This is a genomic window from Dysgonomonas sp. Marseille-P4677 (assembly GCF_016652235.1).
In the GTDB taxonomy this organism is placed as follows: domain Bacteria; phylum Bacteroidota; class Bacteroidia; order Bacteroidales; family Dysgonomonadaceae; genus Dysgonomonas.
Genome location: NZ_JAEPKU010000016.1, coordinates 1 through 51252 on the forward strand (window position 1 = coordinate 1; position 51252 = coordinate 51252).

Below are 51252 nucleotides of genomic sequence, written 5' to 3' on the forward strand. Positions count from 1 at the left end.
TATTAATATATTTATATATATGTATCATTTTTATTATTTTGTAAATACATTTATAGGTCTTATCTTTGTAGTGTAAATCAGAACATTTTAATTAATCAGAATGTTTATAACAAAAGGATTTTAAAGAAAGGATCATTTTTATGAAAACAACATTGTATCGCGCTTCTTCAAGAGGACATGCTAATCATGGATGGTTGGATTCTTATCATACATTCAGTTTTGCGAACTATTACGATCCTAATCGTATCAATTTTGGAGCATTACGGGTGGTTAATGATGATATTGTAAAAGGGGGAGAAGGTTTCGGCACCCATCCTCACGATAATATGGAAATTATCTCCATACCCTTATATGGTGATTTGGAGCATAAAGATAGTATGGGGCATACCGAAGTTATACGTTCGGGTGAAGTGCAGGTAATGAGTGCCGGAACGGGGATTACACATAGTGAATATAACTCGAATAAAGATAAACCTGTAAACTTTTTTCAAATATGGGTTTTCCCTGATAAGAATAATGTAGAGCCTCGTTACGATCAAAGGGCTTTTGATTTTATACAAAATAAAAATCAATTGGTGCAGATTGTAGGTCCTGTAGATGATAAGGAAAATGAAGGCTTATGGATTCATCAAAGTGCATGGTTTAATATCGGAACCTTTGAAAAAGAAACTCAAGTAGACTACAAGTTAAAGAAACAAGGAAATGGTGTATTTGCAATGGTAGTGGAAGGAGAGTTTACTATCGACGGCAAGAAATTATACCGCCGTGACGCATTAGGGATATCAGATATAGAAAGTATAAAACTAACGGCTGATACGGATAATGCACGTATCCTGTTAATAGATGTGCCTATGGTATTTTAGCTATTTTAATATCTAAAGAGTGATATGTATAGAATAAAACCGGAGTCTGATGGCTTCGGTTTTATAGTTTTGTAATTAATGCTTTATAATTATCATTTACTTTTTTTACTTTGCTACTTTTTATAAAGGCATCGTGGTAGTAGATAAGTGTATAACCATCTCTTTCGGCTTCGGCTAAGAACCTTTCTTTTTCTATTACAGATGTTAGAGCACAGATATCATAGGCCGATATCCAGTTTAAGGATACATGAGATGATGTAGGGATAAGGTCTCCGGGAAGGACATGTATTCCCTCCTTTGTATTTATATATACAACTAATTGGCCCGAAGTATGTCCATCGAACAATTGCACGCTGAATCCATCATATAATGAAATATCTTTATCAATCAAAGAGAGTAATCCCGATTCCTTTATAGCGAGAATATTTTCTATGAATATAGAGTCGGACTCTAGCCGATTCGGATTTTGTGCATTTTCCCATTGTTTCTTGCTTATCCAGTATTTAGCATTGGGAAAAGATGGAACAATATTTTCGTTTTCGTTCCTGTATGTTGCATAACCGCAATGATCGAAGTGCAAATGAGTAAGAACAATATCGGTTATATCGTTAATCGAATAGCCCATGTTTTCAATTTCTCGGGCTATATTTTTTAATTCTTTAGGCTGATAATAAGATATCTGTTTAGTGTGCTGATCTCCTATTCCTGTGTCTATTAATATCTTGTGATTTTCGGATATGGCGAGTATGCATCGCATAGCTAACGGACAAAGATTTTCTTCGTTTGCCGGGTATTTTCGTTGCCATACGCGTTTGGGTATTGCACCAAACATAGCGCCTCCATCGGCCATTATGTACCCGCTTTCTATGATATTAATTTTAAACATTGCTTTCTATTATTTAGAACGGAGTGAAGAATCTCAAATTTACTTTATTGAGATCTTTCACTCCGTCCGGAATGACCAAGGAAAACTAAAATTCTCTTGGTTTAAAACCTTATTTCTTTACAGAAAATTTATAAATAGTTTCTCCTGTGTATTTTTCTCCGGGACGAAGAGTTGTTGTAGGCCAATCTTTCTTGTTAGGAGTGTCAGGATATTTTTGAGTTTCAAGGCAAATAGCAGTTCTGTGTTTGTATACAATACCTTTTTTACCTGTATCTGTACCTTGCATGAAGTTTCCTGCGTAGAACTGGATTCCCGGTTCAGTAGTGTATACGTCTAATACAATACCGGTTTTAGGAGACTCTACAGTTGCAGCTACTTTATTTATATCTCCTCCTGTATTCAATACCCAGTTGTGGTCGTATCCTTTTCCGTTTACTAGTTGGACAAAAGAAGCATCATCTATTCTTGAGCCTATAGCAGTTGGTGTGCGGAAGTCCATTGGGGTATTCTCTACAGTAAGTATTTCTCCTGTAGTCATAAATGTAGAATCAATTGGAGTATATTGATCAGCATGCAGCGTAAGCAGCCAGTCTGAGTTTGTTATATTAGGATCGCCGTCCATATTGAAATACGAGTGGTTAGTCAGATTCACTACAGTAGGTTTGTCTGTTTCAGCTTCGTATTTAATTTGGATGGCATTGTCATCACTAAGTATGTATGTAACTTTAACATTTAAATTTCCGGGAAATCCCTCTTCACCGTCTTTCGACAAGTAAGTTAGTTCAAGTACATTGCTGCTTGCTAGTTTTGCATCGAATACAACTGTGTGATAGCCTTTATCTCCACCATGTAGAGTATGCCCGAAATTATTTTTAGGCAGATCGTATTTTACTCCGTCTAATTCGAATGTACCATTGCCGATTCTATTACCATAACGGCCTATGACAGCTCCATAATTTGATGGAACATTGATGTAATCTTGGATTGAGTCGAATCCTAATACTACATCTTTTTTCTGACCGTCTTTATCGGGAACCATCACAGATACAATTCTTCCCCCTAAGTTAGTGATGCATACTTCCATGCCACTACTGTTGGTGAGCACATATAAATCTGTTTTTTTACCATTAATTTCGGTTTCGAACTTGGCTTTGTCCAATCCCGATTCCGTGAGCTTGCCAACGGGGGCTTCATTACACCCCGCAAGGAGTAGAGTTGCTGCCAGAGCAGCAAAAAATGTTTTTTTCATAAGGTTTATTTATTTAAGTGAGTTAATTTCTACGCCTTCGTTAGTCATGACTACTGGCTTTATTAGGCCGTTTTCGTCAAAGAACATTTCATCTATACAGGTTACACGATGATTTCCATCGGTTTCTGTCAACGGGCGACGGTGGTAAACAATATACCATTTGTCTGATTTATTTTCGTGTATTACTGAGTGATGACCAGCTCCTCTACCAATGTTCGGATCTTGTTGCAATATCTTGCCGATACGTTTGAATGGACCGAATGGACTATCAGCAATGGCATAAGCAACAGAATAATCTGGGCCGGTCCATCCACCTTCCGACCACATGAAGTAATATTTACCATCGCGAATAAACATAAATGGGCCTTCAACATAACTTTCGGGAGTAACCTCTCTGTACAGTGTTCCATCTTCGAAAGGTACTATTGATTTAAAGTCGTCGCTAAGTTTGGCCACATTGCAATGTCTCCATCCTCCGTAATATATATAATAGCTGCCATCTTTATCTTGGAATACAAACTGGTCGATAGGTTGGGCTCCATTGTAGAATTTGTCGATAAGTGGTTTTCCCAAATAATCTTTGAATGGCCCTTCTGGTTTATCCGCAACGGCAATACCTATACCTCCGTATTCGTTATCACTTTGAATATCATTTCCTCCAAAGAAAAGGAAATACTTGCTGTCTTTTTTTACTATGGCCGGAGCCCACATTGCTCGTTTAACCCATTTTACAGCAGATGTGTCGACAATGCGTTCATGCTTGGTCCAGTTAACCAGATCGGAAGACGAGTATGCATCCATAAAAACCTGCTCATCGTAAGGTGCTGAATAGGTTGGATAAATCCAGTATTTATCATCAAAAATGATTCCTTCTGGATCAGCATACCATCCTTCCCAGATGGGGTTTCCGGAAGTTGCTTTGGTTTTAGACTCGGTGGGCTTGTTTTGGGCACAAGACTGAAGAATTAAGATACTTGCTATAACAAGTAGGTAACAGTTTTTCATTTACTTAATTACTTTTTTGTTAATGACCTATAAAATTAGAAATAATTTTAAATTAAAATGTTCTATTTTAGAATATTTTGATTTTTATAGCTAATAGATTATCTTTGCTTGGATACGTAAAGCATCTGTTTTTGAAATAGATTAATTTATCGTATATGGATTATATAATTTAGTAACTATTATTCACGAATGAAACCATTGTACACTTTCGATGAAATATTAGATATTGTAAACTCTAATATAAATACAATAAAATACAAAAACGCACCACAATCACTTTTCGAACCCATAACTTATATACTCTCATTGGGAGGCAAAAGAGTACGTCCCGCTTTAGCGCTAATGTCTTATAACTTGTATAAAGACGATATAGAGAAGGTTATCCCCATTGCATTGGCTGTTGAAGTTTTTCACAATTTTACATTATTGCATGACGATCTGATGGATAGGGCTGATATGCGCAGAGGAAAACCGACTGTTCACATAAAATGGAATGATAATACAGCAGTGCTTTCAGGAGACGCCATGTTGATAGAGGCATATAAAGAGATTGCTAAAATAGAATCGGCGTACTTACCCGAAGTATTAGATTTATTTTCAGTTACAGCAACCGAAATATGCTGTGGACAACAATACGATATGGAATTTGAGCAACGGATTGATGTATCAATACCGGAATATTTGGAGATGATACGTCTTAAGACGGCTGTATTGTTGGCTTGTGCACTGAAGGAAGGTGCTATTGTGGCAGGAGCATCGAAGGCTGATGCCGAGAATCTTTATAACTTTGGAATAAATGTCGGGCTGGGTTTTCAATTGAAGGATGATTTACTCGATGTATATGGGGAAAGTAGTAGTTTTGGAAAGAAAATCGGAGGTGATATTCTGTGTAATAAAAAAACGTTTTTATTGATAAATGCTTTGTCTGATGAATCAGCAAGAGAAGAGTTAATGAACTGGATTAACAAAGTTGATTTTGAAGAGACAGAGAAAATAAAAGCAGTGACAGATATTTATAATAAGCTTGGCTTAAAGCAAAAATCGGAAGACCTTATTAATGATTACTATAAAGAAGCTTTGATATGTCTCGATAAAGTAAGTGTAGACAAGGCTAAAAAAGCAGAATTATATGAGCTTGCCGAGAGCTTAATGACAAGAATTTCCTAATCTAAAACATATGCCATATCGTCGTTTACCAAATACTGATAATGCACGGATAAAAGCGTTGAGGACAGCGATCGAAAGACATAATTCGCTATTCGGTCAGGGTGTAGTGCTGCTTGACATTCGCAAACTTGAGGTGTTACTGCTGAATTTTGAGAATGCTCAGATTCGTTACCGGGATAGTTTACAAATACAGGCTGCTGCAAATAAAAAATTTCAGAAATTGGTAAAGAATGCACGACTTTATATCTCTCATTTTATTCAAGTGCTTAATCTTTGTGTTATTCGCAATGAAATAAAAAAGGAACATAAGCAACTTTATAATCTGGAACCGGACAATTTTACTGTTCCCGATTTGACAAGTAACGATGCTATTCTCTATTGGGGAAATAGCTTAATTAAAGGAGAACAAGCCAGATTAGCACAAGGGGCGGCTCCGATTTATAATCCTGCTATTGCACGTGTAAATGTTGCTTTTTCTTTATTTAAGGATGCTTATTTTGCTCAAAAAACACATCAAAATACTACAATCCGAGAGCTGGATTTGTTAACAGAACAGAGAGCCGGTGTAGATGAAGTTTTGGCTACTCTTTGGAATCAGATCGAAGGAGCGTTTGCCTATTTACCCGCTAAGGAACGTCTGGAGCGTTGTAAAGAGTACGGTGTTGTATATTATTTAAGAAAAGGAGAAAAAGAAATAAGTGAAGATAATTGATACTCATACACATATTTATGCCGAAGAATTTGATAACGATTTGGATAATGTTATTTTAAGGGCAAAGCAAGCTGGAGTAGAAAAAATATTACTTCCAAATATAGACAGGGAATCATTAGACAGATTGCATAAGCTATCGGATCGGTATCCTGATTATTGCCTTCCAATGATGGGACTTCATCCTACAAGTGTCGGAGCTGATTGGAAAGAGCAATTGTCTTTTTTGAAAAAGCTTTTTGCTATTCGGCATTATGTTGCTGTGGGCGAAATAGGTATCGATTTATATTGGGATAAGACATATGAGCAAGAACAAAAGTTAGCTTTCGAGGAACAACTTCGTTGGAGTATCGAATATGATTTGCCTGTTTCGATACATTCTCGCGATGCTATATCAGAATGTATAGAAGGCATTAAGAATGTTGGGCCTGAGAAGTTAAGAGGGGCGTTTCACAGTTTTGGAGGGACAGAACAGGAGCTGGTAGATATACTGTCTTTGGGAAACTTCCTTATAGGTATAAATGGTGTTGTTACATTTAAGAATTCGACTCTATCTACTGTTTTGAAAGCAACAGATTTATCTAAGATAATAATAGAGACGGATGCTCCATATTTGGCTCCTGTTCCGTATCGTGGTAAACGAAACGAAACATCCTATACTGTTAATATAGCTCAAAAGCTAGCTGATATATTTACAGTAGAAATCGATGAAGTAGGAGAAATAACAACAGAAAATGCTGTAAAGCTATTCGGCTTAGAAAAATAATTCTATCTTTGCACTCGCAACCTAAAAAGGAGAGGTGCTCGAGTGGTTGAAGAGGCACGCCTGGAAAGCGTGTATACCCCTAAAGGGTATCGAGAGTTCGAATCTCTTCCTCTCCGCGAAAAGATAATCGTTAGTGATTATCTTTTTTTTGTAGAGCTAAGGTCTGTTAATTTATTAAAATATAGATTATCTCCTTAAAAAAATAGAACGCTAATACTATAGCCACAACCAACTTCATGATGGTGCCAGCTACAAAACCGAGAAAAGCCCCGAGTCCAGCTTTTAGGGCTATCTTAAACTCCTTTTCATCCATAAGTTCTCCGATTACAGCACCAACAAAAGGAAATATTATTATTCCCCAAGGAGGAATAATAAACATACCAACTACAATGCCTATAGCACTGCCCCAAGCTCCTTTTTTACCACCACCAAGCTTTTGGGTACCCCATATTGGAATATAGTAATCAAGTATTTGTACAGCGATTACAATAAGACCCCATAGAACTAGAAATGTTGTGGAAAATTCAACTCTGGTTGTAAGATGCAAAAGAACAATCCCTATATAACTAAGAGGTACTCCTGGTAAAACAGGTAAGACACATCCTAAAATGCCTATAATAATAAACGCAGCTCCTAATATTATAAGGATAATATCTAAAGTCATATTATTAAATTTTAGTTGTAAAGATAGAATTAATATTGTAAAAAAAGAACTGTAAATATGTCAGCGAAAAGTCTTAAATAAAGGCTATATTGTCGAATAATAGTTTTAAATTTGTAGAAAGACCTGCTTCGATAGGTCAAATAGATAGATCTGATTAGAAAATATATTCTTTAGATATTTGTTTAACCCTAAAATTCTACAGTATGGCATTTTCAAAGAAACCATGGGCAGAACCCTATCGTATTAAAGTTGTAGAGCCACTGAAAACAACAACCCGGGAACATCGTTTAGAAGTAATGAAAGAGGCTGGATGGAACACCTTTCTGCTACATGCCGATGATGTATATATCGATTTGCTTACCGATAGCGGAACTAATGCAATGAGTGATATGCAATGGTCGAAAATGATGATTGGAGATGAATCTTATGCAGGGAGTCGTAGCTATTATTATTTGGAAGAAATTTGTAGAAAATATTATGGATATAAATACATTCTGCCTACTCATCAGGGACGTGGTGCAGAAAATTTATTAAGCAAATGTACTATTACTCCCGGACAGTATGTTGCCGGTAATATGTATTTCACAACAACACGACAGCATCAGGAGATTGCAGGAGGTACATTTGTAGATGTGATTATAGATGAGGCTCACAAAAGCCAATCAGACCATCCTTTCAAAGGAAATGTAGATATTGATAAATTCGAAAGGCTCATAAAAGAAAAGGGAGGGCAAAATATAGCGTATATCACTATCGGTGCTCCGGTTAATATGGCAGGAGGACAGCCGGTGAGTATGGCTAATATGAAAGCTGTTTCGGATCTGGCGCATAAACATGGTATAAAAGTAGTACTCGATGCGACACGTAATATCGAAAATGCTTATTTTATCCAACAACGGGAGGAAGGCTATAGGAATAGAAGTGTAGAAGATATAAATCGTGAATTTTGTTCATACAGCGATGCTGCTACTGTAAGTGCTAAGAAAGATTTATATGTGAATATAGGCGGACTTGTAATGTGTAATGATCCTGATTTATTTGATGAATTACGCAGCCTGATTGTCGTGTATGAGGGGATGCCTACATATGGCGGACTTGCAGGGCGTGATATGGAAGCTATGGCACAAGGCTTGATCGAAGCCGTTCAGGACGAAAATATTGCTTCACGTATAAGGCAGGTTGAATATTTTGGTAATCTCTTGAAGGAGGCTGGTATTCCTATTGTTCTCCCTATCGGAGGACATGGAGTGTTTATTGATGCCAAGAAGTTTTATTCACATATACCACAAGCACAATTTCCTGCTCAAAAATTAGCAGCTGATATTTTTGTAGAATGTGGAGTGAGGGGAATGGAACGCGGGATCGTTTCGGCCGGAAGAAATAAAGAGACAGGAGATCATTATTATCCCGAATTAGAGTTGGTACGTCTAACTATACCGCGTCGTGTATATACTCAGGCCCATTTCGATGTTGCAGCATGGAGTATTATCGAAATGTATAAGAATAGGGATAAGGCTAGAGGTTTGAAAATGGTTTACGAACCGAAGTATCTTCGCTTTTTCCAGGCAAGGTTCGAAGAAATATAAAAGAAAAATATTCTAAATCAAACCCTAAAAGTCAGATATGGCTTTTAGGGTTTTGATTATAGTAAAGTAGTATTCTAATCATTTGAATACTAAAACTCGTTTATCCAAAGGTTGGAACTCTTTTGCTCCCGGTTGGCTATTCGGTGTTCCGAATGGCATTTGGGCTATAAGCTTCCATTTCGGGTTAAGATTAAATGCCTTAGCAACCTCTTCATCTATTATAGGATTGTAATGTTGCAGAGACGCTCCTAATCCAGCATCCTCAAGCATAGTCCATATTGTGAGTTGATGCATGGCAGATGTATGTTGAGACCATACAGGGAAATTATCTTTGTATGACGGAAAAGCATTCTGCAATCCTTCTACTACACTTTGGTCTTCAAAGAATAATATTGTGCCGTATCCGGCAGCAAATGCGTTATCTATTTTCGACTCAGTTGCAGGGAAAGCATCTGCCGGAACAATTTTTCTTAACACATCTTTTACTATGTTCCATAGTTTTTTATGATTGTCGTTGAGTAGCAATACTATTCTTGAGGATTGCGAATTGAATGAAGACGGTACATTTAAGACCGCAAAATCTATAATTTCTTTTATAGCTTCGTCAGATATAGGACTTTTGTCGTTAATGCTGTAATATGTTCTGCGATTTTTAATCGCGTCTTTAAAATCTCTTTTCATAACCTGATTTTTAAGTGTTAGTAATCCAGATTGTTTGATAATCTAACAACAAAGGAAAGCCAAAAGTTTGGATAAAAAGTATAAAAAAAATAATAGTTAGCTCTTCAAATATCTATATATCTAAGTATTTCGTACATTTGTGGCTAATTCTAAAGAAAAAGTTTATGTCGTTTTCGGGAGTCATTTTTGATTTTAATGGTACTTTGTTTTGGGATACTAAGCTACATAACAAAGCATGGGATATATTCCTTACAAGGTATAATTTATCTCTTTCTGATGAAGAGAAATTTCAGAAAATGCACGGGAAAAATAACCACGACTTATTTATCTCTCTCTTTAATAAGTCTCTATCCGATAAGGAGGTCGCAAATTTTATACTCGAAAAAGAAGGGTTGTATCAACAGTTGTGTTTGCAAACAGAAATGAACCTGGCTCCGGGTGTAACTGATTTCCTTGATTTTCTAAAGAATGAGAATATTCCTTTTACTATAGCTACTGCTTCCGGAAAGGAAAATGTCGATTTTTATTTTGAGCATCTTCCACTAACCCAGTGGTTCGAGTATGATAAGGTGATTTATAATAATGGGAAAATAAAAGGCAAACCCGATCCGCAGATTTATCAGTTGGCCTTAGCTGTTATAGGAAAACAACCTAAGGATGTGATTGTATTTGAAGATGCTATCGCAGGACTGCAATCGGCAAAGAATGCCGAGGTAGGGAAAATAATAGCTGTCAACTCTAACGATGATGATTATACAGGATGGGAAGACTGCCAGATAATTAAGAACTTTAATGAGGTAGACCGAACTCAATTTGTTAAGTGATATGACGGATAAACCAATGAATACAATAAACACTAAGGTTTGCCCTGTCTGTGGGAGCAGTGAACTTATTCCATTTCTTTCGTGTGAAGATTTTTTGACAACAAAAGAGGTCTTTAATATATGTAAGTGTAAGTCTTGCAATTTCGCTCTTACTCAGGATTTCCCTGCCGAGGATGAAATTGGGCCTTATTATGATGCTCCTGCATATATATCACATTCAGATAGCCATAAGGGTATAATCAATAGTCTCTATCATTTGGCTCGGAAGATAGCACTTAGATCGAAATCAAAGATAGTAACTTGCCATGCTTCGAAAAAAACAGGTATGTTATTAGATATAGGTTCGGGGACAGGTTATTTTCTGAATAAGATGAAAAGTAAGAAATGGATCGTTACAGGTATTGAAAAATCAGATGCTGCCCGCAAATATGCCAAGCAGAAATTTGGTATGGATTGTCAAAATTCGGAATATCTATACGACATTCCGGCTAAGACTAAGGATATAGTGACTATGTGGCATGTGCTCGAACATTTGGAACATCTGAATAAAGTAATGGAGCATCTTCATACTATTTTAAAGGATGATGGTGTTGCTATTATTGCGCTGCCTAATAAAGACTCGTTCGATGCCGGATATTATAAAGAATATTGGGCCGCATACGATGTTCCACGCCATTTGTGGCATTTTTCGCCTGCCGATTTTAAATATTTAGCCGATAGGCATCATTTCGAATTACAAGAAATAAGACCCATGAATTTCGATTCTTTTTATATATCCTTATTGAGTGAACAAAATAAAGGTACCTTTATGGCCAGCCTGGTTGGACTGGTCAAAGGTGGAATCTTTTTTCTTCGTTCTCTGGCGAATAAAAAACGCTGTAGCTCGTTAATATATATATTGAAGAAAAAATAGAAATGGACTAATGATACATTAAAGTCTAATATACAATATCTGTCATATATACCAGAATAATAAATAGGTCTTTGGCCTTAAAAATGAAATAAGATGATAAACAAAGAGCAATCCTTACTCAAAACAATGTTGCCTCATATTGTTGCTATAATAGTATTTTTAGCTATTACGATGATATACTTTAGTCCTGTCATGGATGGTAAAGTTTTGTCACAACATGATGTAACCCAGTTTCAAGGGGCATTTCAAGAATTAAACGAATATTATGAGAAAGAAGGGCAATCTTCGGCTTGGACTGGTTCTATGTTTTCGGGTATGCCTGCATATCAAATAGGAATAAAGGGAGGAAGCCCTAATTTTCTCGATTATATTCAGATGCCTTTCAAGGCATTAGGCTCTAATACGGCAGGCCCTGTATTTGTAGGCATGTTGATGGCTTATCTTTTGTTTTGTATTATGGGTTTCAAGCCCTCTATATCTATAATAGGGGCTATTGCTTACTCTCTTTCATCATATAATATAATAATATTAGAGGCCGGACATGTTACTAAAGCATGGGCTTTAGCATATATGCCGTTGATTGTGGCCGGAATAATGGCTCTGTTTAGGAAAAAGATATTGCTCGGAGGTCTCCTGGTTGCGTTGGGACTAGCCTTGCAAATAAAGAATAATCACTTGCAGATGACATACTATACAGGTATATTCTGCTTTATATTGTTTGTTGCTTTTGCTGTTCAAATGATATCGGAGAAAGATATCAAAACTTTAGTGAAAGCCTGTGGTGTGATGATTATCGCCCTTGTAATGGCAGCAGCATGTAACATGGGGAATATATATTCCAATCTGAAAATGGCAGAAGAAAGTACACGAGGAAAATCGGAACTTACTACACCCACTTCAACCGAAAAACAATCTTCGGGCTTGGATAAAGACTATGCCTTTGCTTGGAGTTATGGCAAAGCCGAAACTTTATCTTTGATGATACCTAATATATATGGTGGTTCATCGGGCGGCATGCTTGACCATTCATCCAATTTATATAACGAGATGGTGAAGAATGGAGCACAGGTCGATGCCAAAGGAGTACGGGCAAATACGTATTGGGGTGAACAGCCATTTACTTCCGGTCCTGTCTATTTCGGGGCAATTATTTGCTTCTTGTTTATCTTGGGTATGATTGTTATACGCAGTAAGGTAAAGTGGGCTTTGTTTACCGGTACTATATTATTTATATTCTTGTCATGGGGAAAAAATATGGAATGGTTTAATGACTTGTTCTTCTATCATTTCCCGTTATATAATAAATTTCGTGCTGTATCGACAGCTTTAGTTATACCCGCACTTTCGGTGGTGATGATTGCTGTATGGGGTATAAAAGAATTTTTGTCAGGTGATATTGAGATTCAAAAATTGAAAAAAGCGCTTTATATTTCCTTCGGGGTAGTAGGAGGGCTATGTTTCTTCTTCTGGATCGCACCCGGATTCTTCTTTAATTTTACTTCCGGAACAGACGAGACTTGGCGTAGTCAGGTGCCTGATTGGTATTACAATGCTCTGTTGGCCGATCGAAAAGATCTTTTATCTGCCGATGCTTTTAGGTCTTTGATATTTGTTGTTTTGGCAGGTGCTGTATTATACTTTTCTTTCCGTACTAAGATAGAGAAGCAAAAATTGATGATGTATTCGGCTGCTATTATTTCAGTTTTATTACTCATTGATTTGTGGGGAGTGGATAAACGCTATCTGAACGCAACTAACTTTGTGAATAAAACGACTTATACAACACAAACATTCTCTCAAACTCCTGTCGATAAAATCATATTGCAAGACACTCATCCTTCTTATCGGGTTCTCAATTTGAACAATCCGTTTAATGAAACGAATACTTCTTATTATCATAAGTCGATAGGAGGATATCATGCTGCTAAGCTCAAACGTTATCAGGAGCTTATCGACCATCAGTTAGAAGGAGATATAAGACATGTTGCGGCCTCTTTCGCATCGCAGAATATAGATACCATTACAGCTTCATTTGCAGCGACTACAGGATTGAACTTATTGAATACAAAATATATAATTTATAATCCAGAGCAACCTCCATTGATAAATCCTTATGCAATGGGTGCTGCATGGTTTGTCTCTGAATATAAATTGGTAAATAATGCAGATGAGGAGATTGCTGCTTTAAAGACATTGGATACTCACCAAACAGCATTAGTGGACAAACGTTTTGAAGCCGAATTGTCTGGATTGAATATTGTCGCCGATTCTATGGCTACAATAGAAATGACTATATATAAACCTAATATATTAACATATAAATCGAAGGCTGTCGGTGAGCAGCTTGCTATATTCTCAGAAATGTATTTTGCTGATGGATGGCAGGCTTATTTGGATGGAAAGGAAGTGCCGCATTTTCGTGCCGACTGGACATTGAGAGCTATGCGTATACCTGCCGGTGAGCATGAAATAGTATTTAAGTTCGAACCAAAAGATTATTATTTAAGTACCACAGTAGCTACAGCATCTTCAGGATTGCTAGTGCTATTGTTGTTCGGAATGATTGGTTTGGGTATATTTAGGCGTAAGAAGGAAGATAAAATAAATTAAAATGAGATTTTCCGTTATATTCTGTACATATAATAGAGCGAAATATATCTACAATGCCATGAAGAGTATTGCAGAGCAGGATTTCCCCTATCAGGACTATGAGATAGTATTGATAAATAATAATAGTACAGATGCGACGGAAAGTATTTGCAGTCAGTTTCAGAAAGATTATCCTCATATACAGTTTCGCTACTTTGTAGAGACCAACCAAGGCTTGTCTTATGCTCGTAACAGAGGTGTGGCAGAGAGTAGGGGAGAGATACTTGTTTTTGTAGATGACGATGCTACTGCTTTCGATCATTATCTTTCTTCAATAGATATATTATTTAAAGAAAATCCTTCGGTGGGAGCTTGTGGAGGTCCTATCGAACCGGTTTATGAAGTTGTAAAACCGAAGTGGCTATCTCATTATACAGAGCAACTTATCGGTGGTGCTTTGTATGAAGGGGATAAGGTGAAGCCATTTAAGAATGGGAAATATCCTGGAGGTGGAAATTCCGCTTTTAGAAGAGAAATATTTGAAAAATACGGTCTCTTTAATGTAGATCTTGGCCGCAAAGGCACAGGATTGATCGGTGCAGAAGAAAAAGATTTATACGATAGGCTTACGCGAGGGAAGGAGCAGTTTTACTATTTACCGCAAATGGGTATTTATCATTATATACCTGAGAAAAAGCTGACTGAATCACATTTTAGAGAACTGACCTATTCTATTGGAAAGAGTGAACGTATACGTACAAAAGCTGTATCCCGGAAAGCTTTTCGAAATCGTATTTTTTCTGAATTGAAGAAATGGATTGGTTCGTTTGTTTTATTCTTTGGCTACATATTTGCTTTTTCTCCATCTAAGGGCTGGAAATTACTCCAGTTTAGATGGTACGTAAGTAAAGGTTTGTTTGGTAAATAATATAAAATGTCTCGATATTTTTATCTATATGGAAATAGAAAAGACGAATAACAATTAATAGGTTACAGTTTATTATTACTTCTTTTTCTGTAACTTTTGTCACTTTTTAGTTAAAATCATTAATGGAAACTACATAAAAGATATGGGTAAAAATATGAAAGGGATAATTGTAAGAACAGTTCTAATTATTGTTGTCATTTTAGTTGCGGCTTTTTTATTGAAAGGTGCTATATATCGAATGGCTGTGAAATATGAAGATGGCGGAGGGCGTAAATCATATGAATTGAAAGACGATAAGCTGGCGGCGCATATCAATCAGAGCTTGCCCAATGATGAGTCGTTGGATACAAATATCGATATCGAGGCAATAATAGATTTTTCATTGAATATAACAGCTGATGCGTTAGATTTTTCTACCGAATATACAGACAATGAACCCTTGAAGGCTTTTGAGAATGGAGGGGCTAATTGTGTTGGTTATGCTGCATTTACAGCAGCAACAGGTAGTTATCTTATAAAAAGATTTGGATTAGATAAAGAATGGGAGGCAAAACCGAAAAAAGGTAAGTTGTACCTATTCGGAAACAATATGCATAAGAATGTAAAGGATGGATGGTTTAAAGACCATGATTTTGTTGTATTTAGAAATAAAAGTACCAAAGAAGAAATATATGTTGATCCTACTGCATTCGACTATTTTGGAGTAAAGAGGGTCGATAAACGTCAAAAATAAATAAAGATTGGTTACTTCCATACAGATAAAAGAATACGCTTATAGCCTTGGGTTCGATGCTTGTGGTGTTTGTGAGGCGGAGGAAGTTGATTTGGAGAATCAGCGAGGGTATAAAGACTGGATTAGTAGTTCATTTCATGCCAATATGGAATATATGAACCGTAATGCAGAGAAACGACTCAACCCTACCGTCTTAGTTGAAGGGGCGCGTTCTATTATTTGTGTAGCTTTAAACTATTATCCGGAAGTAAAACAGCCTGAAGATCATCCGCAGTTTGCTTATTATGCTTATGGTAAAGATTATCATGATGTTGTAAAAGCAAAATTGCAGATGTTGTATGATTATATCAAATCGTTGAATCCCGAGTTGGAGGGTCGTTGTTTTGTGGATACTGCACCTGTTCTGGAACGCTATTGGGCTGCGAAAGCAGGTATAGGGTTTATCGGAAAAAATTCATTACTGATTATCCCGAAGAAAGGTTCTTATTTCTTTCTTGGAGAACTAATACTTAATTTGGAATTGGATTATGATATTCCTCTTTCAAATTCATGTGGAAATTGTACTCGTTGTATTGACGCTTGTCCGACCAGTGCAATAGTAACACCTAAGGTGATAAATGCAAAGAAGTGTATCTCTTATCAGACAATAGAAAACAAGGGTGAAATAGATGAAGATATTATACCCAATCTGAATAATAGATTTTATGGTTGTGATATTTGTCAACAGGTTTGTCCTTATAACAGATATGCACGTTCACTTAGTGCAGAAGAGTTTAAGCCATCTGATGCATTCCTGGGATTATCTTTCGATCGGTTAAATAGTCTTAGTGTAGAAGAGTATCAAAGTATATTTAAAGGATCAGCTGTGAAAAGAGCTAAATATACGGGGCTTAAAAGGAATCTGGAGGCTTTAAGGGCGAATAGGAAATAATATTTTATATGTAAGCAACGTTGTATATAATATGAAAAGCTTAAAATATATATTTATAGTGGGTATACTCGTATTTGGAACTTTATCTTGTAGTAAAGATGAAGAGAGAAATATAATTCCGGGCTACCCTAATTTTAAAATAGATTTGAATAATCTTGATGCTGATTTACGGGGGGCTGGAAGTATTAAGGTATTTACTAAACCTAGATTAGTGAATGAGTCGGTTGGTTATTCAGGGTTACTTGTTGTTAGTAATATCATTCAGGAAAATGGAGTTGTGAGTCTTTCTGCATTTGATCTGTGTTGTCCAAATGAGAAAATGAGAGATATTGTAGTTGTGCCATCTAGTTCTGATGGTACAGCGACGTGTACTAAATGTAAAAGTATTTTTGATTTATATTCCGGCTTGGGAAATGTAAAATCGGGTCCGTCAAAGACAGGATTACAGCGATATACAGTCCAATCGGAAGGAAATGGGACAGTTTTTTATATTATACGATAATTTTACTCGGTTAAACCCTTGCATAAAGCAAAAACATTTTTTACATTTGCACTCGCTAAACGAGAAAGAGACTGAGGAGTCGGTCTGGAAAGATTCTCAAAGCATCAATTTGCGAAAGTAGCTCAGTTGGTAGAGCACGACCTTGCCAAGGTCGGGGTCGCGGGTTCGAATCCCGTCTTTCGCTCTAAGGATGCTCGGATGGTGGAATGGTAGACACGCAAGACTTAAAATCTTGTGACCATTACGGTTGTGCGGGTTCAAGTCCCGCTCCGAGTACAGAAAAAGCTTATAATCGATTGATTATAAGCTTTTTTGTTTTTTAAGGAGTGACTTAAGGGATAAGTAAAAGAATTTCTTTTTCAATAATAGTTTTTTTGAGTTTAGTGTTTAAATCTCTAACAATCAAATTTTTAAATCAAAAAAACGCTCTGTTATGCCAAATAGTTGTGAGGTTACAGATATTTTCTATTTATGTGATGAGTTTTCCTCAGATTTTCAAGTTTATTATTCCAAACATGCTCTGCGTGAAGATAACAGTAAAAAGTATCGCAATAAATCTAAGTGTTTATCGGATAGTGAAGTAATGACTATCTTGATTTCCTTTCATTTAAGTGGAATGAGAAATCTGAAGGTTTATTATTTGTTTTATGTTTACACACACATGAACAGTGAGTTTCCTCAATTAGTTTCTTATAACCGCTTTGTAGGACTTCAACAGCGGCTTCTTCTGGTTTAGAAGCTAAGAAACAACATGAAAAGAGAATTGCCTCTTAAAGACACGATAATGCTTCGTAAAAGAGCTATTATTGAGCCGGTGAATGATAAGTTGAAAAACATTTGTCAGATTGAACATACAAGACATCGTTCGTTTGCAAACTTCTTGACCGATCTGATTACTGGATTATTGCCATATAGTTTCTTTCCTAAAAAGTCTTCAATTAGAGTAGATATAATAGAAGATAGCCAATTGACTATCTTCTGAAATAATTTTCTTATATCGAACTCACGTTAAATGAATATAAAATGTTGTTGGTAATATTTTTGTGAATCTTATTTATCAAAACCTTTAAAATTGCCGTTTAAATCAAATATCAGTTCTATTTCTGGATATCCTGATAATTCTATTTTGTATCCCGAATATTTCTTTTCAAATTCTTCTATCAATCGTGTTGAGTAATTTGCTTTCACATATGACAATATTTTTGAAGGGATTATTGCGTCGGGGACGCTCTTGCTTGGCAAAACCTCTACACTTAACAGTTCGCCACCTGCCGAGAAATCAACCTCTGTACCATCCGAAAGTTTTACTTCAAATTTATTATCGTCTTTTTCTACATACAAGATGGTAACCGATTGAAGAAAATAGGTATTCAAAATTGTTCTAGCTGCCGTAGGCAAAACATCAACAGAGACTCTATCGTTATCATGGTTGCTGTTATTATCGCCTCTGTCTTCACTCCACAAATTTCCCTGGAGATCGAATACCAAATCTACATTGCCCGATAAGTCAATTTCATATGTACTCACTTTCTTTTCCATACTTTCTACCTTGCGTGAAGCGTGATTTGCTTGTATGTAGTCATTTATACTCTGAGGAAGTAATACTAAAACAGATGTGGGTATAGTAGCTTTATTGGCATCTATATCTTTCCATTCCCCTTGCAGAGTGAAGTCTATTTCAAGGCTATTAGCCAGTGTCACATCGTAGCTGTCGTTGTCTTTTTTTACCATGGCCACGTCCACCCCAGTAAAGTGAGTGATCAGAAAGGTTTGAGATATAGTTGGCAAATTGCTTACAGGTACATCCACATCATGGTCATCGTGATCTGTACCCACATAATTACCATTTACGTCGAAGTGCAACTCTATATCGGTATTACCCGTGAGGTCGACTTCATATCCTGCAGTTGTTTTTTTTATTTCGGTTATACTCTTTGCCGGATAGTATTGAACCACATATGAAACAACAGAACGGGGTACGAGCGCCAGAACATTATCAGGTAAGGCACCATCATTGTTAGCTTCTATGTCATACCATACTCCATTCTGATCAAATTTAATTTCATAACCCGAAGCATACGTCGTTGTATAAGTACTTTTAGCGGTAGCTGATTTTGCCAAAGAAACATCATATCCGCTAATTGCTTTTAAAGCCTTCGTTACTTCATATCCGTTAAAGTGATCTGTTATAAAAGTTTGTGAAATCGCAGGCAACTGGTTGTAAGCGATTGTCTCCGTTCCATCTCCGTTGTCGTTATTGTCGCTACTGCATGCAACAAAATTTAGAGAACCTGCCAAAAATAATACTGTAAAAAATAATTGTACTGTTTTCATTTGCTATTAAGGATTGATTATAATACAAAGGTATATACCTAAATCTGAAAAGATTTGGGAATAAAATCAGAATTCAATAAAAAAAATAGAAAAATCTTGTTGGTGAGTGATTTAGACAAAGGAAAAAAACTGTTTCTTTTTCCTTTTGAGTGTACAAACTGAAAAACAGTTATCTATTTGAGTTTATTAATGTCTAATATAAATAGACAAGAGATATTATACTACCTGTCAATAGCTTATTTTCAGATATTGTTTTGAGCTACAAAACAGTTTACTGGCATTTTCAAAAATGGAGTAAAAAACGGAGAATGGTTGAATTCATGGTTACACATTTCTTTAAAATTCCACTTATTACTTTGGGCTGGTTAGCAAAACAATATTATATTTGCCGTGAGAGTGAGCAATACTCAACGTTAATATAGAAATCCAGAATGAACCCATGATAAATATTTCAGATGAACATAAGAAAAAACAGACAGTCGGTTCATATGGGGATTTTACGTCTATGTATGAGATGTTTGCACCTCAGTTATATACCTTTATATTTAACTTTACACGATCAAAATCATTGACTCAAGATATTGTTCAGGAAACCTTTCTAAAAGTATGGATCAAATACAAAGGAATCGATGAGTCATTATCATTCAGATCCTATTTGTTTACAATAGCGAAAAACCATATGCTAAATGAATTCCGTAAACAATTGAATAACCCTGCCTTTCTCGATTATGTACAATTAAGCATGGAAGAAGAGTCAACGGAAACTATGGTTGAACAGAAAATAGACTTCGATGAATTTAACCGCCTGCTTCAGCGTTCGAAAATGAAATTATCCTCCCGGCAGGCACAGATATTTGAATTGAATAAAGAGCAAGGTTATTCAGTCCGGGAAATTGCGCAAATGCTTAATATTTCCGAACAAGTCGTTAGAAATCAATTATCTTTGGCCTTGCAAATTTTACGTCCTGAAATGAAAAAATACTCATTGCTCTTCATACTCCTCTTTATCCAACTCTGAACTCTTTTTAATTAAATGTTTTATAACATATCTTATGGCATGTTATAATTATAGCCAGACATGTGTATAATATATACATGTTGTATATGTCTTTTATAAATATTTATAAAAAAAGGTGAGCCCATTTAATTCGCAATGACAGAATCGAGAATTTATTATTTACTATCCCGCTATGCTGACAAGGAGATAAGCAAGGAAGAACTGCTGGAATTGAAAGAACTGGTGAATAGTTCGGACAATTCATTATTAGGCGGAATGTTTGAACACCTTTGGTGCAATTTTGATTATAAAGACGGAGAGGCTGATAAAAAGGAATTGGATAAAATATATTCCGGCATACAGAAAAAGCTAAAACGGAAACAAATAAACATGTTTTTATATCGTACATTAAAATATGCAGGAATAATACTTATACCGCTTTTGTTCACTCTTTCCCTTTATTTTTATCAGGACCGGAAAAAAATGTATCAGTTAGGTCAGAAAGAAATAACTATAGATGTTGCAAAAGGACAAAAGGCCGGCATAACCCTTCCAGATGGTTCCAGAGTTTATCTAAACTCAGAATCCTTATTACGCTATAAGCAGAACTTTGACTATAAGGATAGAAAAGTAGATCTTATGGGAGAAGCTTTTTTTGAAGTGAAAAGAGATACTACAAAGCCGTTTATTGTTTATACAAAACATTTAAATATAGAAGTTTTAGGAACTACCTTTAATCTCTATGCCTATGAACAGGAAAACACAATAGAAATGGCTCTTGTTTCAGGATATGTAAAGATCGAAACGCATACTGTGCCATCTGAGGTGATGTATGTCAAATCAAAAGAGAAAATATTATTTGATAAGATATCGGGAAAGCTACACTTAGAAAAAACAAATACACTCTTTGAAACAGCATGGATGCGCAATGAATTGGTTTTCCGTTCCGAACAGATAGAATCTGTTCTTACCAAAGTAGAACGAAAGTATGGTGTAAAAATACACGTTGATGGAAAATGGATTGAGAATGATCGCTTTACAGGATATTTCTATAGCGATCATGTTGGAGATGTCATGGAAATACTCAGAATGCACTATAAATTTGAATATAGAATGAAGAATGATGAAATATGGATCATTACAGCTAATTAATTGATTATTAACCTTAAAAAAAGAAAAACATGAATTCCACATGAAAAGGCCGGAGAATGGATAAGATTCTCCGGCAATATAAGTTAACCTTTTTCATAAATGCGATCCCCACCGCATAAATTATTTGTATTAACCTTTAAAAATTGAGTATGTTAAATTATCGAAAAGGTCAATTATGCTACATAAACAAAGGTAGCAAAAAAAAGCAACTGTCTTTTCTTATTTGTGCTATATTTTTATTCATTAGTCCAATTGGAATATTAGCACAGCAGTCAAAGAATATCACAGTTTCAGTCAAAGAAGTTACATTGCAGCAGTTCTTTGAGGAAATAGAGAAACAGAGTTCTTACAAGTTCTCCTATAGGGATATTGTATTGGAGAATAAAAAAGATGTTACAATCAATGTTTCAAGTCAACCGGTAGAGTTTATTCTGAATAAAATACTTCCTTCCCGCGGCTTAGCATACAAAGTAATGGGAAATTCAGTCATTGTTACTGCTGTAGTAGGACAACAGAAGGAAGAACCAAAAACGATTAGCGGAATCATTGTTGATAAAGCAGGAGAACCTCTTATTGGAGCTAATGTAATAGTAAAGGGTACAACGAATGGAACGATAACCGATCCGGAGGGTAATTTTTCATTAAAAACATCACCCGATGCAATTCTGGAAATATCTTATGTTGGATTTAACAAACAGGAGGTGCATGTAGGTTCTCAACACTTCTTATCTATCTATATGGAGGAAGATTCAAAAGCACTTGATGAGGTGATTGTTATTGGATACGGAACAACAAAACGGCAGGATTTTACAGGGTCTGTTTCTTCAATTAAACTGGAAGACTCTCTGATAGCTTTGGCTTCAAACTTAAATGCACTGGAATCCATAAAAGGCAATGTCGCTGGCCTTGATATCGGTGCCACAAACTCTGCCGGAGGACAACCTTCAATGCAGATGCGGGGTCAGAAGTCTATTTCCGGATCCAATGATCCGTTAATAGTCGTAGATGGAGTTATTTATATGGGAAGCCTCAATGATATTAATCCCAATGATATTGCCTCTTATGATATATTAAAAGATGCGACATCGGCGGCCGCTTATGGTTCGCGTTCAGCAAATGGTGTTATCATTATTACAACTAAAAAAGGACGTTCAGGTAAGCCTATCATCAACTTTAATGCTTCCGGTAGTTTGCAAACCTGGCAAAACCGCCCGAAGCTGATGAAAGGTGAGCAATGGCTGGAATCTGTTTCAGCTCGGAACAATAGTTCGGATTTATCTTGGCTGACCCAGCAGGAAGCAGCCAATAGAGAAGCAGGCCGGGAAATTAACTGGTTAGATGAATCTACCCGTACAGGTTGGGTACAGGATTATTCGGTATCTGTTTCCGGAGCAGGCGAAAAATTAAATTATTATTTGTCCACAGCTTATGCTAATAATCAGGGCGTTGTTATTGGTGATGATTTCGACCGTATTTCTGTACTCGGAAAAGTCAATGCAGATATCACAAGTTGGTTGCAGATAGGTGTTGATGGTGCATATACACGATCCAACTATCCGGGTACGAGAGCCAATATATACATGGCAACTGTTATGACTCCTTATGGGGTTATGTATAGAGATGAAGAGAATAAATTATTAGAAAGATATCCTCAGACACAAGCTCTGATCAATCCTCTCTGGGGAGTGCATGACGGTACGCATGACAGGTATGATGAAAGAAATAGCTTTCGCTTGAATGCTTATGCAGTAGTAAAATTACCCTGTCTTCCCGGATTGAGCTATCGATTCAACTATTCGGGTAATCTGAACAAAAATCAGGTCGGTGAATTTTATAATGAACGATATTTTGTAAGGCAGGGTGCTTATGATGATGTTTCCCGCTATACACCGGCAGCCTATCAGTTGCTATTAAGTAACGCTAATGGAAATATTGATAACAACAGCTCCTCCAGCTGGGTAATTGATAATATTCTGAATTATAAAAACACCTTTGGTAGGCATACAATCGACTTAACAGCCGTAGCAACCCGCGACCGGAAGGATTATGGACAAGTAATTTCCAGAGGTAATGATTTCTCAGCCAATGGAAATACCGTGTTGGAAGTAAACGGCCTTCATAAAGTCGTCGTTCAGAAAATTGAACTGAATAAGTGGAGACGTTCCAATATCGGTTATCTGGGCCGGTTGTCCTATTCGTTTAAGGATCGGTATTTCTTAACTGGATCTTTTCGCCGCGATGGTGCCTCCGTATTCGGAGTAAACCAGAAGTGGGGCAATTTTGCAGCAGCCGGAGCTGCCTGGAGAATATCGAATGAGGCATTTATGCAAAATATAAAAGTACTGAACAATCTGAAACTAAAGCTTTCATGGGGTAAAAACGGTAATCAGGGATTGAATCCTTATGGTACGCTTTCCACCACAAAGAATGGTTCTACAGGCGGTCTTCGATACGAATTCGGCAATAGTAGTAATATTCTGTATGGATTGGCTGCCGATGCACTTGGTAATGCAGACCTAGGATGGGAATCTACGGAGTCATGGAATACAGGATTTGAGTCGGCCTGGTTGGGTTCTCGGATTTTCGTTGATCTAGATGTTTACTTATCACGGACAACCAATCAGATATTTGAACGTGACATACCTGTAATAACCGGTTTTAAGAAGATTAAATCTTCCATGGGACAAGTTAATAATAAAGGTTTGGAAATAACGGTCCGTTCCGTTAATATCGATAATAGGGAATGGAACTGGATGACAAATGTCACTTACTGGATAAACCGTAATAAATTGGTACATCTATATGGTGAAGATCTGGATAAAGATGGCAAAGAAGATGATGACATCTCCAACAGCCGGTTTATAGGCAAGCCGTTAGGCGTTATTTATGGCTATGTCCAGGATGGAATTGTCCAGGAAGATGATACGGAATACATAAAAGCGAATGGTGTAAGTGCGGGCGTTCCCAAATATAAGGATCTGGATGATGATGGTGTGATTACGTCTAAAGACCGTGATATTTTGGGATATACCAGCCCTAGTTTTAAATTGAATATGAGCAATACTGTCAGTTATAAAAACTGGAATCTTTATGTAATGGTTACAGGAACTTTTGGTGGTGGTGGATATTACATGAAGTCTAATACGGCTGCTTTTATGGTCAATGGCACCGGTAACTTTAATACAAATGGTATCTATATCCCATGGTGGACGCCGGAAAACCGAAGCAACACATATCCTTCAGCAACTTTCTCCGGTGACGGAGGGCGGTTTCAGGGATTGCAGAACCGTGCATTTGTTCGCTTTCAGGATGTTACCTTGTCTTATACCTTCCCTCAACAGTGTGTAAAGAAGATGGCTATCAACAATATGAAGATATTCATGACGGTGAAGAATCTGGCAACAATCACAAACTGGAAAGGTGGAGATCCGGAAGTTGGCACACCTGTACTTGGAGATACATACCCTGTGCTGACTTCTTATTCATTAGGTATAAATCTTAGTTTTTAATCTTATAATAATAAATCATGAAAAAGATAAAGAATAGTCTTCTGGCCTTGTTCTTTCTGCTGATTGCAGGTGCTTGTGACGATGCCGGCTTTTTGACAGAGAAACCCGATACATTCTATACAATAGACAATACATTTTCTACTTCAGAACAGGTAGACCAGGTTTTAGTAGCTTGCTACTCTCATGTGAGAGTAATGATGTGCATGATAGAAGAAGGTACTCCGTCTTTTGCATTCAGAGGTGGAAATGGTACCGATATGTTTGATGTAGCTACAATCAGAAGAGGAAACCGCTTCAATGACTATAGTATATTGAATGCTTCTAACGATGTGTTCTATATAAATTTTTCTCATTGGTATCAACTATTGGCAAAAGCAAACTTAGCATTATATGCTGCAGAATTACCTCAAATATCTTGGGGATCGGCCTCCGATAAAGCTTATGCTATAGCACAAGGTCGTTTTTTTCGTGCTTTCTGTTACAGAAATCTAGGAGAATTATATGGAGGAGTTCCTATTGTAACAGAAATTACTACCAAACCTCGTTACGATTTTAAACGGACCTCACGGGTAGAAACTTATCAATTTGCAATCGATGAACTCGAAGTTATATTAAACGATCTGCCGGAAACAACACCCATCGGAGGACGGTTAGTCCGTGGAGCAGCACAGCATAATCTTTGCCAATTGTATATAGACAAAGGTGTAGCATTGGAGGAAGAGGGCAAAGCCGGTGAAGCCCGAAGTGCCTACGAGAAGGCTGTCGAGTATGGTAATGTATTGATAGATGGCTCTTTATATAAATTGATGACAGAGCGCTTCGGTACACGTATGAATGAAAATCCCGATTATTATTATGCAAACACGGTAGCAGACCAGACACCAGATCATCTGTATTCATCCACCGGGTTTATAATAAAAGGAAATGTTTATTGGGACCTTTTTCAGGAAGGAAATCAGAATTATCAGGAAGGCAACAAAGAAGCTATTTGGGTCGCACAAGTAGACTATGCAGCTTATAAAGCTGAAGATAAGCAATCTCTACTTCAATATTCACGTGTGTTCGGCCCCGTTTTTCGTGACCCGATGTCTGCTCATCTGGCTAATGAACTGGAGGATGTGGGAGGACGTGGCATTGTGCAAGTAATGCCTACCATGTATACCCGCGATATTATTTACAGTGGTAAGTGGGGAGACGATATGAGAAACTCTGAAGCGGTGTTGAGAAGAACCTTTTTAGGAAATAAAAAAACTTCTCCATATTATGGGAAAGTTGTACCCTGGAGTATAATCTACCGTGACGGTGAAAGCAAAGATGCTGTGGATGCAGCTAAAACTCAATGCTTCCCTATTTCATGTAAAATTTCAACCGATAAATATACAGGATTGAAAGACGGACAGAACAGGAGTAATTTATTTCGTGACGAATATCTGATTCGATTGCCGGAAACGATTCTATTGCGTGCAGAAGCCAAAATGCGTGCAAATGATAAACCTGGTGCGGCATCTGATATAAACTTATTACGTACCCGTGCTAATTGTGGTTATCTGGTTACTGCAGCCGACGTAAATATAGACCTGATACTCGATGAACGTGCCCGGGAACTTGTTTATGAAGAATGCCGGTGGAACACCCTGCTTCGTATGGGAGGAACAGTTGCTTTAGAGCGCATTAAGAAATATGCGTATTGGGATGATCCTCGAAATACATTGACTAGAAGTTTCAATCTATGGCCAATACCTCAAGTTGTGATAGATACCAACAAAGACCAAATAATGAGCCAAAACCCGGGTTGGAATTGATAACATTGGATGAAATTCATTGCGTTGAATTTATAGACTAATCATATTGCCGGAAGCCAACTTTTACCAGAAAGTTAGAACCTGTTCAGACCAATGGGAGAAGATATACAGAAGTGTTCTTTTGTATCTTCCGGCTCGATTAGCCTGTCAACATATCGTTTGTATTTATAGTCTTTAGTTGATAAATTCCTTTTTATAAGTTATTCATACCATTTACGTAATGTTATAAAAAATAATTTCATGTATAAAACAAAAAAAACAGTAACCCGAATTATTCTGATATGTTCTTTTGTTTTTTTTACTATTTTGCTACAAGCTGCAAAAAATAAGCCATTCGGATTGATGACCGATCTGATAGAGCATACCGACCGGATATGGCAAAATGGATATGCTAGCAATATATTTGTTTGGCAGACAGATGGCGCAATAGAAGCCCTTCAATATGCACAAATACGCTCTACTCATCCCTCTCTTAGCTGGATTGTACCAGGAGAGACAAAGGGTACCAGGCAGATCGCCTACCATATTATATTAGCAGATACTTACTCCGAGGCTGTAGCCGGAAGGGGGACTGTATGGGATAGCGGACTTATCGATAGCGATCAATCTACCGCTGTGCCTTATTGGGGAACAGAGCTTAAGAAAGATAAGTGTTACTTCTGGCGGGTAAAGTGCGTGACAAATACGGAAGGGGAGAGTGAATGGTCAGATGTTAAAGCTTTTCGTACAGCATCCGCCCTATCAGACTATGCAGCTACATCCTATCCTCAGGTCAAATCTATGGAATATCCGATATCTGTGACAGCAGTTACAACAGGTACCTATGTTGCGGATTTTGGGAAGGACGCTTTTTCCCAGTTATTATTGACACTAACCTCTCTATCAGATACAGATACAGTACTTGTACATTTGGGAGAATGCATGTCGGGAAGTCGTGTGGACCGTAATCCCGGAGGAACAATCCGCTACCACTCTTATCCTTTGGTTCTACTAAAAGGAACATATACTTACCGGATCAAGATAGCCAAAGATAAACAGAATACAAGAAGCGCCGCAATATTAATGCCTGGATATGTGGGCGAGGTGCTCCCTTTCAGGTATTGCGAAATCGAAGGTTATGCATCTCCGTTACTTTCGGGTGCGATATCCCGGGAACATGTTCATTATCCGTTTGATACAACTGCGTCCTCCTTCCAATGCAGCAATGATACATTGAATCAGATTTGGAATATGTGCAAATATTCGATTCAGGCTACTTCCTTTACCGGCATGTATGTAGACGGTGACCGCGAACGTATTCCTTATGAAGCGGACGCTCTAATCAATCAACTCTGCCATTATAGTGTAGAGAGGGAATATTCGATGGCACGCCGTACACACGAATACTTACTTCAATATCCGACCTGGCCTACAGAATGGATATTACAAGCTGTTCTGATCGCATGGAATGACTATATGTATACAGGTGATAGTCGTTCACTCAAAGTTAATTATAACATACTCAAAGCACGTACATTAATGCAACTACGGGAAAAGAACGGAATGATAAGTACGACTCAAAACTTACAGACTCCTGAATTCTTATTCTCTATTAACCGGCCAGGTGAAAAAATAAGAGATATAGTAGACTGGCCTCATACAGGAATTCTCGGCCTGAATAAACATGAGGGAGGGGAAGCTGATGGATTTGTTTTCACTGATTATAATACTGTAACAAATGCTTATCACTACGAAGCGTTAAAACTTATGGGTAAGATTGCCAAAGCACTGGATTTAAAGTATGATGCTTCTTTTTTCGAAGAAGAGGCAAATATGTTCCTTATTAGGTTTAATAAGATGTTCTTTAATCCCAAATTAGGCTATTATGTAGATGGTGATACAACAAACCATGCATCTCTTCATGCAAATATGTTCCCTGTTGCATTTGGAATGGTTCCGTCAGGCAGAATGAATAAGGTAATGGAATTTATACAAACTCGCGGGATGGCCTGTAGTGTGTATGGTTCTCAATTTTTGATGGATGCAATATACGAGTCCGGTAATGCAGATTATGGCCTGCATATGTTAACAAAAACAGACGACAGAGGATGGTATAATATGATCCGTGTAGGCTCCACTATTTCGCTAGAAGCGTGGGACAATAAGTATAAACCGAATCAGGACTGGAATCATGCTTGGGGGGCAGCTCCTGCTAATATCATTCCCCGAAAAGTAATTGGAGTAGAACCGTTGATTCCCGGTTATGGACTGGTACGTATAAAACCGCAGTTAGGGTCATTGAAATGGGCAAAGTCAACCATCCCTACGATAAAAGGAAAGATACAGCTTGCAATAGAAAACAAGACGGAAAAGTTTTCCATGAAAGTAGTACTTCCTGCCAATATGGAGGCTGAAGTTTATTTGCCGCTACCTTTCGGAAAGTACGAAATCTATAATAACGGAACATTTGTAAAGGCAACGAAAGTAAAGGGAGAACCATTCTTGTATGTGGGTATGATAACCTCCGGTACTCATGAAATAACAATGTATATCAAGTAAACCCTAATAATGTAAAATTATAAATAATAGATGTCTATCAATATATTTTCTTATATTATATTACTAATATCCTTTTTGGGATATAAAGATAATGAGTCTAAAATTAATAGAAAATCCCTGGTCCATAGAAACAATCCTACAGTGGTAAATGTTGATACACTATCTTCCTTTACTATTGGGAACGGAGGCTTTGCCTTTACAGTAGATGCTACCGGATTGCAAACATTTACTGATTTGTACAAAAATGGTATTCCATTGGGAACACAGTCCGACTGGGGGTGGCATAGTAAGCCTAATCTTAGAGAATTCACCTTTCAGGATATATTAAAACCGTTTGACTTTGGACGCGGTAAAGTAGAATATTATGCTATACAGAAAGATGAGTCTACAGATTCGAAAGAAGCAGCAAATTGGTTCAGGGCAAATCCCCACCGTATACACTTGGGAAATATAGGATTAGGACTGGATGAGGGTGTAAAAGCTTCTGAATTAAAGAATATTTCGCAGGAGTTAGACATGTGGGATGGAATAATAAAAAGTAGTTTTACTATTAGAGATCAACAGTTTGATGTAAAAACAGTTTGCCATCCGGAGAAAGATGCAATAAGTGTGTCTATTCATTCAAACGCCAAGCCATCTGTAAAATTCTGCTTTGCTTATCCTTCAGATAAGAATATATCCGATGGTTGTGAATGGGATAAGAACGATTTGCATCATACTTCTATTATTCATTCGGATAAATATCGGGTTATTTTGAAACGTCAGATCGACGAAACCATCTATTATGTGACAATAAAATGGGACGATGAGGCAGACTTTTCCGAAAAGGAGAAGAATTATTTTACATTATCATCCAAAAGTAATGGGCTCCATTTGGTCTGCTCATTTTCACAAAAAAGAGATGCCGGTGATTCGCTTTCATATGACGATGTACAGCAATTATCGGCTCGATACTGGAACTCCTTCTGGAATAAATCGGCGGTTGTAGATTTTTCGTTATGCAAAGATCCCCGGGCTAAAGAATTGGAACGCCGGGTGGTACTATCACAGTACCTGCTCGCTACTCAATGTGCAGGTGGAAGCCCTCCGCAGGAAACAGGTTTGACTTATAATTCCTGGTATGGTAAATTTCATTTAGAGATGGTGTGGTGGCATCAATCGCATTTTGCTCTTTGGCAACATCCTGAATGGTTGAGCAACACATTGAATTGGTATATAAATGCATTACCTATAGCCCGTGAGATTGCGGTTCGACAAGGCTTCGACGGAGTAAGATGGATGAAAATGACCGATCCTTCGGGTATGGATACGCCATCTTATGTTGGCCCTTTTTTGATATGGCAGCAACCTCACCCTATCTATTTATCAGAGTTATTATACAGAACTGAACCTTCACAGAAAATAATTGATAAATATAAAGATATGATCCAGCAAACAGCAGAATTTATGTATTCGTTTGCCAGCTATGATGTAAAGAATGATCGTTACATATTGAAAGGTTATATACCTGCTCAGGAGAGGTTTGAACCCCAAAATACAGTAAACTCTCCGTTCGAAATGTGTTATTGGATCGTGGGATTGGAAATAGCACAAAAATGGCGTGAACGCTCAGGGCTTGACCGTTGTATGGAATGGGATGATCTGATTAAAAAGTTATCTCCTCTTTATTCAGAAGATGGTATTTATCCTGCGGCCGAATCGGTGGGTAAAGATTATGCAAATGAACGTTATACCACCGACCATATGAGTGTATTAGGATCTTTAGGTATAATTCCTCAATGCCATCTGGTAGATAAAAAGATCATGAGTAATACTTTGGATTGGGTCTTAAAGAATTGGAATTGGGATCAAACCTGGGGATGGGATTATCCAATGACTGCTATGACTGCTGTGCGTTTAGGGGAGGCTCAAAAGGCCATTGATATATTGTTGATGGATAGGCAAACTAACACATATTTAAATAATGGTCATAATTTTCAAAATAAAGATTTACGTGTATATTTACCGGGTAATGGAGGATTACTTACAGCTATTGCCTTAATGTGTGCAGGATGGGATGATAATGATATTCCTAATCCGGGATTTCCCAAAGACGGGAATTGGGATGTAAGGTGGGAAGGGCTGTTACCGTTACCTTGAAACTCATAGTCTGTCTTATCCTAAAATAGGTGGTTCTTTGTCATATTTGCTGAAAATATTCTTGTTGATTAATATATACTCAACCGCTCCGAGTACTTTAAAAAGCGCTAATCATTTATAAATGATTAGCGCTTTTTCTTTATGATTATATTTTAAGCGGATGTAATCTCAAATCTGAGTATGTCCTTTGTGATCTCAACCTTTGAAATTACTTTAAACGGTTTGATGATGTTCTAATGTTTAATAATAAATTAATTAACCCATTTTTTATAAGCGTCCATGAATTGTTTTAAAAACTTGATTGTTCTTTCCGATGTAATGATACCATTCTCGTCTAAAGAGTTCATGATCTCGCCCAAATAACATTCAGGTTGGTTCATCATACGTACATCAAGGAAAGAGGTCACTTGGCGAAGATGATGATTTGCTCCAAAACCTCCGATAGCACCGTATGATTGGCTTATTATTGCTCCGGGTTTACCGGCCCAAACACTTTTGCCATAAGGTCTAGATCCCACATCTAAGGCATTCTTTAATACTGCAGGTATAGAACGATTGTGTTCGGCTGTTACTATCAAAATAGCATCAGAAGCTTTTATTGTTTCTCTAAATTTAGTATAAATATCTATCTCCTCATCGTCGTAATCTTGATTATATATAGGCAGATTACCTATTTCTATAATTTGCATATCAAAGTCATCTGAAGCCAATCCTATTACACAATTAGCCACACTTTTCGAATATGCTTTCTTTCTTAAGCTTCCTACTAATACTGCAATTTTCTTTTTCTTCATAATTTCTTGTTTTTATATTACTACTTTAATTATTGGACTCGCGTAAAAAGTTATCCTAGATCAGTTAATTTATTGACTAAACGATTAAATAAAATAGGATACAACCTTATTTGCAAATTACTAAAAAAGATTAGTAGTAGAATAATAAATAGAAGGTTTAACTTAAAAGAACAGTTTTATATTCACTCTTTAATCGTTTTATTATGGAGTGTCGATGCATCTTTGTTGATCAAAAAAACTATTATAGATATAGATATTAAGTAGATTTAGTGATTACCCATAAGTATTTTCATTTGCTTATCACAAATAATGTGTATTTATATCTATATTTGCGATATAAGTATTATTAATAAGTGAGTGGTGACAAATATATGGAACGGGGCGTAATATTATCTAAATTCATTGCCGGAATTTTGATATTTATCATGTTGAATGGTAGTACAGCATTATTTTCGCAGATAACTATTGGCAGTAGCCATGAACCCAATGTCGGTAGTCTATTAGATCTGAAAGAACATTTAGCAGATTCAGATAATACTACAGCATCAAGAGGTTTGCTATTACCTCGCGTAGCTTTGAAAAAGTTGGAGGGTAATCTATCCGAAACTCTAGGGGTAATTGATTCTTATTCAAATATAGATCATACAGGTTTAATTGTTTACAATATAACTGATCCAGAGTGCCCTTTATTCATGTCTGGTATTTATGTTTGGGATGGTTCATCTTGGCAAATCTTAGGAAGAGAAAATCTTAAAGATAATTTTTCGTACATCGAAAATACAGATGGAACTGGAGTCGTCACAGATTATGAAGGGCACTCGTATACGACAAAGCGATTTATGGGAACATTGACCGATGGCACAATATACAATAAGGTATGGACAACTCAAAATCTTAGATCTTTGAAAGATAAAGACGGTCAATGGATTGAATGTCCCGATGGACTGTATTTTAATCAAGGGTATAATAATACTGCTGGTGTGTTAGGGGTTAATGTAGTTACCGAAATACCAAATGAAGTAATAGGAGATTATATTAATGCCGGGGTAGCGATATCTGGGCAGTCATACGATGATTTTATTGATAACTTTGGTCTACTTTATACTGTGGATCAGGGTACTAAGGCATGCCCTAAAGGTTGGCATATGCCAACATATAATGAGTGGAAGGATTTATTGGATATGATGGGTGGTACAACTGCAGCTTTGGAACCAATAAAAGCTAATGCGGGTAAAGTATATGGCTATGTAGAAGGCGGTTCTTATACATGGGGGAAGGCAAATAATACACCTAATGGCTTCAATGCAATCCCTGCTGGCTATGTAGAAGTTACAAGCCGGAAACCTTTAAATTTTGGAAGAACGGCTGGATTTCACGGAGTTGGAGCCGTTGTAAATATACACTATGGAGGCTTTACTTATATAGGTTTTACTAATAGTAATAACGCATCTATGAGATATTCTGTTAGATGTGTAATGGATTGATTAAAGTGCCATAATTCCGTCAATGGCAGAAGCTTGCCTATAATAAATTATAATATCGTCAGCATCATTTACTGGAACCTTTACGGTTATGCTTGTATATTTACCATTCTTACTATCTCTGGTAGAAAAACTTGTATTTGGATCATCGAAGATTGCACATAGTCTCGCAATTATACTTTGTTCCGAAGGTACAATATATTTAAATATATAATCAGAAGGGAACATATGAGTTTGTTCAAGTTTCTCTTTAAACTTCAAATAAAAATCGTCAATATGCTGATTCCTATTATTTTCTAATATTTCTATTTTTTTATCCATGACAATTTTAAAACAAATATTGAGCCATAATATATCTATGTCAAATTGACTGAGTCGGCGACTGAAAATATGCTATAAACAAAACCTCATAACCATTATAAGTTATGAGGTTTAATCTTAAGAAGAATATATATGATCGTTTAGAATATTAGAAACGATTATTTAGCAATAAATTTACAACTAACAGACTTACCATCTGTTCGCATAACTTTTACTACATATATAGATGGAGATAAACTTATGTTATGCGTGTAATAAGTAGAGGTTCCATCCAACTTCTGGCTTTTGAATATTTGTTGTCCTGATAGATTGTAAATAATTACACTTTCGATACCTAACGATGAATCTATACTAAACACATTGTCAATATAGCAGACTGACAGATCGTCGGAAAATAAGGTAGAAGCTTCACCGGATGTAAATCGAATAGAAAATCTGCTAAGATCGATATAACTTGATTTAGAACTGGTAGAAGTCTGACTAAATGTGTAGCTGTTCTTATCTACCAAGTTTTGCTTCGTACCTGTACTCTTATCTATGAGTACAGGTGTGATTCCGGTCAATGCTACAAATTCCTCAACCTTTCCAAAGGTTAGAGTCAGGTCGCTGTTACCTTCTGGATATCTTATTCCTATACTGACTTCCTTATCGCCCGGTTGATAAATCTGCATGAGATTGTAGCTGGTATCATTCTTTCCGATAAAAAAGACTTCGGGAGTTAGGCGTTCTTCTTTATTAATGAGTTTACTAACATTATTTGCTGACTCATCTACTGATGAGGCTGGACTCAGTTCAGCATAATCACCTTCAAGTCCTTCGCTACTTTTGATAGTTACATTTAAAGCTCCGGACAATTCGATTCGTCTAGGGGTAATGTTAGTTGTGGTACCGGTCAGTGCGTAACGGCCTTCAATAGGAAAGTATAGTTTCCTTCCTGCACCGGTTGTAGTAAAAGTTACTATAAACGATTGAAGGCTATTTACGGCATTATAAGAACCATCTGTCATTCGATATTCATACTTTTTCCATTGTAAACCATTATCATCGACATATAAGCGATATCCTTCGTCTTTTACTAAAATGTTTTGGTTGATTTCATAGAAGTGATCCATATTTATAGAGGCCATAAATGGATTTCCTATTAGCACATGGGGGCTATTTGTTGAGCTAACGTTCATAACATAACAACGTAGGGTGTCACCACTCGACGAAATAATTTCCTCAGTCTTTCCTTCATAAATAAAGCGGTAGGATTCGTTCCCACGTTTCATTTTACCAATCGGATTGTGCAAAGTTTGAAGCGTTTTTGCATTAAAGTAGTAGAACGAGCTGAGCCCGGCAATATAGTCGTAACTATGTCCCGGATGATAGATTTCTTCATCAGTGTTATTCCAATAAGGAATTTCTAGGACACCTTTCAAGCCCTGAAGATGTTTGTGATCGTTATAGCCTATTTTCCCAGACTGATAAAGCCCAGTATTAACAATAATAACATTGTTTGTCTCTGCCAAATTGATATCATTTTTCACACTATTATTCTCGAAAGTAATAGTATTTCCGGATATCACATTATGTAGGGCTTGCCAAGTGAAAGGATATCCACCAAATGCAAAATCACCGGATGCCATACTTTTCAATGGAGCTGCCAATGGATACCAACGATTTCGTTTCATGCTCAATGCAGATGCTCCATCTTTGTTTTCAGTTGGTTGCAAACCATCCGACATATTTGCATAATAGCCAAAGTTATATTGTACTTTGGCATTATTATAAGCCAACTGATGCTGATATGCTAATTCAGAACCATAATGAAAAATGATGCTGTCTGCTTCAGGTTTACCATATATTCCGGTTGCTCCATGTGATTCATTTGTTGGAGTAACATCTGGTTTTAAGGATGGATAATTAGCATTAGCACCTGAAATATAAGGTATATGCACACTAGTACATAGTGTTGGAATCGCTTTAATTTCTGTCCCACTAATATCGGAAGCCCAATTGTCAATGTTATTCCAATTTCTATCTATTTTCCCGGTCCAATACATCGTTTTAGGAGCAACAGACATATATGGTAGTCTATATCTTATAGATAGGTCTTCATTGATCCCTTCGGCAATAAATGTATACCTTCCGGCATGGTCTAAAGTTAAATTTGTTATACTAGGGTTCCGTATTCCACTCAATTGTGTTGAGTCAGGATTGAGCCATTTGTATTTTACATCTGTACCTGTAGTGCTGAAATCTTTACTATCGAATTGGACTGTCCCGCCGATACAATTCTTATATGGATTTGCCCAAGCTAAGCCACTAAGGTCTATATTGGCAAATGAATCACTCTTATTCGGAGGACATTCTTCGCATACAGGCTGACTTGTCTTTCCTGTCCCATCATCGTTGATGTTTATAATCAAGTTATCAGTTGGAATATATTTCCCGAAATCTTCGATCTCAATTGAGACCGTAATTGTTTCATTCTTATTTATATTGCATTCTTCTTGCTGTGTTATGATAAGATTCTCGGAATTAATAACCATATTATATACAGATATCATTATAGGTCCATCAAAAATAGCATCACCTTTATTGATTAACTTCAGGTCTTTGATCGTTAGTTTATCTATGTCAGCATTGTATTCGTATCTAATGTCGCTAGCATCTGCAATTTGTATATTTGGTGCTAAAAACAGAGATATTCCTTTATGATTGAGCGTTGTTTGCTGCATCAGAAAGCTATTGTAAGGACGTATGTCATCATCTGTGCCCAATATGGCGTCTTTTCCGGGAAAAATTGTCGATGTGTTTAACGGAATGCGGGGTACAGTAAGATCTTCATTTATGTTTACGGCATTATATGCATATTGGTTCCACACTTTACGTGCGGGAGCCCACGATGCCCCGCCTGACTTATAGATACGCAGTAAGCCATTGAAAGCGAATGCTGCTGGTCTATTGCCAATGGTAACAATTTCGGCCTGTCCATCATCATCAACATCGGCAACGATAGGATATTCAAATGTAGTAATCGATCCACATTCAAATGTAGCCAGATTATAAACAGCAGTAGTATCCATGCCTGTTATGTGGCTTTTGAGACTTCCGTTTATAATGCGTAGAAGCTTTTCGTCGCGATAAACCAATTCTGCAATATTATCTTGATTAAAGTCAAAGAGTGTTATAGATGTGGCTCCTGATCTATCATAATGATCTATTTGCCAAAATGTCTTCATTTCTAGAGGTGATGAAGGGTCATATTTTAGGGCCGTAATTTTATCTGTTTCGGGATAAATAACGTCCCCAGCGGCTCGTCCGTGTATCAAAACAATTTCAGGATATTGATCTCCGTCTATATCGCCTATAAATGGTATATTCTTTTTATATACATTAGCAATTTTAGCTGATGATATTATTTTCTGTTTGAATGGAGACCATGCATAGACATAGCAAGCATTCTTAGCTCTGTCTATTGTCGAAACTATAACATCTGGATGTCCGTCCAGATCAAAATCTACCATTTGTGCACATCCATCTATTGGAGCTATTGTTCCATCGAATATTTCCGGTGTGACAGTCGTTGTTGATAATAGAGAGTTGCCAGTTGTACCTTCTCTGTTTGTTATTTTAACATCATATACAGCGTTTCCTGCAAAAATTTGTTGGCGGCCATTTTCAAGGACACTGCCTACTCCGACCTGAAAATAATTATCTGACCACCCATGGCTGATACCTGTATTTCCTCCTGGAATTTCTAATAGTAATTTGCCACTTTCTGCTGCAAATATTTTATTGCGGACAATAAGTTCAGCCCATCCATCCCCGTCAATATCGGCAAGATTAACAGCGGCTCCATAGGGTTGAGCTCCATAGTCTGTTGAAGAATTCCATAGTAGCTTTCCATCAATGTTGTAACCATGTAACTTTTTTGTAGAGCTGGATATGCTTACTATCAGCATAGTGTCTTTTTCGTTGTTATATTTGATTCGTCCTATCGCAGCTATAGGTACGGCACCCACATAACTATAGTTAATCGTTATCGATTTTTTTAGAGTTCCATCTCCTTTCAATATGTCGATTATATTGCTGGATGCTCTTAATGCTAATATTTCTGGCTTTCCGTCGCCGTCAACATCCCCAACATATGGAGGTTGTCCTACGTCATATTGAGTGGTATTCTTTATTACTACTTCATTTACAGACCAAGTTTGTTTCGGAGGTTCTATGTAACATGTTGCATCACTTATATTATCAGGTTGTGGCACAACATTTATATAAACGTAAGCGGCGGAAGTACCTGAGCCGCAGGATATCTGATACTTTAACGTATCGTTTCCTATATAATCAGTATCAGGCGTATAGTCGATAAATGAACCGTTAGGAGTTGCTGTTCCATGTTTCGGAAGTTCTAGTAGAATGACTGAAGGCGTACTACATGTAGTAGGTATAACATCATTGCTGGTAATATGGAGTGAGTTAGTTTTATCCATAAATGCCAGTAAGTTGTCATTATTAGCAAAAATTCCACTGACACTTACCGTATTATTGTTCATGTTACAATCCATATACGACCCCGGAGCAGGGTAGGTGGTCCCATCGTCTTGCAATCGTATAGAATAATTCGCAGCCATATTTTTTATATCAAGCTCCATTAGTTCTAATTCGGTCGAGCTTCCTGGTGCTAAGGATACGCCTAATGGTTTTGTTACCAGTAGACTACTTGGGTCGAAAGTACTGCCTTTATATAATGAGACTGGTAGCCCCGAGTTTACATATTTCTGTCCCTGATTAGCTATAATCACAGAAAGCTTAACGGTAGTCTCATCTTTAAGAACTGCGTTTAATTTCACGACAAAGGGATCGGGAGCATCCAATACAGGTTCCATATTTATATTCGATATCGGCACTTGAATCAATGTTCCATTAAATGGTGAGTGCTTGACTCCGTTCACTTCGAATTTCATATTTTTAGGTATGGAAGTGGTTGGTACAGTCAGGTCGTTATTGATTTGAGTAGGTTCATAATTTACTTGATTCCATACCTGACGTGTCGGAGCCCAAGGTTTCGAACCACTTTCGTAAACACGTATATATTGAGGACCAATGCCATATCCGGCGGAACATGTCACGCAAACATTAACACTCCCATCACCGTCGACATCTGCAATAATCGGAAATTCGAATGCTGTACCCGAAGCACAAGCGATAGATGCTCCGGCATCGGATAGTATAGGTGGTGTATTATCTGCACGTCCATCAAGTATACGCAATAACGTTTGATCGCGATAGACTAATTCATTAATTCCGTCATTGTTAAAATCGAACAAAGTAATACCTGTACCTCCTGATGTATCGCTAGTTTCCAGCGTCCACTTCTCTTTCATTTTACCTGTTGCAGAGTCATATTTATATGCAAGTACTTTTTCTTTTATTGTTAAACATATTTCAGGGTGTTTCTCCCCGGTCAATGGATCTACAACGCCATCGATATCACCTACAAATGGGTATGATTGTGCGGGGTAACCGGCATCTGTGTAAACTAAAATATTATCTATAGCCCTGCCATCAATAGGACTCCAAACATATAATCTGGTTTGTCCTGCATTTTGTACATTTGTAACTATTACATCCAGCTTTCCATCCATGTCTATATCAGCCACAGCAGTAAAACCATCTCCAATCGAAGTATTTTCATATAGCTTGGTACAAGTAACAGATTGTTTGTTTGCGGCAAACGTGACTTTGTATATTTTACCTCCCGCAACTATTTCAGGTAAACCATCCTCATCGAAATCTGCTGTTGTAATAAAGTTTGAAGCCTTATTCCCAACACGATTTGGTACTCGTCCGACATTGGCGGAAGCTATTGGTTCGGTTTCTCCCAGATAAGCACCTGTAACAGCGTTATAAATCTTATTATAAACAATCAATTCAGGAATACCGTCGCCGTTGAGGTCCGCCACGATAGGCTGCGGAAAATTATCCACAGTGATAGGATTGTCAAATGTGACGGTTCCTAAAAGAGGCCATTTCTTTACCATATTGAATGTTCCCCCCGTAGTATCAGCTTCATACGAAGTAAGAGTTTTATTTGGATTTGCTACAATAATTTCTCCCATTCCGTTCCTGTCTGCATCTACCAGCACGGCAGTCATCACCGGATACCAACCGCCAGAACCTAAAGCGGCAGACGATAAGTTAATAGTTGCTTTGGTCACTCCATCCGCACCATTGTATATATTTATCTTTGTCAGATCGGGTGAATAGCCAATGATTTCGGCTAGCCCGTCGCCATTGAGGTCGCCTACCAAAACTCCGGTATTAGAATTTCCCTGATTAGCTTGTGACCATTTTTCCTTAATCTTAAAATCTATTGGTTCGAAAGGGACAAAACATCCCGAAGGGTCGGTCTGGATATTGTCGGGCAACGTCTTGTATATCTTGACCTGAATATTATATGATTGTTGGCAAGATTGGGGAACTCCGCTTATATTATAGTTGTCGACAGCTGTAATTGTATATTGCAGGATAGCAAAGTCTTTTCCGGTAGCTAATTTAAAAGCCTGAGCCGGAATAACATTAGTCATTCCACTTTTAGTAATACCAGACCAGTTTTCAATCGCATTACCTCCTGTTGAAATGTCAACCAGATCCCATTTGTATGTAACAATGCCTTTATTTCCTGTATGTTGTATGGTACGCGAAGGAAAAGTCTTTTCCGATAGTAAAATAACATCAGATGAGCCCCCGATATTCAGTTGAAAATTAGCACAAGTTGATAGTTTTGCTATACTGGTTTTTCTTGTCACAGGATCGAAGCCCATCGAGAAGAATCCATCTTGTAGCCCGACTATACGCAACGATGTATTGTTTGGATAAGGATCACCTTCGGTTAATTCGTAGGTGGTTCCTTTATCTTTTATCTCATAGATATAATTGGTTCCATTTTTCTGAATAGTTCCTACATATTTATTCTCATTCATGTTTAGAATAAGAGGATTTTCATATGAAATCATTCTTGAACTCTTATTCTCGTATACTCTATATGCAAGAGTTCCGTTACTGTTTAATTTAGCAAAAGAGGCTCCTTGAGGTCTGTTTTCTGTTGCATATTGTGGATTAAAGAATGAACCTCCATCTATAGTCGGAGTGCCTGCCATTGGCATGTTTATAGCACCACTACTTACTGTGTTTGCATTAAAAGTTCCTAGACTAACATTAGGATTATCAGGGTTTATTTTCATAGCAACGTCTTGCCATCCAAATAAAAGAATATTTCCATCGGGATATTTGTTAGCTCCAGTAATAGCTACGCCGTCTTTACTGTTTGGACAACGTTCTGCAACAAAGATACCATCAAGGGTATATTCATGTAACATACCAACGCCTTCTCCACCAGCTGCTCCTATTTTTCCCGTTGTATGTATATCTAATCCTGTAAGCAATATTTTATCCTCATAGGGAAATATTTTATAGGCTTCTGCCCCACGAGCAGTTTGATTTTTCACTATATTACCCTCTGGGTCAATCGCTACCATCCAAACTCCTTGTTTCATTCGTGAACTACCATGGCTTCCTGGAGAATAATCTGTCACCGCATCTTCTGGCGCTTTCCACAAGTCGGCTCTGAAACGAGTAACAAACCCAAAAGCTAAAATACTTCCGTCTTTTTTCATGACAGCAGTATTTAAAGAGGAGGCTAGTATATCTTGGACATTATAGGTACCTAACAAACCTAATACTCGGAGACCAAATATATCATCTGGATAAGTATATCCAAGACTCTGAGGTGTGCGAGCTATATATTTATCATAGTAAGACGGAATAGGAATACTCCAATATTTTAGAATATTACCCGATTCGTCAAGCATAGCAATAAAGCCTGTGCGAGTATCTTCTGTACCGGTTAGTAGGTACCGGGTTTGCCCTGTTTCAGCAAAATATAGTGGCTGAGCTTCCAATCCTTGAGGTGATCCTTTTAGCCCTGCGGGAATATTATTATATTCTTTGACCCATACTACTCCCAATTCTGATTGGGCCATGGCCTTACTTCCCAGAATCAAGGTAAGTATTAAGATTGTAGTTGAAAGTAAATAATGTTTGTTCTTAAGTATCATGAGACTAATTTTATAATTATCAATAATGTAGAAGAGGTACTAGAACCTTAATTTAATGATAGTACTTCTTCAATTGAAAACTCAAAGTTTCCGCCTGGTTCGTCTTTTTATTTGGTAAATCTGCGATGAAGATTTTAACTGAGGCTGTATATTCTCGAGTATTGGTGTTACAGGCTTGTGCTTGTGTTGTAGTCTCGGGCAATAATGCATTTTCTTCTCCAATTCCACGACCAGAGCTAGAAACTAGTAACGTGTCAATAGGAGAAATAAGATTAGTAGCCAAAAAAAACATTTTCATAACTTAAATATTAATTTGTTAATATACGTACATACATAATGAAATAATATTATTTCATCATCACTTGTTTTTAATACGTAACTGAAAAAGATTTGACTACCGAGTAGTTATTGAAAAGTTTTTGACGCCCAAAGATAAACAATTTTAAATATAAACATTAAAATTAAGTTTAAATAATCAAGATTATTGCATATTTAAGATTTTTTGACTCTATGTAATAAGTTGCTGTAGTGGAGATTAATCGAAAAAGAGTAAGTTAATATATTGCACTGTATTATACTTCTTGTTATAATGATAAAGTAAAAGGCACAATCGGAGTAATATCCGGTCATGCCTTTCTTTATATCATTACCCGATAGGGTAACTCTGTTGATATTGTCTATGATTGATCAATTGAGTAGTTTGCTGTAAAAAGCTTTTAAATCTGTCCAGTTGTAGTAAGGTAAATTATCACTTTTTACAGGAGGAATAAGTATTTCCTTCTCGTTATGTAAGAATTTCACTATTATATTGTCACTACCCTTTTTTTTGAAAAATATTATTTGGATATTTGCTGCCATCGGGCTTACCCTAAAGTCACTCCAAACCTTATAGAAGCTTGAAGGGTCTGATATGCTGTTATAGCAACCATCCAAATGAAGAAGCATTGCGAGAGGAATTATATTACCATCGTGAGCGAATCTGAAATCACCACCTTTACTTTTGGTTGATATAATATTTTCGGCACTTTCTAAGATATTTCTCAACAGGGGTTTTCCGTTATTCATCATAATGCCGCCATTCAACGAACAATTAGCATCATTGACATATAATTTGTAGTTTTTACATTGCCATAAGTCGAATAGTTCTTCATCCATAAATAAGTCATAAAAGGAAATATCTGTTTCTATATTTTGCATTCCTCCGGCTATAGAAGCTAAATTCCACATTACAAATTCGGGATTCACCTTTCGTACTATATAGGTGCTATCGGAAAATAAAGATTTGATTAAACGATCAGGTTTAACATGTTCTTTCTCAAACTTTCGATATTCTTCCTTCCATGTATTTGACGCTGATCTGTAAGCGATTGCTTCTTTGGTATGAAAATTCAGGTAGCGTTGCCATTTAGTTCCTGAATTCCGATCGATGACTAGTGTCGGATTAAATTCTTTTAACCGTTCGCAAAAAGCATCCATACTAAGTACACAACGTACTATAGTAGTAGCACAAGCTGTTATTTTTGCATCATTGGTAAATATACCAGGAAAAGATTTATACATACGTTCTGCAATGTCTCTTTGCTCAGATACCCCAAGAGAAGAAAGATCGCCACCTCTGAATTCGACTTCTTTCCATACTTGTTGCAACCGGCTTAAGACATCTACTCCTAAATCGGTCAACGAATTATTTATTTTTGCATCTTCAAGTAGATTTATTATATCTTTATATTCGCTATCACTAATCAGGTAACGTGAACCATGTCTTCCCAAATGGCTTATATAAAATGGCTCATAACCTTTCGGTATTGGAGTTCCGGCTGTAATATCCTTCGAAGGATAGGCAAAATGAACACCTGCCATTTTATTTTTATTATCAAACAATTCTTCTTTTGTTGTCTGTGCTACTGTCCTAGTAAAAATCAATAGTAGTAATAATAGTAAAAAACAAATATTTTTCATTATCATATCCGGTTTATATAATAAGAAGAGCTTGAAAGTGTCCATATGGAAAGAAAGAGTAAGTGAATATATGGAAACAGACAGCTCTTCTTCAATTTTTTAGTTTTATTGGAAATCTGGGTTTTGAGTTAGGTTCGGATTAACTGTAAACTCTTCCTGAGGAATAGGAAATAATTTAAACTTGTCACTCACGTCTTTACCTATATAATTGTCGGCGGATCCGTCACTACCTTTCCAGTCCCAGTTATTTCCTTTCGTAAATTTTCCAAAACGGATAAGGTCAGTCCGGCGAACTAATTCTGTATGTAGTTCCCTAGCTCTTTCGTCCAGAATAAAATCGAGTGTCAGTTGATTATCTGATATTCTTCCGGATATTCCACTGCCATACTTACCAGACATATATGCTCGATCACGCACTTCATTAATGTAATCCAGTGCTTCGGCTCGTGTTCCGCCTCCACCTCTGAGTATTGCTTCTGCAGCCATCAAATAAGCATCAGCAGTTCGGAACATAGGAAAATCTATAGAAACATATTTAGTTCCTTTCTCAGCAAGAGGCTTCCTATCCTTAGTCATGTTTCTCCACTTTAAACACGCGTATCCGTTATTAAAGTCATTTTGAAAAGCTTTTCCTACTACCCATGTAATCTTGGTATGCCCTATTGTATAGAATTGAGCACGTTTGTCTTTTTTGCTATCTCCCCATGGATCATTTTGATCAAAGATCTGGTCTGCATCTTCGAACTTATTTACCAATTGTGTTTTTACTCGGGCGTTGCCCCATGAATCTGTCATTCCGGTAAAACTACTCATCTTTCCATCTGATAAGGCCTTAATCATAAAATTAGTACCTGCACTATTTGGGGTGTTAACCTCATCTTGTGGCATAGCCCAAATGATTTCCCGACAAGTGTGATTGTCTGCTAAGAATAGATGCCTATAGTCGGCAGCTAACGGGTACTTACCACTTTCAATAACTTTTTTTGCATTTGTATATGCTTTTTGATATTCATTCTTGTCGCCCCATGTCTGAGCGTTCAAATACAGACGTGATAACAAAAACCATGCTGCTACCTGATCTACTCTCGCATACTCGTTAGCTCCCGGAGCTTTTAATTGTTCAGCGACGGCTTCAGTTTCTGAAGCAGCATAGTTATATATTTCCTGACGCGATTTTTGAGAAGGAATTGTTCCCAACGACATAGACTCATCAATAAACGGACCTGAGCCGAAGAGATCACACAGCATCGTGTAGCAATATGCACGAATGAAACGTACCTCTGCTCTATAATATGGTATTTCGTTTTTCATCTCGTCATATAATCCTCTTTCCTTAAGCTTTTCGTCAGTAGATTCTCGTAAAAATTCATTACAATAGCTTATTGACATATACAGCCTATAATACGAATATCGGATAATTTGAGTAGAAGGATTCCAGTTCATGAATAAAAGGTCCCTGCTACCTTGCGAACTCCCCGAGTGAAGGGCTATTCCGTCTGTAGTACAATCCTGTAGATAGAATACAGCACGTGTATAACCGCTATATCCGGTATCCATACCATTGAGGTCACCATCGCTATCCGATCCTTTCTGGGCATTATTTATTAAAGAACCGTAGCATTTTGCTAAAACACCCTTGTATGCTTCGGCTGAAACGTAGACATTATCGCTGGTGAGTATGTGTTTGTTCAAAGGCATAGAGTCCAGATCGCTTAAACACGAACTAAAGAATGGGCATAAAAGGCCTGCAATTAAGATGATATAAATATTTTTTATTTTCATGTTTTGTTCCTCCTTATGATATTAGAATTTTAGATTAAGAGAGAATGTATAGATTTCCGGTCGTTGGTAAATTGAATTGTCTATACCACTAAAAATCTCAGGATCAACCCCGGAATATCCTGTAAAAGTGGCTACATTTTGCGCACTGAAAGCTAAGCGCATTGAGCTTGAAGTATTCCAAAGCTTTCTGAATGTATATCCGAGTGTTATGTTGTCGATCTTAAAGAAAGATCCATTTTCCAAAAAGTAATCGGAAAAATATTGTTCCTGCATAAAACCTCTTTCCATAGCTTTTCTGGAAATATTGCTCGATACTTTCTCCGAACTTATCAAAGAGGTTATAGATTGTTTGGCTTCTTGGTAGTTGAATACATAGTTGCCGAAACTGCCATGACCGTTTATCCCTAAATCCCAATCTTTATAATTTAGACGTGTAGATATACCGTAATAATAGGGCGTATTGGAGCTTTTTCCAGTCATATATTTATTGGCGTCACTTTGTACATCAGTTATTGAGCCGTCTTTTGCCATATATTTTCCTTCCATTGGTTTACCGTTATCGTCATAAGCTTGCTGTAATAAAAAGAACATGTCCGGCATTTCACCTACTTTATGTATCTTAAGATTATTTCGGCTGACTCCTCCTGCATTTACCCAACTATCTTCGCGATCAATCGTGTTCAATTTTGTAATTTTAGACATGCTATATGTGAAATTACCGCCGACAGACCATTCAAAATCTTTTGTTTTGACAGGTATGGCATTTATTCCAAGTTCAAATCCATGACCTTTCATATTACCGATATTGGTGGCAAGGCTATTTGTGAAATTACTACCTGCCGGGAATGCAATTTCGTTCAGTAAATCTTTTGTGTATCTTTTGTATAAATCGAACGTACCTGAAATACGGTTATTCAGAAAACCATAATCAATACCCACATTGTAGGTAGTGGTAGTTTCCCATTTAATGTTAGGGTCGTATCCGTTAGGACGATACATATTAACCCACTCATTACCGAATAAATAGCGTGCATTGTCGGTGGAAATAGTATACGTTCCTAAATAAGGGTGATATCCACCTATAGCCTGTTGTCCGGTCTGTCCGACACTTAGCCGTAGTTTCAAATCGGATAATGGTTTAAACCCTTTTAGGAAACTCTCTTCCGTTAGGCGATAGGCTAAAGCTGCTGAAGGAAAATATCCCCAATGGTTTTCAGGCGCAAAACGAGAGGTTGCGTCAGCCCTAAGAGTAGCAGTAAATAGTAATTTTTGTGCATAGGAATAGTTTAAGCGGCCAAAAAACGAAATGAGGTATAAATGGTCTTCATCCGGTATAGAGTTATCCTCTACATCTTTTACGATTGTTTCGGAATCGTTGCGATACCAGAATTTTTGCCATTCGTAGCCGCCCATAACACTAATATTATTTTTATCATTAATGTCTTTCGTATAATTGATATAAGAGTTGAACAAATAGTTTTTGTTTTCACTCTCCGACCAGTATATTTTACCTCGCCCATCGTTTCTGTTGGACGTATACATAGAGGGTGCTAAATCGGGAATAGTTTCGTCATAAGTAGATCTTCGAATATCGTAACCAAGATTAAGGTGTAATTGTAGATCTTCAAACCCATGAATCTTATAATCAAGAGCAACACTACCTATCGAACGTTTTGTAACATCGAGCTTATCGGGAAGCATAAGATCTGCAACAGGATTGCTAGACGCAAGTGTTATAGGCTTATCTCCATTCATCCACATATAGTAGCCCAAGCCCATATTTCCTTCATAATTTTCATATACCGGACGAGTAGGGTCGAAGAAAGTTGCTGCTCCAATTGTACCTGATGAAGCTGGTTTGCTACGTTCGATACTTCCTTTAAGATTAAGGTCGATAGATAAGTGTTTATCCAATAATTTGGGAGATAATGCTATATCTCCGCTGAAACGCTGATAATTATCTTCTTTCAGTATTCCATCTTGATTGATGTATCCTATCGAAATACGATAAGGTATTTGTTTTGTATTTCCGCTTATCGATAAGTTGTGGTCCATACTGAATGCAGTTCTATAAATTTCTTTTTGCCAATCTGTATTAGCTGTTCCAAGTTGGAATCCTTCCGGTATATTCGCCTTTTCTTGAAATGCGGTTCTGTATTCATCAGCGGATAATACATCATAATACGATGGAAGTTTGCTCACAGTATAATTTGAACTATAGTTTATATTAGGTTTCGATTGTGTTATACTACCCTTTTTAGTTGTAATGATAATAACACCATTAGATGCACGAGATCCATAAATGGCAGTTGCCGATGCATCCTTAAGAACTGTGAAAGATTCTATGTCATTTGGGTTGATAGAACTTAAGGGAGCGCTATTGGCAACAGGTAATCCATCTATAACTATCAGAGGATCCTTTGTCGCAGAAAGAGAGGCCCCCATACGGATACGTATTGTACCGGTACTGCCGGGTCTTCCGTCACCCGGAACAATATTTACTCCTGCGACCTTGCCTATTAAAGCATCTTGTGCTGTAACTTGCATTCCTTTATTCATTTCGTCAGGCTTTATCGTTGTTAACGATCCTGTTATATCTCCTTTCTTTACCTGCCCGTAACCAATAACTATTACTTCATTGAGCAATCCTTGATTCTCAAGCAGAGTAATGGAAAGTTTGTTTTTGCCACTGATTGGTATTTCCTGAGTTTCAAAACCGACATAACTGATTATCAAAACGGCATCATAAGGAGCGTTTATCTTAAAAAAGCCATCTATATCTGTAGTTGTTCCATTAGTAGTTCCTTTGACTACAACATTAGCTCCAATTATTACCTCTTTTTCTTGATCCAGGATTTTGCCCTCGACGAGAATATTGTTCGATGTTTGGGCATGAATACTTGAATGAATTAAGATACTCATAAGAAGAATGAATATCTCTTTCATCGGTTTCCTTTTAAATTTGCATTTCATGGTTTTTTAATAATAGATTTAATTAAACTTCTCAGGAAAGTAGTCATAATTGAGAGTTACTTTCAACTGAGTTTATGTTGAGCAAAATTATTATCTATTATTTCAGATCAGATATGTAGGGAGATACGGTGAGTAGATCCCTTTTAAGGTTATATTTCTTATATGTAGAGTGTTATGTGTTTTTGTCTGATTCAAAAAAGTAGATGAAAACATATCTTCAGGGAGATTCTATTTGCCAATTTTTTGGATTAAACTTGCGAAATCTTCCTTTGATACAGCTAGCTTATTATGAACTTTCAACTTGTAGTTATATACTGTTTGTGGAGAATAATGAAGGAAATTTGCAATCTTACTACTATCGTTAATACCCAATCTGATGAGTGCGAAAACTCTAAGTTCCGGAGTCAATATGTCTTCACTTTTCGGTATAATATGTTCGTCGTCTCTAAATAAAGCATTGAATTCTTCAACAAAGTTTGGATACAGATTTAAAAAAATGACATCGAAATTGCGGAAAAATTCTTTCAATTCATCTGATACCAATGACCCGGAATTAGTGGTTTTTAGGGCCTCATCTATTTTTCCCGCTTTCAATTTTCTGTTTATATTGATCCGATATGTCTCCATTTTGTCTATATAGCTAGAACACAGATGGAAAACATAACCGATGTATTCTTCCTTTACTAGATTAGATTCGGAAAGTTTTTTGTTCAGTTCATTCAGGTGTGTGTTCATATGCTTTACTTTTTCATACATATCTTTTATGCGCTTTCTTGCTTGAGAAAGCTTTCTCAGTTGTTTGTAGATGTATATCAGAGAAATTATAAGCACAATTGATAATATAGAAATAAGGGCAAGATATTTTTTTAGATTGTCTTTTTCCTGTGTAACTTTTTTGTCATATGCGGCTACTATTATAGGTAATGTTTCGGATATTTCCAGAGTTCTGAAGCGGGCTTTACAAAAAGTCGCATCTTCCATAGAACATTTTATATATAAATATGCTCTATCCAAGTCCCCTTCTTTATATAGGATTACTGCCAGTTTTCGCAAAGAAATGTAGCTTTTTACTGCTCTTCGTATATCTGATATAGCCGATATTGTTAAATATTTTTTTTGCTCTTCAATATTTCCTAGCTTTTCATAAATTTCGGAAAGACCGTACGCCAATGAGCCAGCTATAGACTCATTATTTTGGTTTTCTCTATATCGGTCGGTCATAATAGATAAAGCATCTTTGTATCGACCTAATTCTATTAATTTCCCATTCTTTATGAGGTGGTATGTTACAGTTTGAGGATCATTTACCTGCAATAGTGAATCTTTATAAAGACTAACTAAATGTTCATAGTGCTTTTTCTCTTTCTGTGATAAAGAATTTCCAAATAATAATGAATATGTAGAATGGTAGAAATGATAAATGTAAGGTAGCTGATCTTTATTTAATCTATTTCTATCTATTTCGTCTGCAATATCAAAAGCTTCTTTATACATACCCATTATACCCAAAATCTCAGCAATATTCATTTTTGCCGTGTATTGATATTGTGTATTTTCCAGACCCAAAGCTATATCATATTTCTTGGTCGCCATAAAGAGGGCTGAGTCCATATTATAATTTCTATACTCTTTGTACAAACTGTGATAGATGTTATATGAATTTTCTAAATTGAGATTTTGAGTAAGTTTGGTTTTAAGGCTATCTATCTGCAATTCTTTTATTTTGTTAAATTGAGTCCGGTTTTTTATTGTCTGATCCAGTTCATTAAGAAGAGAATCTAACTGATTCTTTGATCCAAACATAGATAAAGAAATGAAAAAAGATAATAACAATAAAAATGAATGTTTCATGTAATATAATTTAACTGGAGGCAATCTTTTTATAAACAGAATCACAAATCCAAGCTTACTAAATGGAATTAAAGTATTAGAGACAGTTGACAGCCGCCTGCAACCAATATAGAAAGAAATATGCCGCCACGTAAAGTGTTGTTTATAGATTAGAGTTACACAAACAAGAGACTTATTACTGTTTGTACTGTATTTTTACGATACAAATATAATATTTCATTTCATACCATTTCATATTTCCATTCATATTTCATGTGTTATTATTCTTCGGTTTCAAATAAATAAAAAGTGGTATTTAATATTAAATAAATATCTTTTCATTTTGGCCTAGAAGAATAGGGGAGATAGATGATTTTAATAAAAAGCGTTGAGTATTTGATATGTATAATCATATAGATTACTTAAAATAGACTGTTTATTTATGGTGTTATAGATGTAAAGTTTACTATATGTTTATAAATAAGAAAAGGTTGTCATCACGACAACCAATCTTCATTGTTAACCTTAAATCTAATA

The 51252-nt window shown here is 36.8% G+C and carries 33 protein-coding genes, 3 tRNA genes and 1 pseudogene; 24 read left to right on the forward strand and 13 right to left on the reverse strand.

Annotation, left to right across the window (positions count from 1 at the left end; translation table 11 throughout):
- Window positions 1-140 precede the first annotated feature (140 nt).
- A complete protein-coding gene (locus JGH11_RS05195) occupies window positions 141-863 on the forward strand; it encodes a pirin family protein (RefSeq protein WP_201110511.1) in 723 nt (240 codons plus the stop codon).
- A 61-nt stretch (window positions 864-924) separates the two neighbouring features.
- On the opposite strand, the gene JGH11_RS05200 is transcribed toward JGH11_RS05195, so the two are convergent.
- The 3 genes from JGH11_RS05200 to JGH11_RS05210 form a co-directional block, all read right to left on the reverse strand.
- Entirely contained in the window at window positions 925-1749 is an 825-nt protein-coding gene (locus JGH11_RS05200) for an MBL fold metallo-hydrolase (protein ID WP_201110512.1), read from the reverse strand.
- Window positions 1750-1858: 109 nt separating this feature from the next.
- On the reverse strand, window positions 1859-2998 hold the full coding sequence (locus JGH11_RS05205) for an aldose epimerase family protein (protein ID WP_201110513.1): 1140 nt from the start codon (window positions 2996-2998) through the stop codon (window positions 1859-1861).
- 9 nt (window positions 2999-3007) lie between these two features.
- A complete protein-coding gene (locus JGH11_RS05210) occupies window positions 3008-4003 on the reverse strand; it encodes a glycoside hydrolase family 43 protein (protein WP_201110514.1) in 996 nt (331 codons plus the stop codon).
- Window positions 4004-4201: 198 nt separating this feature from the next.
- Here JGH11_RS05210 and JGH11_RS05215 point away from each other — a divergent pair, with 198 nt between their 5' ends.
- The 4 genes from JGH11_RS05215 to JGH11_RS05230 all read left to right on the forward strand — a co-directional run bounded on the left by JGH11_RS05215 (window position 4202) and on the right by JGH11_RS05230 (window position 6761).
- A complete protein-coding gene (locus JGH11_RS05215; protein ID WP_201110543.1) occupies window positions 4202-5170 on the forward strand; it encodes a polyprenyl synthetase family protein in 969 nt (322 codons plus the stop codon).
- Between the two features lie 10 nt (window positions 5171-5180).
- Complete coding sequence (locus tag JGH11_RS05220; RefSeq protein ID WP_201110515.1) at window positions 5181-5882, forward strand: hypothetical protein; 702 nt, start codon at window positions 5181-5183, stop codon at window positions 5880-5882.
- Complete coding sequence (locus JGH11_RS05225) at window positions 5869-6645, forward strand: TatD family hydrolase (RefSeq protein ID WP_201110516.1); 777 nt, start codon at window positions 5869-5871, stop codon at window positions 6643-6645. The genes JGH11_RS05220 and JGH11_RS05225 overlap by 14 nt, the downstream gene beginning before the upstream one ends.
- Before the next feature lie 28 nt (window positions 6646-6673).
- A tRNA-Ser gene (locus JGH11_RS05230) sits at window positions 6674-6761 on the forward strand.
- Window positions 6762-6811: 50 nt separating this feature from the next.
- Here the strand turns inward: JGH11_RS05230 and JGH11_RS05235 are convergent.
- The gene (locus JGH11_RS05235; protein WP_201110517.1) at window positions 6812-7309 is read right to left on the reverse strand and encodes a DUF456 domain-containing protein; all 498 of its coding nucleotides are present in this window, start codon (window positions 7307-7309) and stop codon (window positions 6812-6814) included.
- A gap of 203 nt (window positions 7310-7512) precedes the next feature.
- Between JGH11_RS05235 and JGH11_RS05240 the strand changes: the two genes are divergently transcribed.
- Window positions 7513-8895, forward strand: coding sequence for a tyrosine phenol-lyase (locus tag JGH11_RS05240; RefSeq protein ID WP_201110518.1), 1383 nt, complete (start codon window positions 7513-7515; stop codon window positions 8893-8895).
- Between the two features lie 78 nt (window positions 8896-8973).
- On the opposite strand, the gene JGH11_RS05245 is transcribed toward JGH11_RS05240, so the two are convergent.
- Window positions 8974-9576 carry a nitroreductase family protein gene (locus JGH11_RS05245; protein ID WP_201110519.1) on the reverse strand — a complete coding sequence of 201 codons (603 nt, stop codon included), beginning with the start codon at window positions 9574-9576 and terminating at the stop codon, window positions 8974-8976.
- 164 nt (window positions 9577-9740) lie between these two features.
- On the opposite strand from JGH11_RS05245, the gene JGH11_RS05250 reads away from it, so the two are divergent.
- From JGH11_RS05250 to JGH11_RS20135, 11 genes and pseudogenes are all read left to right on the forward strand, one after another.
- On the forward strand, window positions 9741-10400 hold the full coding sequence (locus tag JGH11_RS05250) for an HAD family phosphatase (protein ID WP_201110520.1): 660 nt from the start codon (window positions 9741-9743) through the stop codon (window positions 10398-10400).
- A 16-nt stretch (window positions 10401-10416) separates the two neighbouring features.
- A complete protein-coding gene (locus JGH11_RS05255) occupies window positions 10417-11313 on the forward strand; it encodes a class I SAM-dependent methyltransferase (RefSeq protein ID WP_201110521.1) in 897 nt (298 codons plus the stop codon).
- A gap of 93 nt (window positions 11314-11406) precedes the next feature.
- Window positions 11407-13923 carry a YfhO family protein gene (locus tag JGH11_RS05260; RefSeq protein WP_201110522.1) on the forward strand — a complete coding sequence of 839 codons (2517 nt, stop codon included), beginning with the start codon at window positions 11407-11409 and terminating at the stop codon, window positions 13921-13923.
- 1 nt (window position 13924) lies between these two features.
- Window positions 13925-14830: a glycosyltransferase family A protein gene (locus JGH11_RS05265; RefSeq protein WP_201110523.1), complete on the forward strand. Its 906-nt coding sequence runs from the start codon at window positions 13925-13927 to the stop codon at window positions 14828-14830.
- A gap of 154 nt (window positions 14831-14984) precedes the next feature.
- Window positions 14985-15563 (forward strand): hypothetical protein, encoded by a 579-nt coding sequence (locus JGH11_RS05270; RefSeq protein ID WP_236263868.1) that lies wholly within the window; start codon window positions 14985-14987, stop codon window positions 15561-15563.
- 7 nt (window positions 15564-15570) lie between these two features.
- Window positions 15571-16494: a tRNA epoxyqueuosine(34) reductase QueG gene (gene queG / locus JGH11_RS05275; protein ID WP_201110525.1), complete on the forward strand. Its 924-nt coding sequence runs from the start codon at window positions 15571-15573 to the stop codon at window positions 16492-16494.
- A 31-nt stretch (window positions 16495-16525) separates the two neighbouring features.
- Window positions 16526-16996: a hypothetical protein gene (locus tag JGH11_RS05280; RefSeq protein WP_201110526.1), complete on the forward strand. Its 471-nt coding sequence runs from the start codon at window positions 16526-16528 to the stop codon at window positions 16994-16996.
- Between the two features lie 111 nt (window positions 16997-17107).
- A tRNA-Gly gene (locus JGH11_RS05285) sits at window positions 17108-17180 on the forward strand.
- Window positions 17181-17188: 8 nt separating this feature from the next.
- Window positions 17189-17272 (forward strand) — tRNA-Leu (locus JGH11_RS05290).
- Window positions 17273-17429: 157 nt separating this feature from the next.
- Entirely contained in the window at window positions 17430-17732 is a 303-nt protein-coding gene (locus tag JGH11_RS20130) for a hypothetical protein (protein ID WP_236263869.1), read from the forward strand.
- Between the two features lie 3 nt (window positions 17733-17735).
- Window positions 17736-17978: pseudogene (locus tag JGH11_RS20135) on the forward strand (transposase); the annotation flags it as partial.
- 68 nt (window positions 17979-18046) lie between these two features.
- Here the strand turns inward: JGH11_RS20135 and JGH11_RS05300 are convergent.
- Entirely contained in the window at window positions 18047-19330 is a 1284-nt protein-coding gene (locus JGH11_RS05300; RefSeq protein WP_201110527.1) for a PepSY-like domain-containing protein, read from the reverse strand.
- A gap of 439 nt (window positions 19331-19769) precedes the next feature.
- Between JGH11_RS05300 and JGH11_RS05305 the strand changes: the two genes are divergently transcribed.
- The 6 genes from JGH11_RS05305 (at window position 19770) to JGH11_RS05330 (ending at window position 31467) form a co-directional block, all read left to right on the forward strand.
- The gene (locus JGH11_RS05305) at window positions 19770-20348 is read left to right on the forward strand and encodes an RNA polymerase sigma factor (RefSeq protein WP_201110528.1); all 579 of its coding nucleotides are present in this window, start codon (window positions 19770-19772) and stop codon (window positions 20346-20348) included.
- A gap of 135 nt (window positions 20349-20483) precedes the next feature.
- Entirely contained in the window at window positions 20484-21479 is a 996-nt protein-coding gene (locus JGH11_RS05310) for a FecR family protein (protein ID WP_201110529.1), read from the forward strand.
- 149 nt (window positions 21480-21628) lie between these two features.
- A complete protein-coding gene (locus JGH11_RS05315; RefSeq protein WP_201110530.1) occupies window positions 21629-24988 on the forward strand; it encodes a SusC/RagA family TonB-linked outer membrane protein in 3360 nt (1119 codons plus the stop codon).
- 17 nt (window positions 24989-25005) lie between these two features.
- Entirely contained in the window at window positions 25006-26790 is a 1785-nt protein-coding gene (locus JGH11_RS05320) for a RagB/SusD family nutrient uptake outer membrane protein (protein ID WP_201110531.1), read from the forward strand.
- 240 nt (window positions 26791-27030) lie between these two features.
- Complete coding sequence (locus JGH11_RS05325) at window positions 27031-29328, forward strand: alpha-L-rhamnosidase C-terminal domain-containing protein (RefSeq protein WP_201110532.1); 2298 nt, start codon at window positions 27031-27033, stop codon at window positions 29326-29328.
- A 30-nt stretch (window positions 29329-29358) separates the two neighbouring features.
- Window positions 29359-31467 carry a hypothetical protein gene (locus tag JGH11_RS05330; protein WP_201110533.1) on the forward strand — a complete coding sequence of 703 codons (2109 nt, stop codon included), beginning with the start codon at window positions 29359-29361 and terminating at the stop codon, window positions 31465-31467.
- Window positions 31468-31718: 251 nt separating this feature from the next.
- Here JGH11_RS05330 and JGH11_RS05335 read toward each other — a convergent pair whose 3' ends face one another.
- Entirely contained in the window at window positions 31719-32261 is a 543-nt protein-coding gene (locus JGH11_RS05335) for an NADPH-dependent FMN reductase (RefSeq protein WP_201110534.1), read from the reverse strand.
- A 371-nt stretch (window positions 32262-32632) separates the two neighbouring features.
- On the opposite strand from JGH11_RS05335, the gene JGH11_RS05340 reads away from it, so the two are divergent.
- On the forward strand, window positions 32633-33745 hold the full coding sequence (locus JGH11_RS05340) for a fibrobacter succinogenes major paralogous domain-containing protein (RefSeq protein WP_201110535.1): 1113 nt from the start codon (window positions 32633-32635) through the stop codon (window positions 33743-33745).
- Here JGH11_RS05340 and JGH11_RS05345 read toward each other — a convergent pair whose 3' ends face one another.
- The 6 genes from JGH11_RS05345 to JGH11_RS05375 all read right to left on the reverse strand — a co-directional run bounded on the left by JGH11_RS05345 (window position 33746) and on the right by JGH11_RS05375 (window position 50736).
- On the reverse strand, window positions 33746-34063 hold the full coding sequence (locus tag JGH11_RS05345; RefSeq protein WP_201110536.1) for a DUF493 domain-containing protein: 318 nt from the start codon (window positions 34061-34063) through the stop codon (window positions 33746-33748).
- Window positions 34064-34221: 158 nt separating this feature from the next.
- On the reverse strand, window positions 34222-42171 hold the full coding sequence (locus tag JGH11_RS05350; RefSeq protein ID WP_201110537.1) for a hypothetical protein: 7950 nt from the start codon (window positions 42169-42171) through the stop codon (window positions 34222-34224).
- Between the two features lie 687 nt (window positions 42172-42858).
- Window positions 42859-44130 (reverse strand): histidine-type phosphatase, encoded by a 1272-nt coding sequence (locus JGH11_RS05360; protein WP_201110539.1) that lies wholly within the window; start codon window positions 44128-44130, stop codon window positions 42859-42861.
- Between the two features lie 105 nt (window positions 44131-44235).
- Entirely contained in the window at window positions 44236-45912 is a 1677-nt protein-coding gene (locus JGH11_RS05365; protein WP_201110540.1) for a RagB/SusD family nutrient uptake outer membrane protein, read from the reverse strand.
- Between the two features lie 21 nt (window positions 45913-45933).
- A complete protein-coding gene (locus JGH11_RS05370) occupies window positions 45934-48858 on the reverse strand; it encodes a TonB-dependent receptor (RefSeq protein ID WP_201110541.1) in 2925 nt (974 codons plus the stop codon).
- A 255-nt stretch (window positions 48859-49113) separates the two neighbouring features.
- Window positions 49114-50736 (reverse strand): DUF6377 domain-containing protein, encoded by a 1623-nt coding sequence (locus JGH11_RS05375; RefSeq protein ID WP_201110542.1) that lies wholly within the window; start codon window positions 50734-50736, stop codon window positions 49114-49116.
- Window positions 50737-51252: the final 516 nt, after the last annotated feature.

Bases quoted from the DNA above. Each gene is read 5' to 3' on its own strand.
- JGH11_RS05235 (WP_201110517.1), bottom strand. From the start codon at position 7,309: ATGACTTTAGATATTATCCTTATAATATTAGGAGCTGCGTTTATTATT.
- JGH11_RS05265 (WP_201110523.1), top strand. From the start codon at position 13,925: ATGAGATTTTCCGTTATATTCTGTACATATAATAGAGCGAAATATATC.
- JGH11_RS05345 (WP_201110536.1), bottom strand. From the start codon at position 34,063: ATGGATAAAAAAATAGAAATATTAGAAAATAATAGGAATCAGCATATT.
- JGH11_RS05280 (WP_201110526.1), top strand. From the start codon at position 16,526: ATGAAAAGCTTAAAATATATATTTATAGTGGGTATACTCGTATTTGGA.
- JGH11_RS05200 (WP_201110512.1), bottom strand. From the start codon at position 1,749: ATGTTTAAAATTAATATCATAGAAAGCGGGTACATAATGGCCGATGGA.
- JGH11_RS05245 (WP_201110519.1), bottom strand. From the start codon at position 9,576: ATGAAAAGAGATTTTAAAGACGCGATTAAAAATCGCAGAACATATTAC.
- JGH11_RS05325 (WP_201110532.1), top strand. From the start codon at position 27,031: ATGTATAAAACAAAAAAAACAGTAACCCGAATTATTCTGATATGTTCT.
- JGH11_RS05310 (WP_201110529.1), top strand. From the start codon at position 20,484: ATGACAGAATCGAGAATTTATTATTTACTATCCCGCTATGCTGACAAG.
- JGH11_RS05255 (WP_201110521.1), top strand. From the start codon at position 10,417: ATGAATACAATAAACACTAAGGTTTGCCCTGTCTGTGGGAGCAGTGAA.
- JGH11_RS05220 (WP_201110515.1), top strand. From the start codon at position 5,181: ATGCCATATCGTCGTTTACCAAATACTGATAATGCACGGATAAAAGCG.
- JGH11_RS05370 (WP_201110541.1), bottom strand. From the start codon at position 48,858: ATGAAAGAGATATTCATTCTTCTTATGAGTATCTTAATTCATTCAAGT.
- JGH11_RS05300 (WP_201110527.1), bottom strand. From the start codon at position 19,330: ATGAAAACAGTACAATTATTTTTTACAGTATTATTTTTGGCAGGTTCT.
- JGH11_RS05365 (WP_201110540.1), bottom strand. From the start codon at position 45,912: ATGAAAATAAAAAATATTTATATCATCTTAATTGCAGGCCTTTTATGC.
- JGH11_RS05375 (WP_201110542.1), bottom strand. From the start codon at position 50,736: ATGAAACATTCATTTTTATTGTTATTATCTTTTTTCATTTCTTTATCT.
- JGH11_RS05330 (WP_201110533.1), top strand. From the start codon at position 29,359: ATGTCTATCAATATATTTTCTTATATTATATTACTAATATCCTTTTTG.
- JGH11_RS20130 (WP_236263869.1), top strand. From the start codon at position 17,430: ATGCCAAATAGTTGTGAGGTTACAGATATTTTCTATTTATGTGATGAG.
- JGH11_RS05250 (WP_201110520.1), top strand. From the start codon at position 9,741: ATGTCGTTTTCGGGAGTCATTTTTGATTTTAATGGTACTTTGTTTTGG.
- JGH11_RS05360 (WP_201110539.1), bottom strand. From the start codon at position 44,130: ATGAAAAATATTTGTTTTTTACTATTATTACTACTATTGATTTTTACT.
- JGH11_RS05320 (WP_201110531.1), top strand. From the start codon at position 25,006: ATGAAAAAGATAAAGAATAGTCTTCTGGCCTTGTTCTTTCTGCTGATT.
- JGH11_RS05205 (WP_201110513.1), bottom strand. From the start codon at position 2,998: ATGAAAAAAACATTTTTTGCTGCTCTGGCAGCAACTCTACTCCTTGCG.
- JGH11_RS05335 (WP_201110534.1), bottom strand. From the start codon at position 32,261: ATGAAGAAAAAGAAAATTGCAGTATTAGTAGGAAGCTTAAGAAAGAAA.
- JGH11_RS05270 (WP_236263868.1), top strand. From the start codon at position 14,985: ATGAAAGGGATAATTGTAAGAACAGTTCTAATTATTGTTGTCATTTTA.
- JGH11_RS05195 (WP_201110511.1), top strand. From the start codon at position 141: ATGAAAACAACATTGTATCGCGCTTCTTCAAGAGGACATGCTAATCAT.
- JGH11_RS05260 (WP_201110522.1), top strand. From the start codon at position 11,407: ATGATAAACAAAGAGCAATCCTTACTCAAAACAATGTTGCCTCATATT.
- JGH11_RS05350 (WP_201110537.1), bottom strand. From the start codon at position 42,171: ATGATACTTAAGAACAAACATTATTTACTTTCAACTACAATCTTAATA.
- JGH11_RS05305 (WP_201110528.1), top strand. From the start codon at position 19,770: ATGATAAATATTTCAGATGAACATAAGAAAAAACAGACAGTCGGTTCA.
- JGH11_RS05240 (WP_201110518.1), top strand. From the start codon at position 7,513: ATGGCATTTTCAAAGAAACCATGGGCAGAACCCTATCGTATTAAAGTT.
- JGH11_RS05210 (WP_201110514.1), bottom strand. From the start codon at position 4,003: ATGAAAAACTGTTACCTACTTGTTATAGCAAGTATCTTAATTCTTCAG.
- JGH11_RS05315 (WP_201110530.1), top strand. From the start codon at position 21,629: ATGTTAAATTATCGAAAAGGTCAATTATGCTACATAAACAAAGGTAGC.
- JGH11_RS05340 (WP_201110535.1), top strand. From the start codon at position 32,633: ATGGAACGGGGCGTAATATTATCTAAATTCATTGCCGGAATTTTGATA.